Origin of the sequence: Bradyrhizobium sp. IC4059 (genome assembly GCF_020193615.1) — a bacterium.
Taxonomy (GTDB): Bacteria; Pseudomonadota; Alphaproteobacteria; order Rhizobiales; family Xanthobacteraceae; genus Bradyrhizobium; species Bradyrhizobium yuanmingense.
In genome coordinates, this window is record NZ_JADYVH010000007.1 from 1 (window position 1) to 57,048 (window position 57,048).

Consider the following 57,048-nt stretch of genomic DNA (forward strand, 5'->3'; position numbering starts at 1 on the left):
GGGTGGGGTAGTGGGTTAAGCTAGATCATGGCGCGTTACATCGACGAGATCCTGCAGCCCGGCGAGCGCGTGCTGTATTCGACCAATGCGCACTGGATCTTCTACTTTCCGGCCATCGTGGCCTGGATCGCGGCGCTGGCCCTGCTCATCCTGTCGCAGCAGGCGACCGTCGACTGGCTCGTTCTGCTTTGCCTCGGGGCCGCGGGTCTCGCGGCTCTGGCGGCCCTGTATTGGACCGTGAAGGGCTGGTTCCATCGTTTCACCACCGAGACCGACGTCACCAACCTCAGGGTCGTGCACAAGACCGGCTTCATCAAGCGCCGAACCTTCGAGATGGCGCTGGACAAGGTCGAGAGCGTCGATGTCGACCAGACCATTCTTGGACGTATTCTCAACTACGGCGACGTGACGATTCGCGGCGTCGGCGAGGGTATCGAGACGATCAAGACCATCGCCTCGCCGCTCGCCTTCCGTAGTTCGATCACCACGCGGTAGGACCGCGCCCAACCATGAGCATGCAGCAAAATACTTCTCTTTCCGCCCAGCTCGGCTCGAGCGTCGACGCCGCCGAGATCGCGAAATTCTCGAAACTCTCGGCGGAATGGTGGGATCCCAAGGGCAAGATGGCGCCGCTGCACCGGATCAACCCGTTGCGGCTCGGCTATATCCGCGACGCCGCCTGCCGCAAGTTCGAGCGCAACGTGCGCAGCCTCAATTGTCTTGGGTCCTTGCGCGTGCTCGACATCGGCTGCGGCGCCGGCCTGCTCTGCGAGCCGCTGTCGCGCCTCGGAGCGCAGGTCATCGGCATCGATCCCTCCGCGAGCAACATCGCGGCGGCGAAGCTGCACGCCGACAAGAGCCATCTGGCGATCGACTATCGCTGCACCACGGTGGAGGAGATCGACCCGCGCGAGCGCTTCGACATCGTGCTGGCGATGGAGGTGGTCGAGCACGTCACCGACGTCGGCATGTTCCTGAAGCGCTGCGCCGCGATGCTGAAGCCGAACGGCCTGATGGTGGTCTCGACGCTGAACCGCAACTGGAAGAGCTTTGCCCTCGCCATCGTCGGTGCCGAATACGTCCTGCGCTGGCTACCGCGCGGCACGCATGAGTGGAACAAGTTCGTCACGCCCGACGAACTGACGAAATACCTGCTCGACAACCGTCTTGTCATCACCGAGCAGACCGGCGTCGTCTACTCGCCCTTCGCCGACAAATGGTCTCTGTCGTCGGATATGGACGTGAACTATATGGTGGTCGCGGAAGCGATGGTGTGAACTGCCCAGGGTGAGTGCGAGCCGTCATTCCAGGAACGCTGTCCTCCTGCGTTCGCAGCGACGACAGCGGAGATTGCCGCACTGACAGAGGTTCTAACCGGCAGCCCCCGCCCTGCGTCCCGGCGCAGGCCCCACATATCTTGCCCTCGGTCTGATCAGCTTGCCGAACTGCAATTGCTCGCTGGCATGCGCGATCCAGCCGACGCTGCGGGCCATCGCGAACAGCGCCAGCTCGCTGCCGGCGGGCAGGCGCAGTGCGTGGACCAGCACGGCGAGCGCGTAGTCGATATTGACGAACTCGCCGGTGGCTTCCGCGATCCGCTCTGGCACTTCCCTGGTGAATTTGCGCGGCGCGCCGGAGCGCGACAGCGCGTTCAGCAGCGACTGCGCGCGGGGGTCGCCGTGCTTGTAGACGCCGTGGCCAAAGCCGGCAAAGCGTTCACCGAGGGCGACACGCTCGCGCACGACAGGCTCGACGTCGCGGTCGACCAGCGTCTTGACGAGCTGTGAGGCCAGGACGCCGGCGCCGCCATGCTTCGGCCCTTTCAACGCGGCGAGCCCGGCGATGACGGAGTCATAAAGGTTGAGGCCGGTCGAGGCAGCGCAGCGCGCGGTGAAGGTCGACGCGTTCAGCTCGTGATCGGCGAGCAGTACCAGCGCGCGGCGGATCAGGTCGGGCGCGTGCTTGTTGTCCGCCGCCCAGGCGCGCGCGACCTGCTGATGCAGCGGCTCGGCCGAGGCGTCCGCATTGAGCATGGTCGCAACCAGCAGGCGGACGATGCGCGCGCCGACCATAGCGCGGCCATCGGGTGCCCGGGTGAAGGCGCGGGGATCGACGCTGGCGGCCAGTGCGAGCACGGCGATGGCGCGGTCGATCGGTGCGGCCCGGCGCGCGGCCTTCGCGATCACGCGCATTTCCTCGGAGAGTTCCGGTTGATTGTCGGGGGCAAACGGATCGACGTCGGCGACATCCCACAGCAGCGTCGCGGCGTGCTCCAGCGTGTCACTCTCGGAAAGATCGACGCAATTGACGCCGCGATAGATGGCGCCCTCCTCGGTGATGGTCGAGATCTCCGTGTCCATCACCGGCAGATCGGCATCGAAGCTGCGCAGGCCGCGTGGCTCCGGCGACGGCACACGGCGCTCCTTCAGCGCCCGAACGTCCTCGGCGCGATAGCGGTTCTTTCGCGAGTCCGGCGTCGGCTCGGAGCGGATCAGGCCGCGGCTGACATAGGCGTAGAGGGTGGCCGGAGAGATCGCGAGCTCGGCGGCGGCTTCCCGAGCGGAGAGGTACAGCCCATCAGAATTTTTCATATTGATTTATGTAATCAAGATTGATCAATGTGTCGAGAGGCCTGACCTTGTTCTCCGTGAACAGGAGATTTGGGTCATGAACATCCACCTCACCAAAAGCCAGATCGGGCTGGACGGCGTTCCCGCGGCCGAGACCGTGCTGAGCCATGTCGACGGCGAGCGCGGCGAGCTCATCATCGCCGGGGAGCACGTCGGGCGGCTCGCCGCCATCTCGAGCTTCGAAGGCGTTACCGCCCGGCTCTGGAATGGCGCCAGCAAGACCACCCTCACCGAAGCCAATGTGCGCTCAAACCTGGGCGTGGCGCGCGAGCGCGCCTTCGCGCGGCTGCCGGACCTGCTGCCGGCGACGCGCGGCATGGGCATCATCGACGGGTTTCGTGCCGCCGTCGCCGGACTTCGCGCCGAGCACGGGCTGGAGCACGAGGCGACGATCGTCGGCGCGTTTCCGGTGATCGCGGGCGCGCTGGTCCGGCGCGCCAAAGGGCTCGAGCCGGTCGCGCCCGATCCCACCGTGAGCCATGCCGCCGACACGCTGCGCATGTTGCACGGCCGTTCGCCTGCAACGCGCGAGGTCACGGCGCTCGACGCCTATCTCGTCACCGCCAGCGACCACGGCATGAACGCATCGACCTTCGCCGCGCGCGTGGTGGCCTCGACGCAGGCCGACCTGTTCGCGGCCGTCACCGCCGGCTATTGCGCGCTGACCGGTCCGCTGCATGGCGGCGCGCCGGAGCCGGTGCTGGAAATGCTGGACGCGATCGGCTCGCGCGAGCGCATTCAGTCCTGGGTCGACGCGGCGCTGGCGCGCGGCGAGCGCATGATGGGTTTCGGTCACCGCGTCTATCGCGTCCGCGATCCGCGCGCCGACGTGCTCAAGACCGCGGTCGAGGCGCTTGCGTCCAATGGCACCGATTTGCCGTTTGCCGGCGAGGTCGAGGCTTATATCCGCAGCGCCTTGCGCAAGAAGAATCCGGAGCGGCCGCTGGAGACGAACGTCGAGTTCTTCACCGCGATCCTGCTCGATGCGCTGGCGATACCGCGGCAGGCGTTCACGCCGATCTTCGCGATCGCGCGCAGCGCGGGCTGGACCGCGCATGCCCGCGAGCAGCAGCGGACGGGGCGGTTGATCAGGCCGAGCTCGTCCTATGTCGGGGCGATGCCGGAGAGGTAGGGAATGTGTAGTCCGGATGGAGCGAAGCGTAATCCGGGAAAGTCGCCATTGGGAGAGAAAGGTCCCGGATTACGCTTGCGCTCCATCCGGGCTACGAAGCTGGGGAAGGCCTTACGCCTCGCGCACGACCGTCTTCAGATAGTTGTAGGCCTTGATGATCTCGATCAGGCGGTCCTCGGTCGAGCGGTCGCCGCCATTGGCGTCGGGGTGGTGCTGCTTCACCAGCGCCTTGTACTTGGTCTTGACGTCGGCAAGCGTCGCGCTGGGGCCGAGGCCCATGACCTGAAGCGCCTTGCGCTCGGCGTTCATCACTTTGCGCGTCTCGGCCTTGGGCTCCGCTTCGGGGCCCTTGCGCCAGCTGGCGCGGCCGTTGATCTCGCTGAACATGCTGAAAGGATCGGCCGCCATGTCGATCTCTTCCGCGCCCTTCTTGCCGCCATTGGCGCCCATCTTCCAGGTCGGACGGTGACCGGTCAGCGCATCCTTCTGATAGCGCGCGACGGCTTCGGCATTCATGCCGGAAAAGAAATTGTAGTTCTGGTTGTACTCGCGCACGTGGTCGAGGCAAAAGTGCCAGTACTCGCGCTGGTTCTCGCGGCCCTTCGGCGCCCGGTGCGAGCCCTTGTTGGCGCAGCCCGCCCATTCGCAATTGACCGCGGTGTCGCGCGGCTTCACTTCCGGCTGCTTGCCCCGCGGCTTCACGCGGATGGAGTCGAAGAATTTTGATGAATCGATCGGCATGGCTGACTTTGACTACGCAATGCAAAAACCTTCAAGTCTTGACATTGCAATTCGCTGAGCACCCGGTCGCGACGAGCTTGGACGTCCGGGTATTGACGGGATGCGAGCGCGCACCTTAATGGCACACATGGCTATGAAAGACACTATCAGCAACAAGTTGCAGGAAGCTTTCACGCCGGAAAGCCTGCAAGTCGTCGACGAGTCACATTTGCATAAGGGCCACGCCGGCCACCGAGCAGGCGGCGAGACGCACTTCCGTGTGTATATCGTGTCTGCCGCCTTCAAAGGGAAGAGCCGGATCGACCGTCATCGCATGATAAATTCAGCGCTCGCCGCGGAACTCGCCGGCAGCGTGCACGCGCTGGCGATCAATGCGCAGGCGCCGGGGGAAGGTTGAATTCTCTGACCCTGCCCTGGAGGGGGAGGGTCGATCGCGCAGCGCGAGCGGGGTGGGGTGATCTCTCCACTCGGGTACTGTTGGATGTGGGAAGACCGTCACCCCACCCCGCTACGCATTGCGCTGCTCTTCATGCGTAGCGACCCACGGGCGAGCTACGCTCGTCCCGGACCCCTCCAGGGGAGGGTAAGGGAAAAATTAGAACGACGTCCCGGCCCGTCTCGGCTTTGCCTCTTCGAGCTCGGCCTCGCGCGTCACCGGTGAAATACGGAGCGCGGTGATGCGGTTGCGCTCGCGGCGGAGGACGCGGAAGCGGAAACCGTGGAAGGTGAAGCTCTGGCCGCGGTCGGGGATCGAGCGCGCCTCGTGAATGACGAGACCGGCGACCGTGGTTGCCTCTTCATCGGGCAGATGCCAGTCCATGGCGCGGTTGAGGTCGCGGATCGGCACCGACCCGTCGACCACGACGGAGCCGTCCGGCTGACGGCGCACGCCGGCGACCACCACGTCATGCTCGTCGGAGATGTCGCCGACGATCTCCTCCAGAATGTCTTCCAGCGTCACGAGGCCTTCGACCTCACCATACTCGTCGACGACGAGTGCGAAATGGGTCTTGCGGCGGCGGAACGCCTTGAGCTGCTGGGATATCGGCCGCATCTCCGGCACGAACCAGGGCGGCAGCATGATGGTGGTGACGTCGATGCGCGACGTGTCGCCCTCCGATGCGCGGATCGCGCGCAACAGATCCTTGGCGTGCAGAATGCCGATGATGTTCTCCGACTTGTCCCGCCACAGCGGAATGCGGGTGTATTCGGTGGCCAGCACCTCCCGCACCAGCTCCTCCGGCGGCAGGTCGGCGTTGATCATCACCATGGCCGTGCGGTGGACCATCACGTCAGACACCGTCAGCTCGCCGAGACGGAAGACGTTGTGAATGTACTCGGCCTCGCCGCTCTCGATCTTGCCGTGCACGGCCGATTCCTCGACCAGGCCCTCGATCTCCGAATCCGTCAGGATTTCGTGTTGCGAGAACTCCTGCACCCCCATCAGACGGAGGATCGCGCTCGACGCCGTGTTGAGGCACCAGCTCAGCGGGTAGAACAGGAGGTAGGAAAAATGCAGCGGATAGGCAATCCACTGCGACACTGGCATCGGCTCCCTGATCGCAAGCGTCTTCGGCACCTGCTCGCCGATGACGATGTGCAGCGAAGAGAAGACCAGAAAACCCGCCACGAACGAGGTGAAGTGCAGCGTGGCCTCCGACATTCCGAGCGGGCTGAGGACGGGGCTCAGCAGCGCAGACACCGTCGGCTCACCGATCCAGCCGAGACCGAGCGAGGCCATGGTGATGCCGAGCTGGCAGCAGGCGAGATAGGATTCGATGTTCCCCATCATCGTCTGCAGCAGGCGCGCGCCGAAGCGGTTCTGCTCGACCATGGCCTTGACGCGGAAGCCGCGGCTCTTCACCAGCGCAAATTCCGCCGCCACGTAAAACGCGTTGGCGGCGAGCAGGAGGGCCGCAAGCAGCAGATTGATCGAGATCGAACTCATGTTTGCCTCGCGACCGCCCCGGCGTTCCCCGCCGTTTCGCGCGCGGCCGATCTGAACGGTCCCGTTATCACTGCGCGAGCTTCTCTTTCAGGAAGTCGCGCACCGGCGCCGGCTCGACGTCCTTTGCGATCACCGCGCGGCCCACGGCCTCCAGTAGGATGAAGGTGAGCTTGCCGCGCTTGACCTTCTTGTCCTGCGCCATCAGCGCCATCAGCGCGTCGGCATCGGCGAGCCCTTCCTGCGCAAAGCCGGCGATGTCCTGCAGGCGCGTCGGCAGGCCTGCCTCGATCAGGTGGCGCTCGATGCGCGCCGCCTCACGCTCGCCGATCATGCCGAGCTTCGCGGAGAACTGCGCTGCCAGCGTCATGCCGATGGCGACGCCCTCGCCGTGGAACAGGCGGTCGGAGAAGCCGGTCACAGCCTCCAGCGCGTGGCCGAAGGTGTGGCCGAGATTGAGCAGCGCGCGCTCGCCGGTCTCGCGCTCGTCGCGCGCGACGATTGCGGCCTTGGCCCGGCAGGAGGTCGCGATCGCATGCTCGCGGGCCGATCCGCCCCTCGAGATGTCGGCATGGTTCTTCTCCAGCCAGCTGAAGAAGGCCTCGTCGCCCAGCACGCCGTATTTGGCGACCTCGGCATAGCCGGCCCGGAACTGGCGCGGCGACAGCGTGTCGAGCACGGCGGTGTCGGCGATGACGAGCACCGGCTGGTGGAAGGCCCCGAGCAGATTCTTGCCCTGCGGCGAGTTGATGCCGGTCTTGCCGCCGACGCTGGAATCGACCTGCGCGAGAAGCGAGGTCGGCACCTGCACGAAATCGACGCCGCGGCGCAGGATCGCCGCGGCAAAGCCGGCGAGATCGCCGACCACGCCGCCGCCGAGCGCGATGACGAGATCGTTGCGCTCGATCTTCGCTGCGATCAGGGCCTCGCTGACCTTTTCGAGCCCGGCATAGGTTTTCGAGATCTCGCCTTCCTCGACGACGATGCGCGAGGTCGGAATACCGCTGGCTGCGAGCGACGCCTCAGTGGGCTCGAGCCAGTATTTCGCGACGGTGCGGTCGGTCACGATGGCCGTGCGCACGCCGGGACGCAGAGCGGCGACACGCTCGCCGAGCGAGGCCAGCACGCCGCGGCCGATGACGATGTCATAGGCGCGGTCACCGAGTGCGACGTCGACCTTGATGGGATCGGAATGTTTCAACGGCGCAGTCATCTTGACGCACTCGCAATGTCGGCAGGCGGTTGGGCTGGCTCTCCGCCGCAGAGACGGGCGTGCAGCGCCTCGATGCATTCCTCGACGATTCTGTCGTGCGGCACGTCGCGCGAGGCGATGGTGAGGTCGGCATTGGCATAGATCGGCTCGCGCTGGGCGAGAAGGCGCGTCACGGTTCCTTCGGGATCGGCGGTCTGAAGCAGCGGACGGTCGGCACGGCGCCGCACGCGGCGCATGATGACGTCATGGTCCGCCCTCAGCCAGATCGAGATGGCCTTCGCCGCGATGCGTGCGCGCGTCTCCTCGCGCATGAAAGCGCCGCCACCGGTCGCCAGCACGATCGGCCCGCCCTCGAGCAGCCGCGCGATCACACGGGCCTCGCCGTCGCGGAAATAGGGCTCGCCATGGGCCGCAAAGATCTCCGGGATGGTCATGCCGGCATGGGCCACCTCGATTTCGCTGTCGGCATCGATGAAGGGCAGCCTGAGCCGGGCCGCGAGGCGGCGGCCGATGGTGGATTTGCCCACCCCCATCATGCCGACGAGCACGATCGAGCGCGCCCCGAGCGCCGACAGGATGTCGGCCTCGGGCGAAGCAGGAAGCGGCAACGCGGCGTCGGACATCGTCTCGCTCGGCTGGATCTCGCTCGAACTGCCGCCAGATGCGGCATGGCTTTGGCCACCTATACGACCCCATGGGGGCCCTCGCCAGAGGACTCTTGCCACGAAACGGCGAACATGTTGGATGATTTCATTGGTTAATTTGGCTGCCGCGCCCCGACCCGAGACCCCAGAACGATGCCGAGCCTGTTCCGCTTCCTGACGGTCGTCGCCGTGATCGGCGGTATCGTCTATGGCGTGGTCTTCGCGCTGGCGAACTTCGTCAACCCGAAGCCGCGGGAAATGACGGTGACGATCCCGCCGGACAAGTTTCTCAAGAAATAGGAGCTAGCCTCCCGGGCATGCCCGCCAAACCCTCAGACACCAGGCTCATCGGCCTGTTCCTCGACATGCTCGCCGCGGAACAGGGCGCCGGCCCCAACACGCTCGATGCCTACCGCCGCGACCTCAGCGATTTCTCGGAATTTCTGGGCCGCGTCGGCCATACATTCGTGGATGCCGAGACCCAGACGCTGCGCGACTATCTCGTCGATCTCGACACCCGCGGCTTCAAATCCACCAGTGTGGCCCGCCGGCTGTCCGCGATGCGGCACCTCTACCGTTTCCTGCTGAACGAGCGCATCCGCGGTGACGATCCCGCCGCGATCCTGTCAGGTCCGAAGCGCGGCCGCGGCCTGCCGAAAGTGTTGTCGATCGCCGACGTCGACCGCATGCTCCGCCGCGCCAGGGAATTGAGCGAGGCGGAAGATGCCTCGCCGTCGAAACGGCTGCGTGCCTTGCGGCTCTATTGCCTGCTCGAGGTGCTCTACGCCACGGGCCTGCGCGTCTCCGAGCTGGTGGCGCTGCCGCGCTCGGCGGCCAAGCGCGACGCCCGCATGATCGTGGTGCGCGGCAAGGGCAACAAGGAACGGCTGGTACCGCTCAACGACGCCTCGCGGCAGGCGATGGCGGACTATCTCGCCGCCACGGAAGCGGCAAAGGCCGACAGGAAGAACAGCGTGGCCGCGTCGAAATGGCTGTTCCCCTCGTTCGGCGAGAGCGGACATCTGACGCGCCAGCATTTTGCCCGCGACCTCAAGGAGCTCGCGGTTGCGTCCGGCTTGCAGGCCCGCCTGGTCTCCCCGCACGTGCTGCGCCACGCCTTTGCCAGCCATCTGCTGCACAACGGCGCGGACCTGCGCATCGTGCAGACCCTGCTCGGTCACACCGACATCTCGACCACCCAGATCTATACCCATGTGGTCGAGGAGCGGCTGAAGAGCTTGGTGCGCGACCTGCACCCGCTGGCGGAGAAGTAGTTGCTGCTGGTAGCCCGGATGGAGCGACGCGTAATCCGGGGCCGCCTCCTCGCGGCCAGACCTTCCCGGATTGCGCTGCGCTCCATCCGGGCTACGGGTAAAGGGTGAAACCGCCTTGACTTCGGCCACATCTCCGCGGAAAGAGCCGGGGCCTCACGGCTGATTTGGCCGACTGCACCAGCACACAAGCCAAACCATTGAAGACGCTACACTTCTTTCCGCCGCCCCAACTTGCTTCGCTTCTCGCGCCCCGTCCCCCTATATTGAGTTGATGCTAGACCAGATGCGCAGCTATCTCGACTTCGAAAAGCCCGTCGCCGAGCTCGACTCCAAGGTCGACGAATTGCGCGCGCTCGCCGCCACCGGCACCGACATCAGCGACGAGGTCGGGCGGATCGAGGACAAGGCGGCGCAGGCGCTGGCCGACCTCTATGCGAACCTGACGCCGTGGCAGAAGACGCTTGTGGCGCGGCATCCGCAGCGGCCGCATTTCAACGACTTCATCAAGGGCCTGATCACCGAATTCACCCCGCTCGCCGGCGACCGCAAGTTCGGCGAGGACGAGGCGCTGGTCGCCGGCTTCGGCCGCTTCCGCGGTGAGCCGATCTGCGTGATGGGCCAGGAAAAGGGCGATTCCACCGAGAGCCGCATCCGGCACAATTTCGGCATGGCGCGGCCGGAAGGGTATCGCAAATGCGTGCGGCTGATGGAGATGGCCGAGCGGTTCGGCCTGCCGGTGCTGTCGCTCGCCGATTCGGCCGGCGCCTATCCCGGCATCGGCGCCGAGGAGCGCGGCCAGGCGGAAGCCATCGCGCGCTCGACCGATGCGTGCCTGGCGCTGACCGTGCCCAACGTCGCGATCATCACCGGCGAGGGCATGTCGGGCGGCGCCATCGCCATCACCACGGCCAACAAGGTCCTGATGCTCGAGCACGCGATCTACAGCGTGATCTCGCCGGAGGCGGCGTCCTCGATCCTCTGGCGCGACGGCACCAAGGCGCAGGAAGCCGCCAACAACATGAAGATCACCGCCCAGGATATGCTCCGCTTCGGCGTGATCGACGCCATCCTGAAGGAGCCGGTCGGCGGCGCCCACCGCGACCCCGCCGCCATGATCGCCACCACGGGCGAGGCCATCGCCAAGGCGTTCGACGAGCTCCGGAACTTTGATGGGGATGCCATCCGCAAGCAGCGGCGGCAGAAATTCCTCGATATCGGCCGCAAACTGGGCTGATTCGCCTCGATTCCGCTCTCGTAGGGTGGGCAAAGCGAAGCGTGCCCACCAATCCCGGCTGTACGAACGGCTCGTGTGCACGGCGCTTCGCGCCTTTGCCCACCCTACCAGGCCTTTCGAGCAGCCCCCGGTAACCCCGCCTTAACCCTTTTTTTGCCCAAATCGGCGATCTGAGTCCCCTCGGCCCGAAAGCCCAAGTTCCGTCCCAAGTCGCGTCCATTTAGTCTTCGTTGACCATGCCACTGGGCCAACGCCCTCGTGATCCCCGCTCGGGTTGCGACCACATGACCCAGAGGTTAGAATTTTAATCAATGGCTTCAGGGCATAAGCGCTGGAGCGGGGTCTGACCGGGCCCGTCTCGGCGGGTCGGTTTACCGGTCGGATTGCGCTTCGGAATAATTGGGGTTCGCGCTTCAATGCCCGGCACGGTGTGGGGTCCATCTTGATTTCTCGTTCGCTTGCTCGCGCGCTCTTGGTTTCGGTTGCGCTGATGACGGCCGGCGGTCTGCTCGCCGGCTGCAACACCGATCAGGTCTCGCTTGCGACCAACGCCAAGGCCAATCAGCCGGTGCCGCCGAAGCTGATCGCCGCGATGGCCGAGAAGGACATGGACCTGCAATCGCCGATCCTGGTCCGCCTGTTCAAGCAGGAGGCCGAGCTCGAGGTCTGGAAGCAGACCCGCTCGGGCCAGTTCGCGCTGCTCAAGACCTATCCGATCTGCCGCTGGTCGGGCGATCTCGGCCCCAAGGTGCGCGAAGGCGACCGCCAGGCGCCGGAGGGATTCTACTCGATCAATCCGAGCCAGATGAATCCGCAATCGTCCTATTACCTCTCGTTCAACACCGGCTACCCGAACGCGTTCGACAAGGCGCTGGGCCGCACCGGCTCGCAGCTGATGGTGCATGGCGATTGTTCGTCGCGCGGCTGCTACGCGATGACGGACGAGCAGATCGCGGAGATTTATTCGCTCGGCCGCGAGTCCTTCTTCGGCGGCCAGAAGGCGTTCCAGCTGCAGGCCTATCCGTTCAAGATGACGCCGGTGAACATGGCCAGGCACCGGAACAATCCGAACATGCCGTTCTGGAAGATGATCAAAGAAGGCTATGATCATTTCGAGGTGACGCGGCAGGAGCCGAAGGTCGATTTCTGCGAGAAGAGATACGTGTTCGACGCCGCCAAGCCGGCGGACGCCAAGCGCGATCTGGTGTTCGACGCCTCCGCCAGATGTCCGGCCTATGTGATCCCCGAAGAGATCGCCAGCGCGGTCCGCGAGAAGCAGGCCAAGGACGAGACGGAATATGCAAGGCTCGTCGCCAAGGGCACGCCGGTGGCGCGGATGAACACCGGCATTGACGGCGGCATGCACAAGGTGTTCGCCGCCAAAATTCCGGAAGGCTCGACCGGCCTGTCCGAGAGTGCCGAAGGCACCACGCTGCAGATGCTCGCCATGGCGAAGGCGCCGGGCACGATCCCCGGCCACGTCAACCCGCCCAAGCCGAACCTCGATGCGGTGGCAAGTGCGCCGGCGCCGCGGGAAGAGCCGGTGGTCGCCGTCAGCGCGCCTGCCGCGAGCACCCGCGTTGCCGCGGCGGCGCCCGCTGCGAAATCTGAAAGCGGCGGCTTCTTCTCCAATCTCGGCCGCAAGATGGGGCTCGGCACCGCCGACACCACCGCGACCGCGACGCCTGCGCCGCAAGCCACCGCGTCCGTTGCCCCGGCCGCCCAGACGTCCACGACGCCGGCCACGGCCGCCTCGCGACTCAAGGCCGCCGTGACCCGCTTCGTGCCGGGACATGACAAGTCCAAGGATTCAGTCAAGGAGGCGGCGAAGGATACGCCGAAGCCGGCCGTAGCAGCCGCCAAGCCGGCCGAGCCGCCGAAGCCCGATACCCGCCTTGCCGCAACGCGTCCGGCGCTGAAGCCATCGGTGAGCGACGGCGCGGGCGATAGCACCCCGATGATATCAGGCGCCGCGCCGGTGGTGCAGTCGAACTCGTTCGACAGCCGCTTCTCGGCGGTGAAGTAGGCTAGCGCCCGAGCGCGCAATTATCGCTCTTTCCTCCGCACCGCACGGTAGGGACTGTGAATCGTGAACGCGTCGGGCACTATGCCGCTTTCGATCCGCTTCCATGTCACCTGTGCAGCAATGGGAAAGTTCTCGCGTGCCCGCGGCGAGAAGGTGCCGATCGCGGTGGTACCGCGGCCGTTGCGCAAATAGTCGAGAAAAATGCGGCCGCTGCGCCTGGCCTGGGCCGTGAGGACGTAGCGGTCCGGCCGACGCAATGCGAAATCGGCCACGAGACTGCGCGCCACGCGATGCGCCTGATCGTGCAGCATTGCCACCTCAAGCGGCGCCGTCAGATGAATGCCCTGGCCACCGGTCAACTTGGGCCAAGTCGCAAACCCCTCACGGCTCATTAGCGCGCGAAGTTCCAGGGCGGTCTCGATCACAGCATCCCATTCGACGCCCTCGCCGGGATCAAGGTCGATCACGATGCGATCGGCGTGCTCGAAATCCTCAACAGTCGAATTCCAGGGATGCAATTCGACTGCGCCGATCTCGACGAGTCCCAGGAAACCGTCAAGGCTGTCCACCCAAAGCCGCGTGCCTTCGCCGCCTTCGCGCTTTCGGATGCGTAGCTGGTGCACCGCTTGCGGAATGTCCTTCGGCAGCGGCCCCTTGTGATAGAACGTCGTGCCGTGCACGTGCCGCACCAGCTTGAGCGGTCGATGTCCTAGATGCAGCAGCGCCTTCTTCCAGACGCGCTTCCAGTAACGCGCGAGCTCTTCCTTGGACGGCACGATCGCATCGGGCAGCAGCTGCAGGATATTCTCTTTGGGAACGCCGAGCTTCGGCCGTCTGACCGATGAAGGCACCAACCGGGGCGCCCTGACCTTCCGCGGCGCAAGATCGTCGCGCAGGCCCTTGAATACGGCTTCACGCAGCAGGCCATCGTCGGTCAGGGCGCCATATTCCACCTCGGCATTCACCACGGGCTCAACCCATGTAGCCTTGGGCTTCTTTACCGGCAGATCGAGCGGAGAATCGCGCCGGATCAGTGGGTCAAGCCGTTCACGCAATTCACGCGCGGTCGCCTCGGTGTATCCGGTGCGGACCTTGCCGGCATAAAGCAGGCGCCCATCCTCGTGATGCCCGACGTAAAGCGAAGCCACCTTGCGCGGGTACGCGCCCAGCTTTTCGACGAATGCGACGATCGGAAACGTCTCGCTCTTCTTGCATTTCAGCTTGAGCCAGGCTTCCTGCCGTCCGGAGCGATAAGGTGCGTCCGCGCGCTTGGCGAGCAGCCCTTCGAGGCCAAGCCTGCAAGCATGGCGAAGGATTTGCTCGCCGTCGGCTTCGACGTGCTCGACGTAGATGAAAGTCTCGGGCGCTTCTTTCAGGAGCCGCTGCAGCAGCTGCTTGCGCTCGACAAAGCCGACGCCGCGCAAATCGTATCCGTCAAGATACAATAGATCGAACGCGTGATAGCGAATGCGGCGGCTCTGCTTGGCGCCGAGCTCGCGCCGCAGCTGCTGGAAGTCCGGCCGGCCATTACTGCCGTAGACAACGGCCTCGCCATCAATGATCGCACTCCCGGCTCTGAGCATTCGCGCGCCGGCTGCAATTGACGAGAACTGCTCGGTCCAATCGTATCCGGCGCGCGAATAGACCGTCGCCGCGCCCGCCTGCAGGTGAAGTTGCGCGCGATAGCCGTCGGCTTTTATCTCGAACACCCAGCCGCTGCCTTGCGGCGGGTTCTCGCGTAGCGTGGGATCGCATGGCACGATGTATGATGGAATCGGAATCTTCCGCGCGCCGGCTAGGCGCGATAGTCCCGACTGACGCAACGCAACGGCACACATGCGGGATTCAACGCGGCCCGACAGATTCGTTCCGATCTGAAATAAAATCGATGGAATGCCGCGAAGCTCTTGAACAACCCGAATATTTCGCAGTGCGAGGGGCGCCGCGCGCTAAGGCGCCAGATACCGCATCAGCTCCGGACTGCCTTTCACCTCGCCGGCGTCGCCCTGCAGCGCGACGCGGCCGCGGTCGAGCACATAGGCGTAGTCGGCGACTCGCAAAGCGAGGTCGAGGTGCTGCTCGACGATGATGACGGCGATGCTCTTGGCAAGCTCGATCAGGCGCTCGGTGATCTCCTCGATGACGCCGATCCAGACGCCCTCGGTGGGCTCATCCAGCAGCAGCAGTTTTGGATCCCCGAGCATGGCGCGGCCGATCGCGAGCATCTTGCGCTCGCCGCCGGAAAGCGTGCCGGCGGGCTGGTCGAGGCGCTGGCCGAGCTTTGGGAAGATCGCCAGCACGCGGTCGATGGCGGAGGAATCCTTCTTAGCCAGCGAGCCGACGGCGAGATTGTCGCGCACCGACAGGCGCGCGAACACCGAATGCTCCTGTGGCACATAGCCGATGCCGGCGCGGACGCGCTCCTGGGTGGCGCGGCGACTGATGTCGCGGCCGTCGAAGGCGACCTCGCCCTTCCATGCCGGCAGCTCGCCGACGATGGTCTTCATCAGCGTGGTCTTGCCGGCGCCGTTGCGGCCGAGCACGGCAACACCGCCGCGCCAGGGAATGCCGAGGCTGACGTCGAACAGGACCTGGCTGCGGCCGTAGCCGGCATCGAGATGCTTGATGTCCAAAAATTCAGGCACGGCGCAGATAGATCTCCTGGACGGATGTGTTGGCCTGGATCTCGGACACCGTGCCTGTTGCCAGCACCTTGCCCTGGTCGAGCACGGTGAGGCGATCGCAGATGTCGCGAATGAAATCGAGGTCGTGCTCGACGATGACCAGCGAGCAATGTTTTTTGATCGGCTGCAGCAGCTCGCCGGTGACGCGGCGCTCTTCCAGGCTCATGCCGCCGGTGGGCTCGTCGAGCAATAGGAGCTTCGGCTTGCCGGCGAGCGCCATCGCGATCTCCAGCCATTGCTGCTGGCCGTGCGACAGCGCAGCGGCCGCATCGAAGGCGCGGTCGGCGAGACGGAACTGCGTCAGCATGGACATGACCTGGTCGTGCAACGCACCGCGCGTGCGCGAGAACACGAGGTCGAACAGCGAGGACTGCGCCTGCAGCGCGAGCAGGATGTTGTCGTAGAGCGTGAGCGACGGCAACACGGATGTGATCTGGAATTTCAGGCTCATGCCGGCGCGCGCACGTTCGGTCGGCGTGAACGCGGTGATGTCGGTGTTGACGAAGGAGACCTTGCCTTGGGTCGGCACTTCGGCGCCGGCGATGCACTTCATCAGCGTGCTCTTGCCCGAGCCGTTCGGGCCGATCAGGCCGTGAAACTCATTCTCGCCGACCGTGAGGGCTGCGCCGTCGAGCGCGGTGAGCTTGCCGAAGACCTTCTTGATGCCGGCCGCTTCAAGGAGCATTGCGCCTCTCCTTTTGCTTGGCACCAAAGCTGCCGACGCGTTCGCGCTCGCCGAGCACAAAACTGATCAGGCCGAGCGGCCGGAACAAGATCACGAGCAGGAGCAGCAGGCCGAGGATGATCGGCCAGATCTCGCGGTAATTGTCCGAGAGCCAGAAGCTGACGCCCTCGACGATGACAGCGCCGACGACGGCACCGATCAGCGTGCCGGAGCCGCCGAACAGCACATAGAGCACGACCTGGGTCGAAACCACGACGCCCACCATGTTGGGCCAGACGAAGCCTTCGTGGAAGGCATAGAGGCTGCCGGCGAGGCCTGCGACGGCGCCGCCGATGGTGAAGATGATGGCTTTGAGATGCTGCGCCTTGTAGCCGAAGAAGGCGATGCGCTGCTCGTTCTCGCGCAGGCCTGCGAGCGCAAGGCCGAATTGCGAGCGCACCAGGAAGCGGCAGAGCAGATAGACCACGACGAGGATGCCGAGCACGAGATAATAGAACGCTGGGCCTTCCGTGAAGTCGTATGACCCAAGCGACATCGGCGCGATCGAGGGGATGCCGTTCTGGCCGCCGAGATAGTACCAGCCGCGCGCGAGCCGATCGGCGGCGTAGGAGCCGGTCAGCGTGCCGAGCGAGACGAAGATCACGCTGGAGGGATGCCGTCCCAGCAGCAGGAAGCCGCCGAGCAGCAGCGCGAAGGTGAGGCCGATCAGCGTGCCTGCCGGCAACACCAGGAAGATGTTGGTGATGTCGAGGTCGCGCGCGAGCAGGGCGACGCCGTAACCGGCCGAGCCGAAAAACAGCGCCTGGCCGAAGCTCATGATGCCGGCATAGCCCCAGACCAGGTCGAAGGACAGCGCAAAGAGCGCGAGGATGATCACGCGCGTCGCGAAGACCGTGAGATAGTCCTGCAGCACCAGCGGCGCGAGTAGCGCCGCGAGGAGCACGAGGCCCTCGATGACAGGCAGGATTTTTCGTCCTGCCTTGTCCCGGTCATTGGCCCGTTCCGCCGCTGCGCCCTCAGCCATCGCACCGTCCATTTCGTCGTCCACGTCGGCGACGATGGCCTCTCTTACCACACTCATCGGCTTCAGCATTCCAAGTTCAACATCGTCAGAGGCAGCCGTGTCAATCACGGCGGGATTCACCTCTCCCCGAGAGGGGAGAGGCGAAAATCAGCATTCCTTGGGATCGACGAGGCCGTTGCTGCGCCCGACGATCTCGTAATTTCCGCTCTTGGCGACGGCGGTGTACATCTTCATCTTGCAGTGCCGCTTGCCCGGCACCATCTCGGCGGGTCCGCCCGGACCTTCGGCGATCTTGGCATGGTCGAGCGCGGCGGCCACGGACTCGCGGTCGATCTTGCCGGCTTCCTTGACCGCGGCTTCCCACAGCTTGAGGCCGCGATAGGTGCCGGTGGCAGCGCTGCCGGCGGCGAACAGGAAGTTGCCCGGGAAATCCTTTTCATAGGCCGCCTGGATCTTGGCGTCGAACGGGTTCTCCTTGGTCAGCACCTTGAAATAGTCGAGGCAGCTGGCGAGGCCTTCGATCTCGGCGGCCTGGTTGATGTTGAGCGTGTTCTCGTCGTAGTAGACGCAGGCCAGGCGCCCGCCGTTCTTGAGGAAGCCTGCTTCATAGAGCTGCTTGAAGAACGGGCCGACGCCGGGCGGGATGACGGTGTTGAAGACGACGTCGACCTTGTTGGAGATGATGCGGTTGACGGTCGCGGAGAAGTCGACCTGGTCGAGCGGGTAATATTCCTCGAACACGACCTCGCCGCCATTGGATTCGATCACCTTGCGGGCGTAGACGTTGAGCGTGTGCGGCCAGACATAATTGGCGCTGGGCAGCGCGAACTTCTTGCCGCCGTTCTTGATCAGCCAGGGAATGAACTCGTCGCATTGCTGCGCCGGCGTCGGGCCGGTGCAGAACAAATAGGGCGTGCACTCCTTGCCCTCGTAGAGCTGCGGATAGATGTAGAGCGTCTTGCCGCGCGCGACGATCGGGTCCTTGATCGCGTTGCGCATCGACGAGGTGATACCGCCGAGCACCATGTCGACCTTGTCGCGCTGGATCAGCTTGCGCACGTTGCCGACGGCGACGGATTCGTTGGACGCGGTGTCCTCGATATAGAGCTCGAGCGGACGGCCGAGCAGGCCGCCGGCCGCGTTGATCTCCTTGATCACCATTTTCGCGACGTTGGCGTCGGCGTTGCCGGCATAGGCGATCGGGCCGGTGAGGTCGGTGGCGATGCCGACCTTGATCGGCGCCTCGGCCGCATTGGCCCAGGGCGCCGGAATCACCCAGCTGCCGACGCCGGTTGCGACCGCGCCGGATGCAAAGGCGAAATTGGACAGGAAACGACGTCGCGTGAGCTGAGTACGATCGAGCATGTGATTAAACCCCTTTTCCAGCGATGAGACCTTGCGGACGGAATTTGATGAAGACGATGGCGAGCACGAAGACGAGCACGTCGGCGACGACGGGTGCCATTACCCAGGGCAGCGCCGCGCTCAGCGTGCCGATGACGCCGGCGCCCGCGACCGGGCCGATGAAGGAGCCGACCCCGCCGACCATGACCGCGACAAAACCCTGGATCAGGAAGCGCAGGCCGAGATCGGCAAACAGGCTGAACACCGGCACGATCAGCGCGCCGGCAAGGCCGGCGAGTGCAGCGCCAAAGGCAAAGGTGGCGCCGTAGATCAGCGGCGTCGAGATGCCTGACGCACGCGCCAGCGACGGGTTCTCCAACGTCGCCCGCACGCGCAGGCCGAAGCTGGTGCGCGACAGCAAGAGATAGCAGAGGCCCATCACCAGGAGCGTGATGACGATGATGGTGAAGCGCCACGCCGAGATATGCATGGCGCCGATGTCGATCGATCCGCCGATCGGCTCCGGCACGGTGAGATAGAAGCCGCCGATCAGCCCGCGAACGGCTTCGCGGATGATCAGGCCGAGCGCATAGGTGCCGAGCATGGCAACGATCGGCGCGGCGTAGAATCGCCGGATGATCAGCGCCTCCAGCACGAAGCCGAGCGCACCGACCACGAAAGGCGCCGCAACCATGCCGGCCCAGATCGGCAGGCCCTTGGCATAAGCGAGATAGGTGATGTAGGCGCCGAGCAGGACGAACTCGCCCTGCGCGAAGTTGAAGATGCCCATCATGCTGGCGATGATCCCGAGCCCCAGCACGATCAGGACGATGATCGCGCCGAAGCTCAGGATCTCGAACGCCGCGACGAACGCGTTAGCCATGCGTTGCGTTTCCGCCGAGTTGAAGCAAAGGTTTCCTCACATCTTCTTCCAGTCGCCGATCTGCTCGAAGGCATGGGCGGCGCGGTAGATCGTGGATTCCTCGAACATGCGGCCGACCAGCATCAGGCCGACGGGCAGGCCGTCGACCATGCCGCAGGGCAGCGACATCGCCGGATGGTGGGTGATGTCGAACGGCGCGGTGTTGGAGATCATCTCGAGCGCGCGGGCGACATATTCCTCGCGGCTGGCATTGGGCTCCGGCAGCTTGGTCGCCTTCATCGGCGTCGTCGGCATCAGGAGCAGGTCGTAATCCCCAAACGCCTTGTCGTAGGCCGCGGTCAGCCGGCGCGAGATGTTGAGGGCCTTGCCGTAGAAGCGAGGGCCGAAATTGTTGTTGATGTAGGTGCCGAGCATCATGAACAGCTTCGTGGTCTCGGACAGCGAATCGGCCTGCCGACGCCAGCCGCGATGGAAATCCATCAGCGAGGTCGAATAGAGATCGCCGCGGCTGAGGCCGTAGCCGTCGCCGAACATCATGGTCTGGGTCAGGCCTTCCGTGCCGATCGGCGTCCAGATCGCCCCGCCCATCAGGTGCATCGGGATCGAGACGGTCTCGACCGTGGCGCCGAGATCCCTAAAGCGCTTTGCGGCCTCGCGCACGCTTTCATTCACCGCAGACTCGGCGGTCGGCTGTTCGAAACCCTCCTTGACGATGCCGATCTTCATGCCCTTGACGCCCTGGCCTAGCGCCTTGGTGTACTCCTCGACCTTCGGAGCCTTGATGCGCGGATCGTAGCCGTCGTCCCCGGCGAGCACCTCGAGCAGCAGCGCATTGTCTTCGACCGTTGCCGTCATCGGACCGGTGTGATCGACATAGATCTCGATCGGCATGATGCCGGTGTAGGGGACGAGGCCCCAGGTCGGCTTCATGCCGTAGATGCCGCAGAACGACGACGGCATGCGGATCGAGCCGCCCTGGTCGCCGCCAATGGCCATGTCGACCTCGCCGAGCGCGACCACGACGCCCGATCCCGACGACGAGCCGCCGGCCGAGTAGCCCATCTTGTGCGGATTATGCACCGGCCCGTAGGAGCCGGTGTGGCTGCCGCCGGACAGGCAGAAATGCTCGCAATGCACCTTGCCCTTGATCTCGGCGCCGGCATCCAGCATGCGCGTGACGATGGTGGCGTCGAAATCGGGCACATAGCCTTCCAAGGTCGACGAGCCGTTGGTCATGGGCACGCCGGCCAGCATGATGTTGTCCTTCAGCGCGATGGTCTTGCCCTTGAGCTTGCCGCTGGCGGCGCCCTTCACTGTCGACTTGCGATACCAGGCATTGCGCGGGTTCTCCTCCGCCGAGGGCCGATAGCCCGGCGTGCGCGGATATTTCACTTCGGGCAATTCGTCCGGCATCGCGGCAACGAGATTGTAGGCTTCGATCGAGCCCTGCATGAGACCGCGGAACGAGGCGACGTCGTCATCGGTGAGCGAAAGACCGCATTGCTCGGCGACACTGCGAAGTTGGGCTGGCGTGGGAAGGGCAACTGTCACGGCGCTCTCCTTGAAGTTCTTTGCAACGTTGGGCGTGGCCGCCCCGGTGCGACGCACGCACCCGCGGCCTCGCCGAAACATTCAAAACGGAAATATTTTCCTTTTCAAGTATTATTTTGCAAATGCGCCGGCCGGTCTAGCCGCGAGGCGGTCAGAGCGGCTTGATCAGCTTGAAATCGAGACCGTCGGCCTCGGCGAGATGCATCGGCATCCGCACGTGCCCGTTGCAGACGGTAACCCGACCGCGGGCGCCGCTGTAGACGATGTTGCGGCCGGCCGCGAGCAGCGGCCGCATCGCCAGCGAACCAGCCTTGTTCGCAACGGCTTCGAGGAAGCGCAGGCCTTCGTAACTCGATTGCCCCACCGAGCCGATCGGCGGCGCATTCGGCCCGAACATCGCGTGATAACGGCTCTGAAAGTCGTCATTGGCGCGCGCGCCGGTGCCGGTGAAGTAGCCGGAAGCGCAGAACATGTTCTCGCTGTTGTCGGCGCCGATGCCGAGTAGCACGGTATCGTCCATCGCGCCCGCGAGCCGCAGCGTCGTGGCGCCTAGCCCACATTCGCCGAAGGCCCGGTTGAAGGTGATGCTGTCGGTACCGATCAGCGAGATCAACACGACATCGGGCTTGGCGGCGCGGATCCGCGCCAGATGCGGCCCGTGATTGTCTTCGCCGAGCGGGACGAACTCTTCGCCGACGACGCGGCCGCCGGTTTCCTTGATGTAGTTCTTCACCGCGCGATGCGATTGCCAGGGCCAAACGTAGTCGCTGCCGATCAGGTACCAGCGTTTGGCCTTCTTGACGTCCGCGAGCCAATGGATGGCGGGGCGGCTCTGCCAGCGCGGCGTCTCGCCGATCGCCATCACGCCGGGCGTGCGCTCGCCGCCCTCGTAGACCGGCGTGTAGATATAGGGAATGCGGTGGCGTGTGGTGACGTCGCGGAGGCCCACGCGAACCGCGCTGGTGTGCAATCCGACGATCAGATCGACCTCGTCGAATGCGATTGCCTGCTCGGCGCGGTCCAGAACCTCATCCAGCGGCCCGCCGGCATCGTAGATCGACAGCTCGAGCTCGCGGCCGAGAATGCCGCCGCGCTTGTTGATCTCGGCGACGGCAAGCTGCGCGCTGTTCGTGGCACACGGGCCCCACACGCCAGGCGAGCCGGTGCAGCAGATGAAGCCGCCGACGCGCAGCTTGTTGACGCCGCGGCGCTTGAACAAGGCGTCACCGTGCGGCGACAAGGCACCGCCAGCTGCCGAAGACGACAGATTCCTGAACAGCAAGGACGGCGGTAACGCCGAGCCGCCGTGAGCCGGGAAGTTCACCGTCGCGCGCACGCCAACTCCTGTCTGAGGCCAGACCTGAAAGCACATTGAGCAGGCGGCCGCGGCTTCCGCCCTTTTGTTGGGCAATGATCTTATTTTGAAAATATTGAATATTCAAGAATTGAAGTGCATATAGATGCAGCATCGATTGCAAGACATTCACTCATTTGGGTCAAGGCGAAGTCTCAGCCGTGGCAAAACCGCCGAAACAAAATTCCCCAATCACCGAACACCTCGCTTACCTGCTCGCGCAAGCCAACCGGGAAATCAACCGGCAGCTCGAACTGAGGTTGAGCAAGGAGGGCGTGCCGGTCGAGCAATGGCGCATCCTGAAAGTGCTGTCGGACGGCGAGGGCCATTCGATGGGCGAGCTCGCGGACGCCGTGCTGCTCAACCATCCGACGCTCACGAAGATGATCGACCGCATGGTCTCCGACACGCTGGTCTACCGCGTGCAGGACCCGAACGACCGCCGCAAGGTGCTGATGTTCATCTCCGACCGCGGCAAGGTGCTGTGCAAGAAGCTCAACTCGCTCGCGGTCGACCAGGAGGAGCACATCCTGGAGAGCTACGGCGACAAGTCGACGAGCGAGCTCAAGCGGCTGCTGGAGAGCTTGATCGACAGCTCGAATTAGACCTCGTGAAGTGGAGCGTGGCGCCTTGCGAAGCGCACACACACATCTGCCGTTTCAATGCATAGCCAGAGGAAAGCACTCGCGCATCATCGCCAGCACGAGAGGCGATAGCGTTGGCCATTCCATGTCGTCCAGCCCACGGCCTTGTTGCCGACCGGCTTGGCTAGATACCATTTGTTGCCGTCGGCATGGTTGAAGTACACGCCGCCCTGGGTTCCGCTGCGTGGATTTGTCAACTTCACCCATCGCGAGCCATTATCTGAGAAGCGGCCTGACCAGCGTGCTCCCGAAGTGCTGGTGCAAGTGTTGCCGTTGCAGGTTGTCTGACTGTCATCGACGGCGGCCCATTTCATCCGGGCCGGGCGGCCGTCGATGTTGCACGACCATGTTCCGCCCCACCATCCGCCCACTTGGCTCGCAGGGGCGGAACCGCAGGCGTAAAAACTCAGGGCAAGGACACAAAAGGCGGTTGGCAGCGCGCGTTTGGACATTGTCTGGCTCCCAATTTTCAGGCCACGTCTCGTGATTCAATCAAACCACGGATTGAGCTCTGTAGCGGTGATCCAGATCACAATGAGCAGTGGTAAAAAATTGGATGGTCTACCCGAGGGCGTTCGCCGAGACGCGATGCCGCGCTTTGACCATTGGCTCTCCGGGTGAAGAGTTCTTCAGCGACGCAGCCGCGCGAGCGAGTGGCCGCCGGCCATCTGCAGAAGCAGCAGCACTCCGGAGTGATCACAGGAACAGGCGCTGAGGCGGGTTGCCAGATGACTAAAGCGTGCTCAGCCGCGCGTGACGGATAAAGGACCGTCTGACAATTGTGCGCCAGCCATCCTCAATGGCGTGCGCCTACCATTCGTTATGCAACGGAAGACCAGCAGGCATCATATGGATCGAAAGCATTCGACGCCTGGCGAACTCGTGGGCCAAGACAACACCGCGAGTTCGCTGGGTTTTGAGGTCATCGATCAAGCATACCGCCCGTGGCAGTGCTTGTACTTCTTGCCACTACCGCACGGGCAGTCCTCGTTGCGGCCGACCTTGCCCCAGCTCGTCGGGTTCTTCGGGTCGCGCAACGCCGCGTCGGTGGATTGGGCGCCGAGGGTGACGCTGGCGAGAGCCATCTCGTCCTCGCCGGTGTTCGGATCGAACTTGTGCGCCTCCATCGGCGGCAGGACGGGGGCCTCCTGCTCCGGCGGGACGATCTCGACGCGCATCAGCTGCGCCGTGACGGCCTCGCGCAAGTGAGCGCTCATCTCCTGGAAGAGATTGAAGGCTTCGGTCTTGTACTCCTGCAACGGATCGCGCTGGCCGTAGCCGCGCAGACCGATGACCTGGCGCAGATGGTCGAGCATGATCAGGTGCTCGCGCCAGAGATGGTCGAGCGTCTGCAAGAGGATGGTCTTCTCGACGTAACGCATCACGTCGGGACCCCATTGCGCGACCTTGGCCGCCATGTGTTCGTCGGCCTTGGTCTCGATGCGAGTCAGCAGCTCCTCGTCGGCGATGCCCTCTTCCTTGGCCCATTCGTCGACCGGCAGGTCGAGATCGAGCACGCGCTTCAATTCGTCCTTGAGCCCGGCGACGTCCCACTGCTCGGCATAGGCATGCTCGGGCACGTGCTTGGCGACGAGGTCGTCGATGAAGGCGTGGCGCATGTCGGCGACGGTCTCGGCGACGCTCTCGTCCTTCATCAGCTCGACGCGCTGGTCGAAGATCACCTTGCGCTGGTCGTTCTGGACGTTGTCGAACTTGAGCAGGTTCTTGCGGATGTCGAAGTTGCGCGCCTCGACCTTCTGCTGCGCCTTCTCCAGCGCCTTGTTGATCCAGGGATGGATGATGGCCTCGCCCTCTTGCAGGCCGAGACGCTGCAGCATGCTGTCGAGACGGTCCGAGCCGAAGATGCGCATCAGGTCGTCTTCCAGCGACAGGAAGAACTTCGAGCGGCCGGGATCGCCCTGACGGCCGGAACGGCCGCGCAGCTGGTTGTCGATGCGGCGGGATTCGTGGCGCTCGGAGCCGATGATGTAGAGGCCGCCGGGCTTCTTCACGGTCTTGGCAGGCTTGCTTCCCTTGGCCGGCTCGACCTCGACGGTCTCCTCGGCCTTCAGCACGATGTCGCGGAAGTGCTCGATATCGGCCTTGATCTGCTCGATCTTCTTGGCCTTCTCGGCCTCGTCGGTGATATCAGCAGTCTCCTGCTGGATGCGCATCTCCAGCGAGCCGCCGAGCTTGATGTCGGTGCCGCGGCCGGCCATGTTAGTGGCGATCGTGATCGCGCCCGGCACGCCGGCTTCGGCGACGATGTAGGCTTCCTGCTCGTGGAAGCGCGCGTTCAGCACCGCGAACAGTTTCGCCGGCTTGCCGGCGCGGGCGGCGGCATAGAGCTTGTCGAGCGCGCCCTCCTTGCCGAAATCGATCTGCTTGTAGCCGTTCTTCTTGAGGAATTCGGCGAGCACCTCCGACTTCTCGATCGAGGCGGTACCGACCAGCACCGGCTGCAGGCGCGCATTGGCGCGCTCGATCTCGGCGAGGATGGCCTGATATTTTTCCTTCTGGGTCCGATAGACCTCGTCGTCCTCGTCGAGGCGCGCGATCGACAGATTGGTCGGGATCTCCACGACCTCGAGCTTGTAGATGTCGAACAATTCGTCCGCTTCGGTCGCGGCGGTGCCGGTCATGCCCGCCAGCTTCTCGTACATGCGGAAGTAGTTCTGGAAGGTGATCGAGGCCAGCGTCTGGTTCTCGGGCTGGACCTGGACGTGCTCCTTGGCTTCCAGCGCCTGATGCAGGCCTTCCGAATAGCGGCGGCCCGGCATCATGCGGCCGGTGAACTCGTCGATGATGACGACTTCGCCGTCGCGGACGATGTAGTCCTTGTCGCGCGTGAACAGCGTGTGAGCGCGCAGGGCCTGGTTGATGTGGTGCACGACGGAGACGTTCTCGACGTCGTAGAGCGACTCGCCCTTGAGCTGGCCGGCATCGCGCAGCAGCGTCTCGATCTTCTCCATGCCGCCTTCGGTCAGCGTCACCGTGCGCTGCTTCTCGTCGACCTCGTAGTCGGTCTTGTCGAGCCTCGGCAGGAAGCCGTCGATGGTGTTGTAGAAGTCGGAGCGGTCGTCGAGCGGGCCGGAGATGATCAGCGGCGTGCGCGCTTCGTCGATCAGAATGGAGTCGACCTCGTCGACGATGGCGAAGAAGTGCGGCCGCTGGACCATGTCCTCGAGCCGGTACTTCATGTTGTCGCGGAGATAGTCGAAGCCGTATTCGTTGTTGGTGCCGTAGGTGATGTCGCAGGCATAGGCCGCCTTGCGCTCGGCATCGTCGAGACCGTGCACGATCACGCCGGTGGTCATGCCGAGGAAGCCGTAGATCTGGCCCATCCAGCCGGAGTCGCGGCGGGCGAGGTAGTCGTTGACCGTGACGACGTGGACGCCTTTGCCGGCGAGCGCGTTCAGATACACCGCAAGCGTCGCGACCAGCGTCTTGCCTTCGCCGGTCTTCATCTCGGCGATGTCGCCCTCGTGCAGCACCATGCCGCCGATCAGCTGGACGTCGAAATGGCGCTGGCCGAGCGTGCGCTTGGCGGCCTCGCGCACGGTGGCGAAGGCCGGGACGAGGAGATCGTCCAGCGTCTTGCCGTTCGCGAGCTGCTGCTTGAATTCCGCGGTGCGGGCCTTGAGCGCCTCGTCGGAGAGCTTCGAGACCTCGGGCTCCAGCGCATTGATCGCGTTGACGCGGGACTGATATCCCTTCACCCGCCGGTCGTTGGCGGAGCCGAAAAACTTGCGGGCGAGCGCGCCGATCATGCCAGGTTCCTGTGTTCGCGATTCAACCGCGTTGGGCCTAAGAAGTTGTCACCCGCCCGCCTATCAACTCACCGTGACGCTTCGCGGCGTCAGAGCCCGGACTGCGGGGGACATCCGCCATATGGGTGGGAATTGGGCAAGTCTGGGTTCAACGGCCAAAAACGCAGCAAAATAAACGCCATCGCCATGGTCGCGACCGCGCAGAGATATGGCCCGGTCGGGGCCTTGTCAACGGCGGGCGCAGTGCGGCTAATTCATCATTTTGACAGACTTTTCGCGTTGCCAAGCCCCCCTGATTGGGCGAGTGTCCGCCCCGCTCGAGCAGCCCCCTGCTTCAACATAAGGATTTTCCATGACCACCTCGTTCCCGGCAACCCAGCGCTTCCGCTCCGCGTCCGCCCTGGCTGGCAGCCTCGCTCTGGCGCTGTCCCTGGCGTTTGCGGGCCCGCTCCGGGCCGCCGATGATCCGGTGCTGGCGAAGGTCAATGGCGCGGAAATCAAGAAGAGCGACGTCACCATGGCCGAGGAGGAACTCGGGCCGAGCCTTGCCCAGATGGACCCGGCGACCAAGGACGAGAACGTCCTGTCGTTCCTGATCGACATGAAGATCGTCAGCAAGGCTGCCGAAGACAAGAAGATCGCCGACGGCGAGGAGTTCAAGAAGCGCCTGGCATTCGCCCGCAACCGGCTTCTGATGGACAGCCTGCTCGCCAGCGAGGGCAAGGCCGCGACCACGCCGGACGCCATGAAGAAGGTCTATGAGGAGGCCGCCAAGCAGATCACCGGCGAGCAGGAGGTGCGCGCCCGCCACATCCTGGTCGAAACCGAGGACGAGGCCAAGGCGGTGAAGGCCGAGCTCGGGAAGGGGGCCGATTTCGCCGAGCTCGCCAAGAAGAAGTCCAAGGACCCCGGCTCCGCCGATGGCGGCGACCTCGGCTTCTTCACCAAGGAGCAGATGGTGCCGGAATTCTCGGCCGTGGCCTTCTCGCTGGAGCCCGGCAAGATCTCCGACCCCGTGAAGTCGCAGTTCGGCTGGCACATCATCAAGGTCGAGGAAAAGCGCAACCGCAAGGCGCCCGATTTCGAGCAGGTCAAGGCCCAGATCGAGCAGTACGTGACCCGCAAGGCCCAGGCCGAGTATGTCGCCAAGCTGCGTACCGAAGCCAAGGTCGAGCGGCTGGACCAGCCGGCGGCGGATGCGTCGAAGGACGCCAAGCCGGATGCGAAGCCGTCCGACAGCAAGATGGCGCCGCCGGCGAAGAAGTAAGAATTCGCTGTCACTTCGCGGACGCCAAGTATATCTAACGTCGCAATGGCCGGGGCTCCCCCGGCCATCTGCATGTCCAGACCCTACCAAGGCGCCCGCGATGTCCTCCTCCGTCTCTCCGCTCGCCCCCAAAACCGTCCCTGATATGCCCGTGATCGCGGGCATCCGTCTGGCGACGGCTGAAGCCGGCATCCGCTACAAGAACCGTACCGACCTGCTGCTCGCGGTGATGGACAAGGGCACTGCCGTCGCCGGCGTCTTCACCAGGTCGAAGTGTCCCTCGGCCCCGGTGGAATGGTGCCGCGCCAAGCTGAAGGGCGGCAAGGCGCGCGCGCTGGTGGTCAATTCCGGCAATGCCAACGCCTTCACCGGCAAGACCGGCCGCGCCTCCACCGCGCTGACGGCGAAGATCGCGGCCAAGGCGGTCGGCTGCAGCGAGAGCGAGATCTTCCTGGCCTCGACCGGGGTGATCGGCGAGCCGCTGGATGCCACCAAGTTCGACGGCGTGCTCGGCCGCCTCGCCGAAGCCGCCGAGCCCGGCGATTACCTCGCCGCGGCCAAGGCGATCATGACCACCGACACCTTCCCGAAAGTGGCGACCGCGACAGTCAAGCTCGGCAAGGCCAAGGTCACCATCAACGGCATGGCCAAGGGCGCCGGCATGATCGCGCCCGACATGGCGACGATGCTGTCCTTCATCTTCACTGACGCGCCGATCGCGCCCGCCGCGCTGCAGGCGCTGCTCAAGAGCGGCGTCGAGGACACGTTCAACGCCGTGACCATCGACGGCGACACCTCGACCTCCGACACGCTGCTGGCGTTTGCGACCGGCGCGGCCGCCGAGCACGGCGCGCCGAAGATCAGCCGCGCCAGCGACCCGCGCCTGAAGGCCTTCGTCAAGGCGTTCAACCAGGTGCTCGCCAATCTCGCCGAGCAGGTCGCCCGCGACGGCGAAGGCGCGCGCAAGCTGGTCGAGATCACCGTCGAGGGCGCCAAGACCAAGGCCTCCGCCCGCAAGATCGCGATGTCGATCGCGAACTCACCGCTGGTGAAGACCGCGATCGCGGGCGAAGACGCAAATTGGGGCCGCGTGGTGATGGCAGTCGGCAAGGCCGGCGAGCCGGCCGATCGCGACAAGCTGTCGATCTCGTTCAACGGCATCCGCGTCGCCAAGCGCGGCGCGCGCGATCCCGATTATGACGAAGCGCAGGTGTCGGAAGCGATGAAGGCGCCGGAGATCGCGATTCTGGTCTCGCTCGGCCTCGGCAAAGGCCGCGACCGCGTCATGACCTGCGACCTCACCAAGGAATATGTGGCGATCAACGGGGACTACAGGTCGTAGGCCTTCTCCCTCTCCCCGTTCTTACGGGGAGAGGTGAGCGCCCTCATCCGGAGATCCGCGCGTCCGCGACCGCCTTCTTGAACAGCGCGTTCATGGCGTCCGCGATGCCTTGCGTCGGGCTGACCTCGAAATACAGGCCCGGCGAAGCGCAGCTCTGCATGTTCTGTGCGATCTGGCTGTTCGGCGACGGGCCATAGGGGCCGGCATTGAATGGATCGATCCACTTCATGTACCAGGGGTTGGTCGGCAGCGCGAGATACGTCGTGTACAACACCGCGACCTTGACGCCGCGATCCTTCATCGTCTTGCAAAGCGCAGGGTTGAGCGGCGACTGGCACCGCGTGCTGCCCGAGAGCGGTTTTAGGCATCCGGTGTTGCTCTCATCGGCCACGCCGTCGGACACGAAGAACAGATACTTGAGCGGACTGGCCGACGTGCCGCTTCCGGGGGAGCTGATCTCGCCGTTGATCGCGGGAAAGACCGCGGTGAATGGGGTATCTTGATCGTGATTCTCGTTCTGGCCGTTCACCGACATCAAGTCGATCTTGCCGGCCGCCGCCTTGGCGCTGGAGAGAGAGGCCGACAACGAAAACAGACTGCGCAGGCCGAGCGAACTTGCAGAGCCGCCGAAATCATAGATCGCCATTCTGAACTGGTTTGAATAGGTCTCGGTGGCGTTTGCCGTATCCATCAAGGACTCGGTGGCGCTCCGAAGCACGTCGATCCGGGTGGTCACGCCAAGCTTCTTGGCAAGGTCGTAATAGTTGTTCTTGTCCTTGAGATCGTGGCAGGCGAAAGCGCACTTGTCCGACGTGTTGTTGACCATCTTCTGCACGTCGGCCGGGGTCGCACCGACGCCCATCGACGGCGAATTGTCCAGCAGCAGGTAGAAATCGATATAGAGCGGCATGCTGGCCGTCGCCTTCGACGTGCCGCTCAACGTCAGCACCGACTTGCCGATCACGCCGAGGAACATGGTGTTCAAAGTTGCGGTGAACGAAACCGTCGCGGTGACGGTCGAGCCGGACTTGACCACGGTCGGCGTGAGGCCGGTCAGCGTGTAGCCGGACTGACTGGCGCGATTGGCATTAAAAATGTTCGTGGCGTCCGTGATGCCGACCGAAATCGAGCCGTCCGCAGTCATGTTGCCGGCGGCCTTGAAGGCGGGCGAAGCCTTGGCGATCGAACCGACACTGGCGGCATCCGCCGCGGCCTGAAGCTTGGACCGGATCATCGTCGCGCGCGAATAGTCGATGGCGCAGCCGACCGCACTGATCAGGGGAACGCAGGCGAGCGCGAAAATCACCGCGATATTGCCGCTCCGGTCGTGGACGAACCGGCGGACGAGAACCGAAGGCGCAGCGCGCATGAGGTGGCCTGGAGTGGTTTAAAGAGTTCCCACTCTAGGAACTGCGGATTAAATATGACTTATGGTGACCTTGGAAACGTAGACTGCAACGAGGTTAACAAACCGTTGCAAACGATCTCAGCGAGCGACAGACGCGCATGGCCGATCTCAAACTGACACTGGTGGTGGCCTGCGCGCTCGTCGACGCCGACAAACGCGTCCTGATCGCGCAGCGCCCGGAAGGAAAGGCCCTGGCCGGCCTGTGGGAATTCCCCGGCGGCAAGCTCGAGCCGGGCGAGCGGCCGGAGCAGAGCCTGATCCGGGAGCTTCATGAGGAGCTCGGCATCAACGTCGCCGAGCCGTGCCTCGCGCCGCTGACCTTCGCCAGCTACGGTTACGAGACCTTCCATCTGCTGATGCCGCTCTATATCTGCCGGCGCTGGGAGGGGTTGGTCACCGCACGCGAGGGCCAGAACCTTGCCTGGGTCCGCGCCAACAAGCTGCGCGATTACCCGATGCCGCCCGCGGACATTCCGCTGATCCCGCATCTGATCGATTTGTTGATGTGAGGTCGAAGGGTACCGCTCTCTGGCGTCATGCCCGGGCTTGTCCCGGGCATCCACGGCCTTCGTGCCAGCCTGAAAGACGTGGATGGCCGGGACAAGCCCGGGCATGACGGAAGAGAAAGATCACTCCTTCCCCGCCTTCTTCACCGCCTCCGCCAGGCTCGCTTTCGCCGACCCCGGCTTCAGCGGCTGCTGCTGGCTCGCATGCGGAGCCCAGCCCGAGAGCCAGACGATGTCGAAGGTCGCGCGGATGCGGCCGTCGGCATCGGCAAAACGCTCGGCGTAGATCTCGGCCATGCGCAGCAGCGTCGCGCGGCGCGTCGGTGTCCGCCGCCGCTCGATCAGCACGTTGGCCGCACCCATGCGGCGGAGATCCTGCATCAAGGCGAACGCATTGGCATAGCGCACCACGACACGGTCGACGTCGGTCACCGGCAGCGCAAAGCCCGCCCGCTGCAATAGCGCACCGATGTCGCGAAGGTCAGCGAACGGCGCCACGCGCGGCGACACACCGCCCTCGCATTCGGCTTCCGCCGCGGCAAAGGCCTGCCGCAGCTCGGTGAGGCTGTCGCCGCCGATCATGGCAGCAAGCAGCAGCCCGTCCGGCTTGAGTGCCCGGCGGATTTGCGCGAGCACGCCCGGCAGGTCGTTGACGTATTGCAGCGCCAGCGCCGAGACGACGAGATCGAGGCTCTCAGGCGCGAGGGGCAACTTCTCCGCGCCGGCCGCGTCGAGCGCGATGTGTTCGATGGAGGGAAGCCGCGTGCGCAACGCCGCCAGTCCCGCGCCGGGCGTCCAGAGGTCGGCGGGAGCGTGAAACTCCCGCATCACCGCTGCCAAGCGGTCGGACATGTCCTCGGCGACCCGCTCGAGCAGGAATGTGACCGCGCCTTGGGCCTGGGCGCGCTGCTGCCGCCTCTGCAGCAAGGCACGATCAAACAAGGCGGGCGGGATTTGAGCGGTCCGGACCATGCCGCTGGTTACGCCGATCTCCACAGTTCTGGCAATCCGCTGCGTGCAGCGTTAGCCTCCCCACATGGAAGCCGACGCTCCCCCCATCCGTTCCATCGCCGCACCGCTGCGGAGCGCGTGGACGGCCGGCCGCCACGTGCTGGCGCGGGCGGCGCGGCTCGCGCTCGACATCGCCCTGCCGACACAGTGCGTATCGTGCCGGGAGCCGGTTGATGGCGAGGGCGTTTGCGCTTCCTGCTGGGCGCGGCTGTCGTTCATCGAGCGGCCCTATTGCCCGCGGCTCGGCATTCCCTTCGTTTACGACCCCGGCCCCGAGATGCTGTCGATGGAGGCGATCGCGAGCCCGCCGACCTACCAGCGCGCCCGCGCGGCGGTACGCTACGACGACGTCGCGCGCAAGCTGGTGCATGCGCTGAAATATCAGGACCGTACCGATCTGGCACCGGCCATGGGCCGTTGGATGGCGCGCGCGGGCCGCGAGTTGCTGACCGGCGCCGACATGCTGGTGCCCGTGCCCCTGCATTGGCGGCGGGCCTGGCGGCGCCGTTACAACCAGTCGGGCGCGCTCGCGCGTGTCATCGAGCGGCAGAGCGGGATCAAGGTGCGGGGCGACGTGCTGCGGCGGGTGCGCGCCACCGAGCAGCAGATCGGCCTGTCGCGGGCCCAGCGCGCCACCAATGTGCAGGGCGCATTTCAGGTATCTCCCGACCGTCAGGCCGAGATCCAGGGCCGCCGCGTTGTCCTGATCGACGATGTCCTGACGTCAGGGGCTACGCTCGACACCTGCGCGCGGGCCCTGCTCCGCGCCAAGGCGGCCCAGGTCGACGTGCTGGTCTTTGCCCGGGTTGTCGAGAGCGGGCCCCGTCCCATATAATTCAATGAATTCATGACATGAGAGCGCCAGACGAATGACTGCTGCTGTCGAGATCTACACCCGGCCGGGCTGCGGCTATTGTTCCGCCGCCAAGTCACTGCTGACCCGCAAGAAGGCGACCTTCACCGAATTCGACGTCGCCAAGAACCCGTCCTGGCGCCAGGAAATGTACGGCCGCGCCGGCCAGGGCTCGACCTTTCCGCAGATCTGGATCGGCGGCACCCATGTCGGCGGCTGTGACGACCTCTATGCACTCGATCGCGAAGGCAAGCTCGATGGCATGCTCGAAAGCGTGAAGGCGGTATCATGAGCGAGAACCGCACGTTCACGGCCGCCATGGTGCAGATGCGCACCGGCCTGATGCCCGGGCCGAGCCTCGAGCAGGCTACGAAGCTGATCCGGCAGGCTGCGGCCGATGGCGCCGATTACGTGCAGACGCCGGAAGTCAGCAACATGATGCAGCTGAACCGCAAGGCGCTGTTCGAGCATCTCCAGAGCGAAGAGGACGATGCCTCGCTGAAGGCCTACCGCGCGCTCGCGGCGGAGCTGAAGATTCACCTCCAGGTCGGCTCGCTGGCACTGCGCTTCTCGCCGGAGAAGGCGGTCAACCGTTCCTTCCTGATCGGGCCCGAGGGCAATGTGCTCGCGAGCTACGACAAGATCCACATGTTCGACATCGAGCTGCCGGACGGCGAGAGCTATCGCGAATCCGCCAATTACCAGCCGGGCGAGACCGCCGTGATCTCGGATTTGCCTTGGGGCCGCATCGGCTTGACGATCTGCTACGATGTGCGCTTCCCCGCGCTGTACCGCGCGCTCGCAGAAAGCGGCGCCTATTTCATCACCGTGCCGTCCGCCTTCACCCGCAAGACCGGTGAAGCGCATTGGCATGTGCTGCTGCGCGCCCGTGCGATCGAGACCGGCTGCTTCGTCTTCGCGGCGGCGCAGGCCGGCACCCATGAGAACAAGCGCGAGACCTACGGGCATTCGCTGATCGTCGATCCTTGGGGCGAGATCCTCGCCGAAGGCGATGTCGAGCCGGGCATCATCATGGCCAGGATCGACCCGGCCAAGGTCGAGACCGCGCGCCGGGCGATTCCCTCGCTCCAGCACGGCCGCCGCTTCGGCGTCTCCGATCCCAAGGCCGGGCCGGACCATTTGCACCTCGTGCGGGGCTCGGCATGATCCGCTACGCGCTCCACTGCGACCGCAATCACGCCTTCGAAAGTTGGTTCCAGAGCTCGTCGGCCTATGATTCGCAGGTGAAGCGCAAGCTCGTGACCTGCCCGATCTGCGGCTCAGCCAAGGTCGACAAGGCGATCATGGCGCCGCGCATCGTCGGCAAGAAGGGGCGCGGCCGCGCCACGCCGCCGCCGGAGCCCGTGGCCGCGACCACACCCGAGGCTGCGCCGTCAGGGCCGACCTCGCTGCTGATGGCGCAGGAGCGCGAGCTGCGCGCCAAGCTGAAAGAGCTGCGCGACCACATCGTCAAGAACGCCGACAATGTCGGCGAGCGCTTCGCCAACGAAGCCCGCGCCATGCATTACGGCGACAAGGAGCATCGTCCGATCTATGGCGAAGCCTCGCCCGAAGAGGCGAAGTCGCTGATCGACGAAGGCATCGAGGTCTCACCGCTGCCGACCCTGCCGGAAGACCGGAATTAAGCTCCCACCAGCACAGCGACTCCGACGACGATCAGCGCAATGCCCGCAAGCTCGCGCGGTGCGATCGGCTGCTTGAACGAGTAATACGCCACGGCTTGCGCGAACAGCACCTCGATCAGCGCGAGCGTGCGGACGTTGGCGGCCGCCGTCAGCGCAAAGGCGAGGAACCAGAATTGCGAGGCGAAGGCGCCGATGAAGCCCGCGAGCATCGACGGTCGCCATAACCTGAGGATTCCTCGCAGCACGTCCGGCGTGCGCCAGAGCAGGTAGATCGTCAGGATCAACGTCTGCACGAACAGGCCGAGCACCAGCGTGATTGACGCCGCGGTCACGAAGGACACGCCGGGCACATTGATGATGGCGCCGCGAAAGCCGACCGCTGACAGCGCGAAGGCCGCCGCGGCAACGAGGCCGGTGATGGTCGGCTTCAGCTCGGCAAAGCTCTTGTCGCCGCCGGGGCGGAGCGCGGTGATGACGACGCCGACGGTGGCGATCATGATCGCGAGCACCTTCAGCCAGGTCAGGTGATCGCCGAGGAAGACGAAGCCGAATATCGCGGTCTGGATCGCCTCGGTCTTCAGGTAGGCCGTCGTCACGACAAACGAGCGGTCGTTCATCGCGAGCAGCATCAGCCCGGTGGCGACGATCTGGCTGAGCGCGCCCAACAGCAGCCATGGCCAGAACACGGCTGGCGGCGGGCTGAGATGATCGCCGGTCGCGAGCAGCACCAGCCCCAGGAACAGCAGCGAGAACGGAAAGCCGAACAGGAAGCGGATATTGGTCGCGCCCCAGGTCCCCAGCGGCTTCGTCAACGACCGCTGCATCGCATTGCGCGCGACCTGCCCGAGCGCGGCAACGATGGTGAAGGGAATCCAGAGGCTGGCGATGGTGAACATGGGGTGGCGTGCGCGAGGATCCGGGCCAACGTGCCGCTAGCGGTGGAGCAGGTCAATCACACGGATGTCATGGGTGCGATGCTCTCGCACAAACTCGGTGCCTGCGAACGCAGGGACGACGGTTGTGATGTGGCGTCTGCCTAAACCTGCGGCTTGGCCGTCGCGCCGCCATACCGTCGGCGATAGATCCACATCCCCACGCCCAGCACGATCGCAACCCCTGCAACGGTCAGCATCCAGATGTGCTTGCCGACATGCGCATGATGATGCAGCCCGGCATATTCATGCAGGGCCGACACGGCCAAGACGCCCGGCAGCACATGGGCGGGCGCCCAGGCCAGGATCGCCGGGATGTTCACGGCATAGAATTTCGTGGGCGCCATGCCCAGCGCGCCGGCGGTCACGGGCACGAAGGCGCGGATCGGCGGCACGAAGCGGGCGAAAAACACGGCCCAGGTGCCGAAGCGGTTGAAGAAGTTTTCGCTCTCCGCGACCACGCGTGGATAATTGGTCAGCGGCCAGGTGTTGAGGATCTCGCGCTGCCGCCTGTGCCCGATCCAATAGGCCGCCCCGTCGCCGAGTACGGCACCAGTTGCGGCCGCCAAGAGCACCCATGGCAGCTGCAATTCGCCGCCGGGGATCAGGGCGCTCAGCGCCAGGATGATGGTCGAGCCGGGGATCACCGATCCCACCACCGGAACGGCTTCGAGCAGCGCCGCCAGGAACAGGGTCAGATAGGCCAGCCACGCATGGGCGGAAACGAAGGCGATGAGGGGATCGAGGAAGGACGTCACGTCGTCTCTTGAAGGGCTGGAGCATGAGGGCTTCGGACCCTACATAAGTAACTGCATACGGCCAAAGTACCATTCGCACGGATTGGGGCCGACCCGCCCGAATTTCGGCGTGATTCGCAAGGCAGCCCTCCAAAAACTGCGTTCCTTGCCTATCTAAATGAAAAGACAACGGAACTTTGATTGGTGGGCGGGCTTCTGCCGGCTCGTTGTCTCTGATAGGTTGATTTTCAGCACCCAGCCGCAGCCAACGTGCGAATAACCGGTTTCGGGACCGCCCGGGACCTCGGAGGATTGATGACGACCGCCGCCCTGTCCAAAGTTGAGGAAGTTTCCGGCCTGCCCGACATGAAGGTGTCGGTGCGCCAGGTGTTCGGGATCGACAGTGATCTCGAAGTCCCGGCCTATTCCGAAGTCGATCCTCATGTGCCCGAAGTGGATTCCGATTACCGCTTCGACCGCGCCACCACGCTGGCCATTCTCGCGGGCTTTGCCAGGAACCGCCGCGTGATGGTGACCGGCTATCACGGCACCGGCAAATCCACCCATATCGAGCAGGTCGCGGCACGTCTGAACTGGCCCTGCGTGCGCGTCAACCTCGACAGCCACATCAGCCGTATCGACCTCGTCGGCAAGGACTCGATCGTGGTCCGCGACGGCAAGCAGGTCACCGAATTCCGCGACGGCATCCTGCCCTGGGCGCTGCAGAACAACGTCGCGCTGGTGTTCGACGAATACGACGCCGGCCGCCCGGACGTCATGTTCGTGATCCAGCGCGTGCTGGAGGTTTCGGGCCGCCTGACGCTCTTGGACCAGAACAAGGTGATCAAGCCGCATCCGGCGTTCCGGCTGTTCGCCACCGCCAACACCGTCGGCCTCGGCGACACCTCGGGCCTCTATCACGGCACCCAGCAGATCAACCAGGGCCAGATGGACCGCTGGTCGATCGTCACCACGCTGAACTATCTCAGCCACGACGAGGAAGTCGAGATCGTGCTGGCCAAGGCCAAGCACTATCGCACCCAGGAGGGCCGCGACATCGTCAACAAAATGGTGCGCCTCGCCGACCTCACCCGCAACGCCTTCGCCAATGGCGATCTGTCGACGGTGATGAGCCCGCGCACGGTGATCACCTGGGCGGAAAACTCCGACATCTTCGGCGATATCGGCTTCGCCTTCCGCGTCACCTTCCTCAACAAATGCGACGAGCTCGAACGGCCCCTGGTCGCCGAGTTCTACCAGCGCTGCTTCAATGCGGAGCTGCCGGAATCGGCAATCAACGTCGCGCTGAGCTGATCTCTCACGGTGTGTCGTCCCGGCGAAGGCCGGGACCCATACCGCGTGATGTCTCGATTGAAGCGACGCTGATAGTTTCCTGACACAAGAGCGGCCGGTGGTTATGGTCCCGGCCTTCGCCGGGACGACAGATAGGGTCAGATGACCGCCTCCAACTCCAAATTCCGCAGCAACAAGGAAGCACCGACTGAGCCGTTCAAGCGCTCGGTCGCCTCCTGTCTGAAGGCGATCGCAAAGGCGCCCGAGCTCGACGTCTCCTTCGCAGCCGAGCGCCCGGGCCTTGCGCCCGGCAAGGCGCGGCTGCCTGAGCCCGCGCGCAAGATGACGAAGCGTGACGCCGCGATCGTGCGCGGCCATGCCGATTCCATCGCGCTCAAGCTCGCCTGTCACGATCCCAAGGTTCACCGCAAGCTGATGCCCGGCAATCCGCAGGCGCGCGGCGTGTTCGAGGCGGTGGAGCAGGCCCGCGTCGAGGCGATCGGCGCGCGCCGCATGGCGGGCGTTGCCAAGAACCTCACCGCGATGCTCGACGACCATTTCCACCGCGGCAAGTTCGACGAGATCACCGACCGCGCCGACGCGCCGCTGGCGGACGCGCTGGCGATGCTGGTGCGCGAGCGCCTCACCGGCATGGCGCCGCCGACGGCGGCCAAGAAGATGGTCGATCTCTGGCGACCGATCCTCGAAGACAAGATCGGCAAGCGGCTCGATCGGCTCGACGGCGTGCTCGAGGATCAGACCAAGTTCGGCGATGCCGTGCATGACCTGCTGTCGGCACTCGAGCTCGGCGACGAGCGCAACGCCGACAGCGAAGACAATGACGAGAACGAGGAGAACCAGGACGGCGACAACGACCAGTCCGGCGCCGAAGGCTCGCCCGATTCCGACGCCGCGCAGGAAATGAGCGCCGACCAGGCGCAGGCAACCAGCGAGGAGATGAGCGAGAGCGCGATGGAAAGCGCGCAGGCCTCCACCTCCGACACCTTCGACGATGGCGAGCTCGGTGATGACGAGACGCCGGGCGAGGCGACGCGCCCGAACCAGCACGGCAGGAACGAGCCGCGTGGGCCGGAGTATCACGCCTTCGCGCCCAAGTTCGATGAGGTCATCGCCGCCGAGGATCTCTGCGACCATGACGAGCTGGAGCGGCTGCGCGCCTATCTCGACAAGCAGCTCGCACATCTGCAGGGCATCGTCGCCCGTCTCGCCAACCGGCTGCAGCGCCGCCTGATGGCGCAGCAGAATCGCGCCTGGGAGTTCGATCTCGAGGAGGGCATCCTCGACCCTGCGCGGCTGTCGCGCGTCGTCACCGATCCCTATCACCCGCTGTCCTTCATGCACGAGAAGGAGGCGACGTTCCGCGACACCGTAGTGACGCTGCTGCTCGACAATTCCGGCTCCATGCGCGGCCGCCCGATCACGGTCGCCGCGACCTGTGCCGACATCCTCGCGCGCACGCTGGAGCGTTGCGGCGTCAAGGTCGAGATTCTCGGCTTCACCACGCGGGCCTGGAAGGGCGGGCAATCGCGCGAGGCATGGCTTGCCGCCGGCAAGCCGGCCAATCCTGGCCGCCTAAACGATCTCCGCCACATCATCTACAAGTCCGCGGACGCCCCGTGGCGTCGTGCGCGGAAAAACCTGGGCCTGATGATGCGCGAGGGCCTCTTGAAGGAGAACATCGACGGCGAGGCGCTGGACTGGGCGCACAAGCGCCTGCTCGGCCGGCCCGAGCAGCGCAAGATCTTGATGATGATCTCGGACGGCGCGCCGGTCGACGATTCCACGTTGTCGGTCAATCCGGGCAATTATCTCGAGCGGCATCTGCGCCACATCATCGAGGAGATCGAGACCCGCTCGCCGGTCGAGCTGATCGCGATCGGCATCGGCCATGACGTGACGCGCTATTATCGCCGCGCGGTAACGATCGTGGACGCGGAAGAACTCGGCGGCGCGATCACCGAAAAGCTTGCCGAGCTCTTCAGCGAGACCAACACGGCGCCAACGCAAGCGGCCGGTCGCCCGCGACGCAAATTGCATTCGTGAGCACGCATCCATCCCGCCGCAGCTTCGTCAGCCTCGCGGCGGCGGGATTTTCCACTCTCGCGTTGCCGCGCTTGGCGCAGGCGCAGCTGCAGCCCAAGACCGAGCCGCCGCCGCGCGCCCTCCAGCTCGAGCATGCCGTCACCGCGCCGGTCAGCGTCGAGGTCAACGCGCGTAGCATTGCCAATTTCGAGCCGCGCGACCGCTCGCGCACGCGCTTCGGCTCGCTGGATTTTCGCAGCGGCCTGGTGCTGACCTCGCCCTATCGCGGCTTCGGCGGGCTGTCGGGCCTCCGCTTCCTCGACGGCAAGGGCGAGCGCTTTCTCGCGATCTCCGATCAGGGCGGCTGGTTCACCGGCAGCATCCGCTATTCCGGCCGCGAGATGATTGGGCTCGCCGACGTCGAGGCCGCGCCGGTGCTGGGCGCCGACGGGCGGCCGATCACCGAGAAGCGGCTCTGGTACGATACCGAGTCGCTCGCGCGCGACGGCAACCTCGTCTATGTCGGGCTCGAACGCGTCAACCAGATCCTGCGCTATGATTTCGCCAAGGGTGCTACCGGCGCCCGCGGCGAAGTGATCGCCGTCCCGCCGGCCTTGCGCAAGCTGCCCTACAACAAGGGGCTGGAGGCGATGGTCGTCGTGCCCAAAGCGCAGGGACCGGGCAAGAGCCAGGCCCAGCCGCTCGCGGGCACGCTGATCGCCTTTTCCGAGCGCGGGCTCGATGCCGACGGCAACCTCCTCGCTTTCCTGATCGGCGGCTCGACGCCCGGCCAATTCAGCGTGCGGCGCTCGGAGAATTTCGACATCAGCGACGCGGTGCTGCTGCCCTCGGGCGATCTGCTCATCCTCGAACGTAAATTTTCCTGGTTCACCGGCGTCAACATCCGCATCCGCGCGATCCCCTTGAAATCGATCGCCCCTGGCGCGCTGGTCGACGGCCCCGCTTTGTTCGCCGCCGATCTCGGCCACGAGATCGACAACATGGAAGCCATCGACGCTCACGTCACGAGCGAGGGCGAGACCGTGCTGACGCTGATCTCCGACGACAATTTCTCGATGCTGCAGCGGACTTTGCTGCTGCAATTCACGCTGGCGGAGTAGAGATTGCGCCGGAACGGTTCTTGCAGCGATCGCGAGAGTCGACCGGAGATTTCGATGACCAGGTTCCTTCGCGTGTTTTGTCTATATGCGTCCTTCTGGATCGCCGCTGCAACACAAGTCCAGGCACAAGACTGGCCGGCGCGACTGATCAAGGCGACCATTCCGTTCGGTCCGGGCAGCGCGGCGGACGTGGTGCCGCGGCTGGTGTTCGAGCATCTCTCCGCCGAACTCGGTCAGCCGATCGTGATCGAAAACCGCGCCGGCGGCGGCGGTGTGGTCGGTTCGGCGGCGGTCGCGAAGTCCGATCCCGATGGTTACAGCCTGCTCGCCCAGTCGTCGGCGCTGACCATTGCGCCCCTGATGTTCCCGAATGCGAGCTTCGACCCCAGCCGCGATCTCGCCTCGGTGTTCATGATCGGATCCGGTGCCAATGTGATGATCGTGCCGAAGGAGCGCCCTTGGAGAACCATCCAGGACTTCATCGCCGCTGCCAAGGCAAAGCCCGGTTCGATCTCGTTCGGCTCGGTCGGCATCGGCAGCGCCGTGCACATCTCGAGCGAGAAGTTCCGCTACGCCGCCGGCATCGAGGCTATTCATGTGCCGTATCGCGCCGGCCCGGAAGTGATCGCCGACATTCTCGGTGGGCGCATCGATCTGTATTTCTGCCCGCTGGCGACCGCGTTGCCGCTGATCCGCGAGGGCCAAGTGCGCGCGCTGGTGGTCTCGACACCGAAGCGCGTTGCCGAGCTGCCCGATGTGCCGACGCCGGCCGAGATCGGCTTGAAGGACGCCGACAGCGAGATCTGGTTCGGCGTGTTCGTGCCGGCGAAGACCCCGCGCGAGGTCGTCGACAAGCTGCACGCGGCCGCCGAGAAAGTCCTGGCCACGTCGGCGACGCAGGTGAGCCTGACAAAGCTCGGGCTCGAACCGAGGCCGATGAAGCCCGCCGAGATGGACGACCTCGTCAAGCGCGAGCTGGCGGCCAATCAGGAGCTGATCAAGGCCGCCGGCATCAAGCCGTAGGGGCGGGTTACGCCCGCATTCCTCCATCGTCCCGGACAAGCGAAGCGCGGATCCGGGACGACAATAGGGAGACATGTTCGCCGCGGCATCTCCAGCGCAATGCATGCCGCTGCTGGTCGCCATGCTGCCCGTGCGGCTGGCAATTCGCCGCCCACCCACTAAACTTCATGCAATCGCTTCCATTTCTCCAGCCCCGGACCCTCGCATGAGCGCCCTGTTTTCTCCGATCAAGCTGCGCGGACTGACGTTGAAGAACCGCCTCGTGGTGTCGCCGATGTGCCAATATTCGGCCGATGACGGCGTCGCCACCGACTGGCACTTCACCCACATCAACAATCTCAGCCTGTCGGGCGCGGCGATGTTCTGCATCGAGGCGACGCATGTCGAGACGATCGGCCGTATCACGCCGGGCTGCCTCGGGCTCTACAGCGACGCCTGCGAGGCCGCGCTGAAGCCGATCCTGCATTCGGTGCGCAAGCATTCCTCCACCGCGATTGCGATGCAACTCGCCCATGCCGGCCGCAAGGCCTCGAGCGCGCGCCCCTGGGACGGCGGCCAATTGATTCCGGAAGGGCAGGGCGGCTGGCAGACGGTCGGGCCGTCGGCGGTGCCGCACAAGGAGGGCGAGGCCGCCCCGCTGGCGCTGGATGCGGCAGGCCTGAAGCGCATCCGCGAGGCCTTCGTCCATTCGACCGAGCGCGCCGCGCGGCTCGGTATCGACGCCATCGAGGTCCATGGCGCGCATGGTTATCTCTTGCATCAATTCCTGTCGCCGATCTCCAACAAGCGCACCGACGAATATGGCGGTAGCCTCGCGAACCGCATGCGCTTTCCGCTGGAGGTGTTCGACGTGGTGCGCGCCGCGTTCCCCGCCGACAAGCCGGTCGGCATGCGGGTGTCGTCGACCGATTGGGTCGAGGGCGGCTGGGATCTGGCACAGACCATCGAATTCGCGAACGCGCTGAAGGCGCGCGGCGTCGACTGGATCGATGCATCGTCCGGCGGCGTCTCGCCGCTGCAGAAGATTCCGCTCGGCCCCGGCTATCAGGTGCAGTTTGCAGAGGCGATCAAGCGCGAAACCGGCCTGCCCACGATTGCCGTCGGCCTGATCACCGAGTCGAAGCACGCGGAGGAGATCGTCGCGTCGGGCAAGGCCGACATGGTCGCGCTCGCCCGCGGCCTGCTCTACGATCCGCGCTGGGGCTGGCACGCCGCCGCCGAGCTCGGCGGCGTGGTCGAGGCGCCGCCGCAATATTGGCGCTCGCAGCCGTCCACGCAAAAGGCGCTGTTCGGCAAGACCACGTTCGGGGCGAGGTGAGAGCGAGTGGGGTGCGCGCGCTGCCACCCCTCACGCATCCGTAAACCTCCTCACCTTCCATGCCCCCCAAAACTGGCCTAACCTCTGCATACTCAACGCCTCGCGGAGGCTGGCCATGCGCTTTCGTTTTCGTAAAACTGCCCATGTGTTCGAGCGCGTTGGCCTTGCCATGGCGGGGGCCGCGTGCGGATTGTTCGTCGGCGCCTATGTCGGCTCGGCGATCCCCACCCTCACCACGCAGGGCTTCCTGCTGCTGATGATGCTGCTCGGCGGCATCGGCTTCTATCTCGGCATCGACACGCCGCAGATGCCTTTCGACGATGCGCACAGCCAGATCGACGCCGCCGAGCTCATGAGCGCCGCCGGCACGCTCTCCGCTACGCTCACCGCCTTCGCCTCGGTCGCCGTGATCGTGCTCCGGCTCGATCCGCACATGGCCTGGACCTGGCTCGTCTTGGTCGGCTGGATTGCCGGCGTCACCATGCAGATCGTCGCCGGCGCCAAGGCCAGGCTGCGTAAGTAGCTCTCTTTGTCAGGATGGGCCCGCCTGAAGCGGGCGTCTCGAAGGACAGCCGCCGGGAAAAGCTCGCAATTCCGAGTGCCCGTCGTTCACGGCAGGGTTCGGCTTGCCGCAACTGCCTTGCCCGGCACCGTCTCTCTCTCTGTCAACCCGTCATCCGGTCAGGGCGCCGTTCGGAGCATTGCGCGCGCATTGGTCTTGAAGAGTTCATCTTTGCAACACATCTTGTGGCGCCCGCAGGTAGAGGCGTACCCTGCATCTTCTGCGGCTTTGATGCGAGGACCTGGGGATGAGCGGACCGGACGGAAGCAGGCAGTTGATCAAAAAGCACGATTTCGTTCAGGTCAGCGCAATTGCCGGGCTTCTCGCCGCCGCGTTCGCCCTGTCCGGCTGCGACAAGCCGGCATCGCAGGCTGCGGCTCCGCCGGCGCCGGCGGTGACGGTCGCCCAGCCGGTCAAGCGCACAGTCACCGATTGGGACGAGTTCACCGGCCGCTTCGAGGCGGTGGAGGAGGTCCAGGTGCGGCCGCGGGTCGGCGGCTTCGTCAACTCGGTCGAATTCCAGGACGGCGCCATCGTGCGTCGGGGTGACCTGCTCTACGTGATCGATCCGCGCCCGTTCGAGGCGGTGGCCACTCAGGCGGAGGGCCAGCTGTCAGACGCACGGGCGCGAGTGGAGCTCGCCAAGCGCGAGCTCGACCGTGGTCTCAGCCTCGTGCAGACCAGCGCGGTCTCCGAACAGGTCGTCGATCAGCGCCGCCAGGCCTTGCAGGCTGCGCACGCCGCCGAGATGCAGGCCGAGGGCGCGCTGAAGGCCGCCAAGCTCAACATCGAGTTCACGCATGTGGCAGCGCCCTTGACCGGCCGCGTCAGCCGCCATCTCGTCAGCCCCGGCAATCTCGTGCAGGGCAGCGACACCGGCACCTCGACGCTGCTGACTTCGATCGTCGCGCTCGATCCGATCTACATCTATTTCGACATGGATGAGGCGACGTTCATCAAATACAGCAAATTGTGGTTCGAAGGACGGCGGCCAAGTTCGCGCGATACCGCGAACCCGGTGCAAGTGACGCTGGCCGGCGAGACCAAGCCCTCGCGCGAGGGCACCGTCAATTTCCTCGACAATCGGCTGGACGTGTCGACCGGCACGCTGCGCAGCCGCGCGGTGGTGAAGAACACGGATCTTTCGATCCTGCCCGGCCAGTTCGGCCGCGTCCGCCTGATCGGCAGCGCGCCTTACGAGGCGCTGCTGATTCCGGACGCTGCGATCGCAACCGACCAGTCCCGCAAGATCGTGTTCGTGGTCAAGCCTGATGATACGGTCGAGGCACGCCCCGTCGTGCTCGGTCCGCTCGACGACGGCCTGCGCGTGATCCGTGAAGGGCTGAAGCCGGACGATCGCGTCATCGTCAACGGCATCCAGCGCGCCCGCGTCGGCGCCAAGGTCGCTCCCCAGACCGCGCAAGCGCCGGCCGGTGGCAAGTCATGAATCTTGGCCGCCTCTCCATCAACCAGCCCATTTTGGCGATGGTGCTGTCGATCGTGCTCCTGATCGTCGGTGCACTCGCCTACACCACGCTGCCGGTCTCCGAATATCCGCAAGTGGTGCCGCCGACCGTCGTCGTCACGACGCAATATCCCGGCGCCTCCGCCCAGACCGTGTCCGACACGGTCGCAGCTCCCATCGAGCAGGAGATCAACGGTGTCGAGGACATGCTGTATCTCTACAGCCAAGCGACCTCGAACGGCCAGCTCACCATCACCGTCACCTTCAAGCTCGGCACCGATCTCGACAAGGCCCAGGTGCTGGTGCAGAATCGCGTCGCCATCGCGCAGCCGCGCCTTCCAGAGGAAGTGCAGCGCAACGGCGTCACCACCCGCAAGAACTCGCCCGACATCCTAATGGTCGTGTTCATGCTGTCGCCGGACGACACGTTCGACCAGCTCTACATCTCCAATTATGCGCTGCTCCAGGTCCGCGACCAGCTCTTGCGCATCGACGGCGTCGGCGACATCCAGATCTTCGGCGCCCGCGACTATTCGATGCGGCTGTGGCTCGATCCTGACAGAATCGCCAATCTCGGCCTGACCTCGGCCGAGGTGCTCGCGGCCATCCGCGCCCAGAACGTGCAGATCGCCGGCGGCCAGATCGCCGAGCCGCCGATCACCGATCGGGCCTTCCAGCCCAATCTCACCTTCACCGGACGTTTGAAGGACCAGAAGCAGTTCGAGGATATCCTGATCAAGGCCGGCCCTGACGGCCGCACGGTGCGGCTGCGCGACGTCGCCCGCATCGAGCTCGGGGCGCTGGCCTACAGCACCAACAGCTTCCTGCTGCGCAAGTCGGCGGTCGCGATGCTGGTGACGCAGCGGCCGGGCTCGAACGCGCTCGCGACCGCAAAGAACATCTCCGACACCATGACGAGGCTCAAGGAGAGCTTTCCCAGGGGGCTCGACTTCAATATCGGCTACAACCCGACCGAGTTCATCGCCCAGTCGGTCCACGAGCTGATCAAGACCATCTACGAGGCCATGCTGCTCGTGGTCGTCGTCGTGCTGGTGTTCCTGCAGGGATGGCGGCCCGCGATCATTCCGATCATCGCGATTCCGATCTCGCTGGTCGGCACGTTCGCGGTGATGGCGGCGCTCGGCTTCTCCATCAACAATCTCACCCTGTTCGGGCTCGTCCTCGCGGTCGGCATCGTGGTCGACGACGCCATCGTCGTGGTCGAGAATGTCGAACGCCATCTCGAACACGGCCTCAGTCGTCGCGATGCCGCGCTGAAGACGATGGAGGAGGTCGGCGGCGCACTGGTCTCGATCGCCCTGGTGCTATGCGCGGTGTTCGTCCCGACCGCGTTCCTCGGCGGCATCTCCGGGCAGTTCTTCCAGCAATTCGCCGTCACGATCGCCGTTGCGACGGCGATCTCCTGCTTCTGCTCGCTGACGCTCTCGCCCGCGCTGGCCTCGCAGATCCTCACGCCACACGAAGAAAAGCGGCCGCCGGCCGCCTGGAACATCATCGCGCGCGGCTGGAATGCGTTCACCGGCGTGTTCAATCGCGTGTTCGACCGGCTGGCGCATGGCTATGCCGGCCTCGCCAATTTCGCGATTCGCCATTCGGTCCTGATGCTGCTGATCTACGTCGTGCTGATCGGCGGCGCCGGCTGGCTGATCGTGACCACGCCGCAGGGCTTCATCCCGGCGCAGGATCGCGGCTACGTCATCATATCCGTGCAATTGCCGGGCGCGGCGTCGCTGGCGCGCACCACCGAGGTCGTTCGCGAGATCGAGCGGATCTCGCTGGAAACGCCGGGCATCGTTCGAGTCGCCGCCTTTGCCGGTTTCTCCGGCGCCACCCGCACGCAGGCCGGCAATGCGGCGGCGCTGTTCCCGGTGTTCGACGAGCCCGAGGCGCGGCTGAAGAAGGGCCTGTCCGCGAATGCCATCACCGCCGAGCTGCGCAAGCGCCTGTCCGCGATCCAGGGCGCTTTCATCATCGTGATTCCGCCGCCGGCCGTGCCCGGCATCGGCACCGGCGGCGGCTTTGCCATCCGCATCCAGGACCGCCAGGGCCGCGGGCCTGAAATGCTCGCAGCCGCCACCGACGAGCTTGTCGCCGCCGCGCGCAAATCGCCCTCGCTGCTCGCCCCCTCGGTGTTCTCGCCGTTCACGGCCAACACGCCGCAGCTCTTCGTCGACATCGACCGCACCAAGGCGCAGAAGCTGGGCGTGCCCATCTCCAACATCAACGAGACGATCCAGACCTATTTCGGGTCGACCTATGTCAACGACTTCAACCTGTTCGGCCGCACCTACCACGTGACCGCGCAGGCCGACTTCCCGTTCCGGAAAGAACCGAGCGACCTTGCGCGCCTGCGCACGCGCAACGCTTCCGGCGACATGGTGATGCTCGGCAGCGTGGTCGAGTTCAAGGACGTCTCGGGACCCGACCGCGTCGCGCGCTACAATCTCTATGCGGCGTCCGAACTCCAGGGCGAGCCGGCGCCGGGCACGAGCTCGACCACCGCGCTCAACGCCATCAAGCAGCTCGCGAACGACACCTTGCCGAGCGGCTTCACCTTCGAATGGACCGACCTGTCCTATCAGCAGGTCACCGGCGGCAATGCCGGTCTCTACGTATTTCCGATCTGCGTGCTGTTCGTCTATCTCGTCCTCGCCGCGCAATATGGCAGCTGGACGCTGCCGTTCGCGGTGATCCTGATCGTGCCGATGTGCCTGCTCGCCGCCACCATCGGCGTTCGCGTCATGGGCCAGGACGTCAACATTCTGACCCAGATTGGCTTCGTCGTGCTGGTGGGACTGGCGGCGAAGAACGCGATCCTAATCGTCGAATTCGCGCGCGATATCGAGAACGAAGGCAAGCCGCGGCTGGAGGCCGTCATCGATGCCTGCCGCCTGCGCTTGCGGCCGATCCTGATGACCTCGTTCGCGTTCATCCTCGGCGTCTTGCCGCTGGTGATCTCGACCGGCTCTGGCTCGGAGATGCGCCAGGCCGTCGGCGTCGCCGTGTTCTTCGGCATGATCGGCGTCACCCTGTTCGGCCTTCTGTTCACGCCGATCTTCTACGTCGTGGTGCGGAACCTGGCGGAAGGGCGGCGCGACAAGAAGCCGGAGGCGATGGCCTGACGTCTGTCTCGATGGCCAAAGACTCCGCCACATCCTCCGCTGTCATCCTCGCGAACGCGGGGATCCCTAACCACAGGGAGGAGTTTAGCGCGACAGCGGCGAGTCTTCGCCAACACCATCCTGTGGTTATGGGTCCCGGGCTCGCGCTGCGCACGCCCCGGGACGACGGTGGAGAATGTGGCACGCAGAATCCCATACTAACGACCAACATGAAATGGATGGGCGCAAGCGCGGTTCTTCACTACTATCCGCGCGATTTCACAGAAGAATGCCGGGAGTTAAACATATGAAATCAGCACTTTGGGCCGCAGCGGCCTCGGCCCTCTTGATTGCGGTTCCCGCCTCCGCGCAAGGCGTCAAGATCGGCATCCTCAACGACCAGTCCGGCGTCTATGCCGATTACGGCGGCAAATGGTCGGTCGAAGCGGCCAGGATGGCGATCGAGGATTTCGGCGGCGAAGTACTCGGCCAGAAGATCGAGCTCGTCACTGCAGACCACCAGAACAAGCCTGACCTCGCAAGCTCGATCGCGCGGCGCTGGTATGACGTCGAGAACGTCGACATGATCACGGAGCTGACGACCTCCTCGGTCGCGCTCGCGATCCACGAACTCTCCAAGGAAAAGAAGAAGATCGACATCGTCGTCGGCGCCGCGACATCGCGCCTCACAGGCGATGCCTGCCAGCCCTACGGCTTCCACTGGGCCTACGACACCCGCGCGCTCGGCGTCGGCACCGGCGGCGCGCTGACCAAAGCCGGCGGCGACACCTGGTTCTTCCTCACCGCGGACTACGCCTTCGGCTACGCGCTGGAGAAGGACACCAGCGAGATCGTCACCGCCAATGGCGGCAAGGTGCTCGGCTCGGTGCGCGTTCCGCTCAATTCGTCGGACTTCTCCTCCTTCCTGCTGCAGGCGCAGAGCTCGAAGGCGAAGATCGTCGGCCTCGCCAACGCCGGCCTCGACACCACCAATTCGATCAAGCAGGCGTCCGAGTTCGGCATCGTCGCGAGTGGCCAGAAGCTCGCGGGCCTCCTGATGACGCTTGCCGAGGTGAACGGCCTCGGCTTGCAGGCCGCGCAAGGCCTGGTGCTGACCGAAGGTTATTACTGGGATCTCAACGACAGGACGCGCAATCTCGGCGAGCGCTTCCTCAAGCGCACCGGGCGGATGCCGAGCATGATCCACGCCGGTACCTATTCGGCGACGCTGAGCTATCTCAAGGCCGTCAAGGCTGCCGGCACCAAGGATCCGGATGCCGTCGCCAAGAAGCTGAAGGAGCTGCCGGTCGACGACGACTTCGCGCAAGGCGGCAAGGTGCTCGAGAATGGCCGCATGATCCACGACATGTATCTGTTCGAGGTCAAGAAGCCCTCGGAATCGAAGAAGCCCTGGGATTATTACAAGCTGCTCGCCACCGTCCCCGGCGACAAGGCCTTCTTCACGGCCAAGGAGAGCGGCTGTCCGCTGACGAAGTAGGGAAGTGGCACAGCGAGCGCCACACCCGCGCTGTCGTCCCGGACAAGCGCGCCTCAAGCGCGCGCCGATCATGGACCCATAACCACAGGCACGCGTGGTTACGGGGACTCGGAGTGATCAGCTCGCATCACGACATCTTCCTGCGGTTATGGGTCCCGGATCGGCGCTTACGCTTGTCCGGGACGGCAGCGGAATGTGTGGCGGCGGATTGCCTCACACCAACCGCAGCACCACCGCCCCGAGCGCCCCGACCCACAGCGCCATTGCTGCGAGCGCCTGGATCGCAAAGCCGGTGCCGCGCTTGGCCACGGCTTGCGAATAGCCGATGAAATAGACGATCCGGCCGATGATCCAGATCACGCCAATCGCCGCCGCGATGGCGTCGCTGATATAGATCGCGAACAGCCAAAGGGCTGGCAGGACGATCGGCATCCATTCCAACGTGTTCATCTGGATGCGGAAGGCCCGTTCGAAATCCGGATGCCCCGACATCGCAGGTACCTTGACGCCGGTCTTGGTGCGCGAGCGGGAGACGTTGATGGAGGTGAAGAAATAAAACGCGATCGCCAGCAGCGTGACGAGGGCGGTGAGATGATACATCGTCGGTTCCTTCATAGAAATCGCGCCTCAATAGCCGGTCAGCTCGAGATAGCCAATGCCGTCATGTGTGCCGGCAAAGCTGATCGGCCCTTCCCAGTACGAGAAGCCGGTCCCCATCCAGGCGTTCGGATTGAGCGGCTTGCAGAGGATCGAGAATGATCGCGCGGGGATCGCGATCTGCCATTGCACCGGCAACTTGCGTCCCGCAATCTCAGCCGTCGCCTTCGGCATCATCTGGATGTCGCTGCCTGCAATCATCTGCGTCTCGCCGGCCGCGCTGATCCAATTGCCGAACGGATAATTTCTGCCGTCCTTCTGCCGCAGCCGGTACAGCATCAGCTTGTCTCCGGATGACAGATGCAGCGACAGCCAGTCCCAGCCGGTCTGGTCGGCGTCGAGCGGCTGGCTGCTCCATTCCCGGTCCATCCAGGCCTGGCCCGAGACATCGACCGGCTTGTCCTCGATGCTGAGCGTGCCGCGCGCGCGGTAGAACGGCTGACTGTAGTAGTACGAGGCCTGCCCACGCTCCGACTTGCGGCTGAAGCCGCGATCGCCCTGCAGCACGACCGGCCGGTCGGCCTCGAGCGTCAGTGCGTAGCTGAAATCGGCGCCAGCTGCCTTCAGCGACAGCGGCGCCAAAGCGCGGTCATCGGTGCGGTCAAAACTCTTCATCTCCCAATCGTCAATCCAGGCATCGAACGGTTTTGCCGTCACGCCGGCTTGCCCGACGCCACCCCGTGAAAACGTTTCAGAGAAGCGGTGAGTGTCGGCGCGCGTCACCGCGGCATGCGCCATCCATACCTGTTGATTGGCCCAGCCCTCGCCTTGCGGACCTGGCTGCGCCGCCTGGCGGAACAGCGTCCATTGCAGGCCGCACGCCGCGCCGCGCGCGTCGACGAGGTTTGCCGTGAGATACCACCACTCGATACGAAACTGCGGATGCGGTCCGTGATCTTCGGGGAAGGTGAATGTCTTTCCCGGCGTTACCTTTGTAAACCCATCGGCGGTCTCGGCGAGTCCGGCATAGCCCTGCGCGCCGGCGCGGCGCGGGAGGGCGAGGGCGACGATGCCACCGGCGAAGGCGCGCCGCGTGATGGCTTCAGCGCTCATTGGCAAACACCTTGACGAGATTCGCCGGCTGCATCCGCGCCAGCCGCACCATCGGGAGCAGCGCCGCAAGCAGCGAGGCGAAGAGCGCCACCGCGACCAGCTCCACCAGATGCAACGGAAAGACGTGGAACGGCAGCCGCCAGCCGAAAGCTTTCACGTTCACGATTGCAATCAGGCACCACGCGACCAGCAGTCCGAGCGGCACGGCCAGCAGTGCCGTGAACAGCGCGACCGAGAGCGTCTTGGTCAGCTCGATTGCGGCAAGGCGTGGCCGGGTCAGGCCGATCGCCCACAGCGGCGCAAGCTGCGGCAGTCGGGAGTTCGCCAGGGTCAGCAGGCTCGTGAGCAATGCGATTCCGGCGACGCCGAGCGTGAAGGCGTTCAGCGCCGACGTCACCGCAAAGGTGCGGTTGAAGATGCGGATCGATTCCGCCTTCACCGTCGCCTGGTCGGCGATTCTGCGGTCGTCGAGCCCGAACTGCTTCTGCAAAGCCGCAATCAGGCCGGGGATATTCTCTCTCGCGACGATCAGGCCGATCCGCGTCTGCGGCGTCTGCGGAAACTGCCGGATCAATGCGGCGACGTTCACAGTGAGCTGCCCCTTGGGGTTGCCGTAATCGGCATAGATGCCGACGATGTCGAGCTCCCAGGTCCCGCCCGGCGCCGGCACCTCGACGACGTCGCCGATCTGCACGTTCAGCCGCCGGCTCAATTGCTCGCTGATGAAAGCGGCATTGCCCGGCACCAGCCGGGTCCAGGCGCGCGGCGCGGTCTCGATCAGCGGCCAGCGCTCACGATAGAGCGCGTGATCGGGCAGGCCGAGCAACTCGACCGGCTGGCCCTGAACCTGCGCCTCCGCGCGCCCGCCCGAGAGGATCGCCTGAACATCGCTGCGATCCTTCAGCCAGTTCCGGATCGCGACGCCTTGCGCATTGTCGGACGCGCTGACGTAGACGTCGGCGGCGAGCCGCCCGTTGAGCCAGCCGATGAAGGTGCGGCTGAAGGTCTCCACCATGGTGGAGACCCCGACGTTGACGGCAAGCGCGAGCAAAAGCGCCATCAGCGCCAGCGACAATCCGGAGAGCTGCTGCCGGCTGTCCGCCCAGAACCACAGCACGAGCGGGCCTCGCGCGAAGCGCTGGCCTACGAGCAGGATGATGTCGAGGAAGGCCGGCAGGATCAGTGCCGCACCGAACATCAGCGCGGCCAGCACGCCGAACCCTGCGATCAGTGATTGCCCGTAATGGAGCAGCAGCAGCGCGACGGCGAACGCGCCGCAGGCCGCACAGCTCTGCAGGATCAGCCAGCGGCGTTGCCGCTGCTGCCAGGCGCCCGGCTGCGCCGTCGCCAGCACCGGCATCCTGATCGCCTTGATCAGGCTGGTCGCCGTCGCCACAAGCGCACCCGCCACGCTGATCCCGATGCCGGCGAGCCACCATTCGGGCCGCAGGCTGAGCTGCCCAGGGATCTGCGCGCCATAGAGTCCGCGCAGCGAGGCCGCGACATCGGGCAGCAGGGCGGCTGCGATGAAATAGCCGCACGCGAGCCCGATCAGGCCTGCGACCAGCGCCAGCGCCACCAGCTCGACCACCAGCACCGTATTGACTAGCCGCGCCGAGGCGCCACAGGCCCGCAAAGTGCGCAGCATTGGCAGCCGCTGCTCGAACGCAAGGCCGACGGCCGAATTGACGATGAACAGGCCGACGAAGAACGACAGCAGGCCGAAGGCGGTGAGGTTGAGATGAAAACTGTCGGTGAGACGCTCGAGCTCCGTCTCCGCATTGGGCTCGACTCGCTCTAACTGCTCGCCGACCACGCTCGCGAGCGGTGCGGGCTTGCCCCTCGGCTTGCCGATCAGCAGCCGCGAGACCTGGTCGGGCTTGCTCAGCAGCCGCTGTGCCACGCCGATATCGACCACGAGCACATCGGGTGCGAGCTGCGGCTGGACCCGCAGCGGCGGCAGCCTTGCGCCGCTGCTGATCGCCGGGGCCGTGCCCTCTGCTTGCTGCAAGCCCCTCAGCGTCTCCCGGGCCACCAACGTCTGGCCGGGCGGAGCAACGAAGCTGCTGAGATCCGTGGCACCCAGGCGTGGCGCGTTGCCGACATCGACCGGCAGCGTGACCGGCTCGATGCCGAGCAGCCGCACTGAATGCCCGTTGATCTGGACGCGTCCCTCCAGCACCGGCGACACCGGCCAGCCGGCGCGGCGGAGCTTTATGAACAGCTCCTGCGGGAAAGTCGCCGCATTGGGAGCGACCAGCATCGCGGTGCGCACGCCGCCGAACGTCGCTGCAGCGCGCTCATAGGCATTGCGGGCCTGCTGATTGATGGCCTGCACCCCGCTCCACAGCGCGGTCGCCGCAATCAGGCCAATCAGGAGCGTCGCGAACTGCATCTTGTGGCGCCGCCAATGGCTGAGCAGCACGGCGAGAACCCAGAGCGCGCGCTTCATGAAATGCGCCCCGCATGCAACGTGAGATGACGGTCGAGCGTGGCGGCGAGATGCAGGCTGTGCGTCACCATCAGGAAGCCGCAGCCGGTGCGCGCGACGAGGTCGCGCGCCAGCGCCAGCACCTCCTCGGCGGTAGCTTCGTCGAGATTGCCGGTCGGCTCGTCCGCCAGCAGCAGCGCGGGCTTTGTCGCCAGCGCCCGGCCGATCGCGACCCGCTGCTGCTGGCCGCCTGATATTTGCTCTGGATACCGTTTGAGCAGGCTGCCGAGTCCGAGGCGCTCGACAAGCTCTTTCGTCCAGGCCGCATCATGCCGGCCGGCGATCCGCGCCTGGAAGGCGAGATTGTCCGCGACGGAGAGGCTCGGGATCAGGTTGAACTGCTGAAAGACCAGGCCAACGCGATTCCGCCGCAAGCTGGCGCGTCCGGCATCCGATAGCGTGGTGACCTCGGCGTCACCCAGCCGGATCGAGCCGCCATCGGCGGCGTCGAGGCCGGCGATCAGGTGCAGCAGGGTGCTCTTGCCGCTGCCGGATTCACCGGTCAGCGCGACGCGCTCGCCAGCCCCGAGGTCGAGGTCGACGCCGCGCAGAACATGGACGGGCTCGCCGGCCGAAGAGAAGGTCTTTGAGAGGTTTCGGATGCTCAGCACGATGACGGCGCCGGACGGAATTAACGGAATTGCTGCCTAGCACACCTGATGCGGAAATGCCGGGGTTGCGTTGGCCCTGAAGCCGCTGTTAGCTTCCAAAACGGCCAAATCAAGAAAGTGCCGAAAGAGACATACGGGGAGAATGATGAGCGCTCAGGAAACGCCGAATGTGGCGGCCAAGACGACCAAAACGCCAAAGGGCGCCTGGACTGTTACATTTCTCCTCTTTCTTTTCATGGTGGTGAACTTCGCCGACAAGATCGTGGTCGGTCTCGCCGGCGTGCCGATCATGACCGACATGAAGCTCAGCGCCGAGCAGTTCGGCCTGCTCGGGTCCTCGTTCTTCTTCCTGTTCTCGATCTCGGCCATCGTGGTCGGCTTCATCGTCAACAAGGTGCCGACGCGCTGGGTGTTGTTGACGCTGGCGGTGATCTGGGCGGTGTCGCAGTTCCCGATGGTCGGCACAGTCTCCTTCACCACGCTCTTGATCTGCCGCATCGTGCTGGGGGCGGGCGAAGGGCCGGCCTTCTCGGTCGCCGCGCACGCCATCTACAAATGGTTCCCCGACGAGAAGCGCACGCTGCCGACTGCAATCCTGTCACAGGGCTCGGCCTTCGGCGTCATTCTAGCGGTGCCGGCGCTGAACTGGATCATCGTCAACCATTCCTGGCACTACGCCTTCGGCGCGCTCGGCGTCGTCGGCCTGATCTGGGTCGCAGCCTGGCTCGCGCTCGGCAAGGAAGGCCCGCTGGAGGATACCGAGGTCCTGGCCGTCACCGAGCCGAAGATTGCGTACGTGCAGCTGCTGACCTCACGCACCTTCCTCGGCTGCGTGATCGCGACCTTCGGCGCTTATTGGGCGCTGTCGCTCGGCCTCACCTGGTTCACGCCGTTCATCGTCAAGGGGCTCGGCTTCTCGCAGAGCCAGGCCGGCTTCATCTCGATCCTGCCCTGGGTGTTCGGCGCCACCATCGTCATCCTCACCGGCTGGATCTCGCAGGTGATGATGGCCCGCGGCTACACCACGCGCGTCTCGCGCGGCGTGCTCGGCTCGGTGCCGCTCATCGTCGGCGGCCTGATCCTCACCGCGATGGCGCATGTCGAGGGCGCCGGCCTGCAGATCGCGCTGCTCGTCCTCGGCTCCGGACTCTGCGGCGCGATCTACGTGGTCTGCCCGCCGATGCTCGGCGAGTTCACGCCGGCCTCGCAGCGCGGTGCAGTGCTCGCGATCTACGGCGCGCTCTACACGCTTTCAGGCATCATCGCGCCGAGCGTGATGGGCACCGTGATCCAGCGCGCCAGCAGCATGCTCGACGGCTACCTGACGGGCTTCACCATCAACGCGGTGGTCATGATCGGCTCCGGCGTCATTGGCCTGCTGCTGTTGTGGCCGAACACGGAGAAAGCTAGGCTGACACGTGGTGCGGCGGCGCAGGGCACGGCGCTGAAGGGCGCAGTGTCGCCGACGTAAGTCGCGGCTCTCTCTTACCGTCCCCTGGAGGGGGAGGGTCGCTGCGCATGTAGCGAAGCGGAATGCGTAGCGGGGTGGGGTGACGGTGTTTCCCCATCCAGCAGTGCCCGAGAGGAGAGATCACCCCACCCCGCTCGCGCTGCGCGCGATCGACCACGGGCGAGCTTCGCTCGTCCCGGACCCCTCCAGGGGAGGGTAAGCGGCTGCCTCGTTAGCCTTCGCAGGAACGACAGTTGAATTTGTGTCGATGCCGACGGCTCAATTTGCTTTCGCCGGCCGGCGCTCCGTGAACGGCGACAGCACCACCGTCGCCACCATGAAGATCACGGACGCGCCGAACACCCAGTGCGGCGCGCTTTGATCCATGATCCAGCCGAACAGCAGCGGTGAGACGATGCCACCGAGGTTGAAGCCGGTAGAGGCGATGCCGAAAGCGCGCCCCGCGGCACCCGGAGGCGCGGCATTGCGCACCAGCATGTCGCGCGAAGGCGCGATCACGCCGGAGAGGAAACCCGCGGTCGCCATCGTCGCCGTCAAGGCCCAGCCCGGCAGCGTCACCAGCGCGATCAGCAGCACGATGGCCGCATTCGCGGCGAAGCAGGCTGCGGCGACATAGCCGTGACGCTCGGTGCGGTCGGCGAGGAAGCCGCCGGCGAGTACGCCCGCGGCGCTTGCGGCGAGAAACGCAGTCAGCGCGACATTGGCGATCGAATAGGACGTGCCGTAGCCGCTCATCAGCGCCACCACGCCGAAATTGTTGATGCCGGCCACCGACAGGCTGAGCAGCATGAACAGCGCAGTCAGCGTGATCAGCGCCGGCGTGATGATGGCCTGCTTTGG

At 65.1% G+C, this 57,048-nt stretch carries 51 protein-coding genes (1 of these 51 only partly in view); 26 read left to right on the forward strand and 25 right to left on the reverse strand.

The window, feature by feature from the left end:
• The first annotated feature begins 27 nt into the window (after nt 1-27).
• Both I6F12_RS21915 and ubiG read left to right on the forward strand, forming a co-directional pair.
• Complete coding sequence (locus I6F12_RS21915; RefSeq protein WP_225157200.1) at nt 28-495, forward strand: PH domain-containing protein; 468 nt, start codon at nt 28-30, stop codon at nt 493-495.
• A 14-nt stretch (nt 496-509) separates the two neighbouring features.
• Nucleotides 510-1,277 (forward strand): bifunctional 2-polyprenyl-6-hydroxyphenol methylase/3-demethylubiquinol 3-O-methyltransferase UbiG, encoded by a 768-nt coding sequence (ubiG, locus tag I6F12_RS21920; protein ID WP_036026212.1) that lies wholly within the window; start codon nt 510-512, stop codon nt 1,275-1,277.
• Between the two features lie 93 nt (nt 1,278-1,370).
• Here the strand turns inward: ubiG and I6F12_RS21925 are convergent, their stop codons facing one another.
• Entirely contained in the window at nt 1,371-2,591 is a 1,221-nt protein-coding gene (locus tag I6F12_RS21925) for a citrate synthase family protein (protein ID WP_036014714.1), read from the reverse strand.
• 76 nt (nt 2,592-2,667) lie between these two features.
• On the opposite strand from I6F12_RS21925, the gene I6F12_RS21930 reads away from it, so the two are divergent.
• Nucleotides 2,668-3,762 (forward strand): citrate synthase/methylcitrate synthase, encoded by a 1,095-nt coding sequence (locus I6F12_RS21930; RefSeq protein ID WP_225157201.1) that lies wholly within the window; start codon nt 2,668-2,670, stop codon nt 3,760-3,762.
• A gap of 111 nt (nt 3,763-3,873) precedes the next feature.
• On the opposite strand, the gene I6F12_RS21935 is transcribed toward I6F12_RS21930, so the two are convergent.
• Entirely contained in the window at nt 3,874-4,503 is a 630-nt protein-coding gene (locus I6F12_RS21935) for a DnaJ domain-containing protein (protein ID WP_036014711.1), read from the reverse strand.
• A gap of 127 nt (nt 4,504-4,630) precedes the next feature.
• Here I6F12_RS21935 and I6F12_RS21940 point away from each other — a divergent pair, with 127 nt between their 5' ends.
• Nucleotides 4,631-4,900, forward strand: coding sequence for a BolA family protein (locus tag I6F12_RS21940; RefSeq protein ID WP_225157202.1), 270 nt, complete (start codon nt 4,631-4,633; stop codon nt 4,898-4,900).
• Between the two features lie 198 nt (nt 4,901-5,098).
• Here the strand turns inward: I6F12_RS21940 and I6F12_RS21945 are convergent, their stop codons facing one another.
• The 3 genes from I6F12_RS21945 to I6F12_RS21955 form a co-directional block, all read right to left on the reverse strand.
• Nucleotides 5,099-6,451: a hemolysin family protein gene (locus tag I6F12_RS21945; protein WP_036014704.1), complete on the reverse strand. Its 1,353-nt coding sequence runs from the start codon at nt 6,449-6,451 to the stop codon at nt 5,099-5,101.
• Nucleotides 6,452-6,518: 67 nt separating this feature from the next.
• Complete coding sequence (aroB, locus tag I6F12_RS21950; protein ID WP_036014703.1) at nt 6,519-7,661, reverse strand: 3-dehydroquinate synthase; 1,143 nt, start codon at nt 7,659-7,661, stop codon at nt 6,519-6,521.
• On the reverse strand, nt 7,658-8,284 hold the full coding sequence (locus I6F12_RS21955) for a shikimate kinase (protein ID WP_225157203.1): 627 nt from the start codon (nt 8,282-8,284) through the stop codon (nt 7,658-7,660). Before I6F12_RS21955 ends, aroB begins: the two co-directional genes overlap by 4 nt.
• 174 nt (nt 8,285-8,458) lie before the next feature.
• Between I6F12_RS21955 and I6F12_RS21960 the strand changes: the two genes are divergently transcribed.
• From I6F12_RS21960 to I6F12_RS21975, 4 genes are all read left to right on the forward strand, one after another.
• Nucleotides 8,459-8,605, forward strand: a complete 147-nt coding sequence (locus tag I6F12_RS21960; RefSeq protein WP_036026218.1) for a hypothetical protein — start codon at nt 8,459-8,461, stop codon at nt 8,603-8,605.
• A gap of 17 nt (nt 8,606-8,622) precedes the next feature.
• Nucleotides 8,623-9,579 (forward strand): site-specific tyrosine recombinase XerD, encoded by a 957-nt coding sequence (xerD, locus tag I6F12_RS21965; protein WP_225113633.1) that lies wholly within the window; start codon nt 8,623-8,625, stop codon nt 9,577-9,579.
• A gap of 271 nt (nt 9,580-9,850) precedes the next feature.
• The gene (locus I6F12_RS21970) at nt 9,851-10,813 is read left to right on the forward strand and encodes an acetyl-CoA carboxylase carboxyltransferase subunit alpha (RefSeq protein ID WP_036014693.1); all 963 of its coding nucleotides are present in this window, start codon (nt 9,851-9,853) and stop codon (nt 10,811-10,813) included.
• Between the two features lie 490 nt (nt 10,814-11,303).
• Nucleotides 11,304-12,839, forward strand: coding sequence for a murein L,D-transpeptidase family protein (locus tag I6F12_RS21975; RefSeq protein ID WP_225153393.1), 1,536 nt, complete (start codon nt 11,304-11,306; stop codon nt 12,837-12,839).
• A gap of 20 nt (nt 12,840-12,859) precedes the next feature.
• On the opposite strand, the gene ligD is transcribed toward I6F12_RS21975, so the two are convergent.
• The 9 genes from ligD to I6F12_RS22020 all read right to left on the reverse strand — a co-directional run bounded on the left by ligD (nt 12,860) and on the right by I6F12_RS22020 (nt 22,488).
• Nucleotides 12,860-14,677: a DNA ligase D gene (gene ligD / locus I6F12_RS21980; protein WP_225157204.1), complete on the reverse strand. Its 1,818-nt coding sequence runs from the start codon at nt 14,675-14,677 to the stop codon at nt 12,860-12,862.
• 111 nt (nt 14,678-14,788) lie between these two features.
• Nucleotides 14,789-15,484: an ABC transporter ATP-binding protein gene (locus tag I6F12_RS21985; RefSeq protein WP_036014686.1), complete on the reverse strand. Its 696-nt coding sequence runs from the start codon at nt 15,482-15,484 to the stop codon at nt 14,789-14,791.
• The gene (locus I6F12_RS21990) at nt 15,477-16,208 is read right to left on the reverse strand and encodes an ABC transporter ATP-binding protein (protein WP_036014683.1); all 732 of its coding nucleotides are present in this window, start codon (nt 16,206-16,208) and stop codon (nt 15,477-15,479) included. Before I6F12_RS21990 ends, I6F12_RS21985 begins: the two co-directional genes overlap by 8 nt.
• A complete protein-coding gene (locus tag I6F12_RS21995) occupies nt 16,198-17,301 on the reverse strand; it encodes a branched-chain amino acid ABC transporter permease (RefSeq protein ID WP_036014681.1) in 1,104 nt (367 codons plus the stop codon). Before I6F12_RS21995 ends, I6F12_RS21990 begins: the two co-directional genes overlap by 11 nt.
• Nucleotides 17,302-17,379: 78 nt before the next feature.
• Complete coding sequence (locus I6F12_RS22000) at nt 17,380-18,597, reverse strand: substrate-binding protein (protein WP_036014678.1); 1,218 nt, start codon at nt 18,595-18,597, stop codon at nt 17,380-17,382.
• Nucleotides 18,598-18,601: 4 nt separating this feature from the next.
• Complete coding sequence (locus tag I6F12_RS22005; protein ID WP_025032673.1) at nt 18,602-19,459, reverse strand: branched-chain amino acid ABC transporter permease; 858 nt, start codon at nt 19,457-19,459, stop codon at nt 18,602-18,604.
• Between the two features lie 36 nt (nt 19,460-19,495).
• A complete protein-coding gene (locus I6F12_RS22010) occupies nt 19,496-21,010 on the reverse strand; it encodes an amidase (protein WP_036014727.1) in 1,515 nt (504 codons plus the stop codon).
• Between the two features lie 151 nt (nt 21,011-21,161).
• Complete coding sequence (locus tag I6F12_RS22015; RefSeq protein ID WP_036026234.1) at nt 21,162-22,346, reverse strand: substrate-binding domain-containing protein; 1,185 nt, start codon at nt 22,344-22,346, stop codon at nt 21,162-21,164.
• Nucleotides 22,234-22,488 (reverse strand): hypothetical protein, encoded by a 255-nt coding sequence (locus tag I6F12_RS22020; protein WP_162131185.1) that lies wholly within the window; start codon nt 22,486-22,488, stop codon nt 22,234-22,236. Before I6F12_RS22020 ends, I6F12_RS22015 begins: the two co-directional genes overlap by 113 nt.
• A 37-nt stretch (nt 22,489-22,525) precedes the next feature.
• On the opposite strand from I6F12_RS22020, the gene I6F12_RS22025 reads away from it, so the two are divergent.
• Nucleotides 22,526-22,969: a MarR family transcriptional regulator gene (locus I6F12_RS22025; RefSeq protein WP_025032676.1), complete on the forward strand. Its 444-nt coding sequence runs from the start codon at nt 22,526-22,528 to the stop codon at nt 22,967-22,969.
• Nucleotides 22,970-23,055: 86 nt separating this feature from the next.
• Here the strand turns inward: I6F12_RS22025 and I6F12_RS22030 are convergent, their stop codons facing one another.
• Together I6F12_RS22030 and secA are read right to left on the reverse strand one after the other, a co-directional pair.
• On the reverse strand, nt 23,056-23,460 hold the full coding sequence (locus I6F12_RS22030; RefSeq protein WP_225113638.1) for a DUF6006 family protein: 405 nt from the start codon (nt 23,458-23,460) through the stop codon (nt 23,056-23,058).
• 477 nt (nt 23,461-23,937) lie between these two features.
• The gene (secA, locus tag I6F12_RS22035) at nt 23,938-26,778 is read right to left on the reverse strand and encodes a preprotein translocase subunit SecA (RefSeq protein WP_109141738.1); all 2,841 of its coding nucleotides are present in this window, start codon (nt 26,776-26,778) and stop codon (nt 23,938-23,940) included.
• A 352-nt stretch (nt 26,779-27,130) separates the two neighbouring features.
• Here secA and I6F12_RS22040 point away from each other — a divergent pair, with 352 nt between their 5' ends.
• Complete coding sequence (locus I6F12_RS22040; RefSeq protein WP_225148475.1) at nt 27,131-28,045, forward strand: peptidylprolyl isomerase; 915 nt, start codon at nt 27,131-27,133, stop codon at nt 28,043-28,045.
• Between the two features lie 100 nt (nt 28,046-28,145).
• Nucleotides 28,146-29,387, forward strand: coding sequence for a bifunctional glutamate N-acetyltransferase/amino-acid acetyltransferase ArgJ (gene argJ, locus I6F12_RS22045; protein WP_225148476.1), 1,242 nt, complete (start codon nt 28,146-28,148; stop codon nt 29,385-29,387).
• A 43-nt stretch (nt 29,388-29,430) separates the two neighbouring features.
• Here argJ and I6F12_RS22050 read toward each other — a convergent pair whose 3' ends face one another.
• On the reverse strand, nt 29,431-30,756 hold the full coding sequence (locus I6F12_RS22050) for a TadE/TadG family type IV pilus assembly protein (RefSeq protein WP_036014658.1): 1,326 nt from the start codon (nt 30,754-30,756) through the stop codon (nt 29,431-29,433).
• A gap of 137 nt (nt 30,757-30,893) precedes the next feature.
• Here I6F12_RS22050 and I6F12_RS22055 point away from each other — a divergent pair, with 137 nt between their 5' ends.
• Entirely contained in the window at nt 30,894-31,304 is a 411-nt protein-coding gene (locus I6F12_RS22055; RefSeq protein WP_036014656.1) for a (deoxy)nucleoside triphosphate pyrophosphohydrolase, read from the forward strand.
• A gap of 120 nt (nt 31,305-31,424) precedes the next feature.
• On the opposite strand, the gene I6F12_RS22060 is transcribed toward I6F12_RS22055, so the two are convergent.
• Nucleotides 31,425-32,273: a methyltransferase domain-containing protein gene (locus I6F12_RS22060; protein WP_109141735.1), complete on the reverse strand. Its 849-nt coding sequence runs from the start codon at nt 32,271-32,273 to the stop codon at nt 31,425-31,427.
• Between the two features lie 64 nt (nt 32,274-32,337).
• Here I6F12_RS22060 and I6F12_RS22065 point away from each other — a divergent pair, with 64 nt between their 5' ends.
• From I6F12_RS22065 to I6F12_RS22080, 4 genes are read left to right on the forward strand one after another with little or no spacing between them, the layout of a single operon-like run.
• On the forward strand, nt 32,338-33,147 hold the full coding sequence (locus I6F12_RS22065; protein ID WP_225157205.1) for a ComF family protein: 810 nt from the start codon (nt 32,338-32,340) through the stop codon (nt 33,145-33,147).
• Between the two features lie 34 nt (nt 33,148-33,181).
• Nucleotides 33,182-33,457 (forward strand): glutaredoxin 3, encoded by a 276-nt coding sequence (grxC, locus tag I6F12_RS22070; protein ID WP_036026245.1) that lies wholly within the window; start codon nt 33,182-33,184, stop codon nt 33,455-33,457.
• The gene (locus I6F12_RS22075; protein WP_225157206.1) at nt 33,454-34,332 is read left to right on the forward strand and encodes a carbon-nitrogen hydrolase family protein; all 879 of its coding nucleotides are present in this window, start codon (nt 33,454-33,456) and stop codon (nt 34,330-34,332) included. The genes grxC and I6F12_RS22075 overlap by 4 nt, the downstream gene beginning before the upstream one ends.
• Entirely contained in the window at nt 34,329-34,811 is a 483-nt protein-coding gene (locus I6F12_RS22080; RefSeq protein WP_036014648.1) for a DUF1178 family protein, read from the forward strand. Before I6F12_RS22075 ends, I6F12_RS22080 begins: the two co-directional genes overlap by 4 nt.
• Here I6F12_RS22080 and I6F12_RS22085 read toward each other — a convergent pair.
• Both I6F12_RS22085 and I6F12_RS22090 read right to left on the reverse strand, forming a co-directional pair.
• Complete coding sequence (locus tag I6F12_RS22085; RefSeq protein ID WP_225145195.1) at nt 34,808-35,707, reverse strand: EamA family transporter; 900 nt, start codon at nt 35,705-35,707, stop codon at nt 34,808-34,810. The two genes, I6F12_RS22080 and I6F12_RS22085, sit on opposite strands and share 4 nt — an antisense overlap.
• Before the next feature lie 140 nt (nt 35,708-35,847).
• Nucleotides 35,848-36,501 (reverse strand): DedA family protein, encoded by a 654-nt coding sequence (locus I6F12_RS22090; RefSeq protein WP_036026250.1) that lies wholly within the window; start codon nt 36,499-36,501, stop codon nt 35,848-35,850.
• A 294-nt stretch (nt 36,502-36,795) separates the two neighbouring features.
• Between I6F12_RS22090 and cobS the strand changes: the two genes are divergently transcribed.
• From cobS to I6F12_RS22135, 9 genes are all read left to right on the forward strand, one after another.
• Entirely contained in the window at nt 36,796-37,794 is a 999-nt protein-coding gene (cobS, locus tag I6F12_RS22095) for a cobaltochelatase subunit CobS (protein WP_036014642.1), read from the forward strand.
• Between the two features lie 141 nt (nt 37,795-37,935).
• Nucleotides 37,936-39,837 (forward strand): cobaltochelatase subunit CobT, encoded by a 1,902-nt coding sequence (gene cobT / locus I6F12_RS22100; RefSeq protein ID WP_036014640.1) that lies wholly within the window; start codon nt 37,936-37,938, stop codon nt 39,835-39,837.
• Nucleotides 39,834-40,937: an esterase-like activity of phytase family protein gene (locus tag I6F12_RS22105; RefSeq protein ID WP_225157207.1), complete on the forward strand. Its 1,104-nt coding sequence runs from the start codon at nt 39,834-39,836 to the stop codon at nt 40,935-40,937. The genes cobT and I6F12_RS22105 overlap by 4 nt, the downstream gene beginning before the upstream one ends.
• A gap of 54 nt (nt 40,938-40,991) precedes the next feature.
• Entirely contained in the window at nt 40,992-41,960 is a 969-nt protein-coding gene (locus tag I6F12_RS22110; protein ID WP_225157208.1) for a tripartite tricarboxylate transporter substrate-binding protein, read from the forward strand.
• Nucleotides 41,961-42,165: 205 nt separating this feature from the next.
• Complete coding sequence (locus I6F12_RS22115) at nt 42,166-43,278, forward strand: NADH:flavin oxidoreductase/NADH oxidase (protein ID WP_225157209.1); 1,113 nt, start codon at nt 42,166-42,168, stop codon at nt 43,276-43,278.
• Between the two features lie 115 nt (nt 43,279-43,393).
• A complete protein-coding gene (locus I6F12_RS22120; protein ID WP_036026263.1) occupies nt 43,394-43,801 on the forward strand; it encodes a hypothetical protein in 408 nt (135 codons plus the stop codon).
• Between the two features lie 286 nt (nt 43,802-44,087).
• Nucleotides 44,088-45,287 (forward strand): efflux RND transporter periplasmic adaptor subunit, encoded by a 1,200-nt coding sequence (locus I6F12_RS22125; RefSeq protein ID WP_225157210.1) that lies wholly within the window; start codon nt 44,088-44,090, stop codon nt 45,285-45,287.
• A complete protein-coding gene (locus I6F12_RS22130) occupies nt 45,284-48,448 on the forward strand; it encodes a multidrug efflux RND transporter permease subunit (RefSeq protein ID WP_225157211.1) in 3,165 nt (1,054 codons plus the stop codon). Before I6F12_RS22125 ends, I6F12_RS22130 begins: the two co-directional genes overlap by 4 nt.
• Nucleotides 48,449-48,734: 286 nt before the next feature.
• Entirely contained in the window at nt 48,735-49,925 is a 1,191-nt protein-coding gene (locus I6F12_RS22135; protein WP_036014626.1) for an ABC transporter substrate-binding protein, read from the forward strand.
• A gap of 213 nt (nt 49,926-50,138) precedes the next feature.
• Here I6F12_RS22135 and I6F12_RS22140 read toward each other — a convergent pair whose 3' ends face one another.
• Genes I6F12_RS22140 through I6F12_RS22155 form a run of 4 tightly spaced genes read right to left on the reverse strand, consistent with a single transcriptional unit; the run spans nt 50,139 to nt 54,737 of the window.
• Nucleotides 50,139-50,525: an MAPEG family protein gene (locus I6F12_RS22140; RefSeq protein ID WP_057027794.1), complete on the reverse strand. Its 387-nt coding sequence runs from the start codon at nt 50,523-50,525 to the stop codon at nt 50,139-50,141.
• A 27-nt stretch (nt 50,526-50,552) separates the two neighbouring features.
• Nucleotides 50,553-51,635 carry a lipocalin-like domain-containing protein gene (locus tag I6F12_RS22145; protein WP_225157212.1) on the reverse strand — a complete coding sequence of 361 codons (1,083 nt, stop codon included), beginning with the start codon at nt 51,633-51,635 and terminating at the stop codon, nt 50,553-50,555.
• On the reverse strand, nt 51,625-54,087 hold the full coding sequence (locus I6F12_RS22150; protein WP_225157213.1) for an ABC transporter permease: 2,463 nt from the start codon (nt 54,085-54,087) through the stop codon (nt 51,625-51,627). The genes I6F12_RS22145 and I6F12_RS22150 overlap by 11 nt, the downstream gene beginning before the upstream one ends.
• Nucleotides 54,084-54,737 (reverse strand): ABC transporter ATP-binding protein, encoded by a 654-nt coding sequence (locus I6F12_RS22155; protein WP_036014611.1) that lies wholly within the window; start codon nt 54,735-54,737, stop codon nt 54,084-54,086. The genes I6F12_RS22150 and I6F12_RS22155 overlap by 4 nt, the downstream gene beginning before the upstream one ends.
• A 145-nt stretch (nt 54,738-54,882) precedes the next feature.
• Here I6F12_RS22155 and I6F12_RS22160 point away from each other — a divergent pair, with 145 nt between their 5' ends.
• Nucleotides 54,883-56,208, forward strand: a complete 1,326-nt coding sequence (locus I6F12_RS22160; protein WP_036014621.1) for an MFS transporter — start codon at nt 54,883-54,885, stop codon at nt 56,206-56,208.
• Between the two features lie 258 nt (nt 56,209-56,466).
• Here I6F12_RS22160 and I6F12_RS22165 read toward each other — a convergent pair whose 3' ends face one another.
• A protein-coding gene (locus I6F12_RS22165) for an MFS transporter (protein WP_036014610.1) crosses the window boundary here: on the reverse strand, nt 56,467-57,048 show its end. Its footprint extends 627 nt past the window's final position; 582 of the gene's 1,209 nt are visible here — the last part of the coding sequence; its start codon lies off the right edge, out of view — the gene reads right to left on this strand; the stop codon is at nt 56,467-56,469.

Excerpts from the sequence above, each read along its gene's own strand:
- argJ (WP_225148476.1), top strand. The coding sequence starts at position 28,146 with ATGTCCTCCTCCGTCTCTCCGCTCGCCCCCAAAACCGTCCCTGATATG.
- I6F12_RS22075 (WP_225157206.1), top strand. The coding sequence starts at position 33,454 with ATGAGCGAGAACCGCACGTTCACGGCCGCCATGGTGCAGATGCGCACC.
- I6F12_RS22060 (WP_109141735.1), bottom strand. The coding sequence starts at position 32,273 with ATGGTCCGGACCGCTCAAATCCCGCCCGCCTTGTTTGATCGTGCCTTG.
- I6F12_RS21945 (WP_036014704.1), bottom strand. The coding sequence starts at position 6,451 with ATGAGTTCGATCTCGATCAATCTGCTGCTTGCGGCCCTCCTGCTCGCC.
- I6F12_RS21995 (WP_036014681.1), bottom strand. The coding sequence starts at position 17,301 with ATGCTGAAGCCGATGAGTGTGGTAAGAGAGGCCATCGTCGCCGACGTG.
- I6F12_RS22120 (WP_036026263.1), top strand. The coding sequence starts at position 43,394 with ATGCGCTTTCGTTTTCGTAAAACTGCCCATGTGTTCGAGCGCGTTGGC.
- I6F12_RS21915 (WP_225157200.1), top strand. The coding sequence starts at position 28 with ATGGCGCGTTACATCGACGAGATCCTGCAGCCCGGCGAGCGCGTGCTG.
- I6F12_RS22055 (WP_036014656.1), top strand. The coding sequence starts at position 30,894 with ATGGCCGATCTCAAACTGACACTGGTGGTGGCCTGCGCGCTCGTCGAC.
- I6F12_RS21975 (WP_225153393.1), top strand. The coding sequence starts at position 11,304 with ATGACGGCCGGCGGTCTGCTCGCCGGCTGCAACACCGATCAGGTCTCG.
- I6F12_RS22150 (WP_225157213.1), bottom strand. The coding sequence starts at position 54,087 with ATGAAGCGCGCGCTCTGGGTTCTCGCCGTGCTGCTCAGCCATTGGCGG.
- I6F12_RS22160 (WP_036014621.1), top strand. The coding sequence starts at position 54,883 with ATGAGCGCTCAGGAAACGCCGAATGTGGCGGCCAAGACGACCAAAACG.
- I6F12_RS21990 (WP_036014683.1), bottom strand. The coding sequence starts at position 16,208 with ATGCTCCTTGAAGCGGCCGGCATCAAGAAGGTCTTCGGCAAGCTCACC.
- I6F12_RS21955 (WP_225157203.1), bottom strand. The coding sequence starts at position 8,284 with ATGTCCGACGCCGCGTTGCCGCTTCCTGCTTCGCCCGAGGCCGACATC.
- I6F12_RS21935 (WP_036014711.1), bottom strand. The coding sequence starts at position 4,503 with ATGCCGATCGATTCATCAAAATTCTTCGACTCCATCCGCGTGAAGCCG.
- cobS (WP_036014642.1), top strand. The coding sequence starts at position 36,796 with ATGACGACCGCCGCCCTGTCCAAAGTTGAGGAAGTTTCCGGCCTGCCC.
- I6F12_RS21940 (WP_225157202.1), top strand. The coding sequence starts at position 4,631 with ATGGCTATGAAAGACACTATCAGCAACAAGTTGCAGGAAGCTTTCACG.
- I6F12_RS22130 (WP_225157211.1), top strand. The coding sequence starts at position 45,284 with ATGAATCTTGGCCGCCTCTCCATCAACCAGCCCATTTTGGCGATGGTG.
- cobT (WP_036014640.1), top strand. The coding sequence starts at position 37,936 with ATGACCGCCTCCAACTCCAAATTCCGCAGCAACAAGGAAGCACCGACT.
- I6F12_RS22005 (WP_025032673.1), bottom strand. The coding sequence starts at position 19,459 with ATGGCTAACGCGTTCGTCGCGGCGTTCGAGATCCTGAGCTTCGGCGCG.
- I6F12_RS22110 (WP_225157208.1), top strand. The coding sequence starts at position 40,992 with ATGACCAGGTTCCTTCGCGTGTTTTGTCTATATGCGTCCTTCTGGATC.
- I6F12_RS21970 (WP_036014693.1), top strand. The coding sequence starts at position 9,851 with ATGCTAGACCAGATGCGCAGCTATCTCGACTTCGAAAAGCCCGTCGCC.
- xerD (WP_225113633.1), top strand. The coding sequence starts at position 8,623 with ATGCCCGCCAAACCCTCAGACACCAGGCTCATCGGCCTGTTCCTCGAC.
- aroB (WP_036014703.1), bottom strand. The coding sequence starts at position 7,661 with ATGACTGCGCCGTTGAAACATTCCGATCCCATCAAGGTCGACGTCGCA.
- I6F12_RS22085 (WP_225145195.1), bottom strand. The coding sequence starts at position 35,707 with ATGTTCACCATCGCCAGCCTCTGGATTCCCTTCACCATCGTTGCCGCG.
- I6F12_RS22140 (WP_057027794.1), bottom strand. The coding sequence starts at position 50,525 with ATGTATCATCTCACCGCCCTCGTCACGCTGCTGGCGATCGCGTTTTAT.
- I6F12_RS22145 (WP_225157212.1), bottom strand. The coding sequence starts at position 51,635 with ATGAGCGCTGAAGCCATCACGCGGCGCGCCTTCGCCGGTGGCATCGTC.
- I6F12_RS22000 (WP_036014678.1), bottom strand. The coding sequence starts at position 18,597 with ATGCTCGATCGTACTCAGCTCACGCGACGTCGTTTCCTGTCCAATTTC.
- grxC (WP_036026245.1), top strand. The coding sequence starts at position 33,182 with ATGACTGCTGCTGTCGAGATCTACACCCGGCCGGGCTGCGGCTATTGT.
- I6F12_RS22040 (WP_225148475.1), top strand. The coding sequence starts at position 27,131 with ATGACCACCTCGTTCCCGGCAACCCAGCGCTTCCGCTCCGCGTCCGCC.
- I6F12_RS21930 (WP_225157201.1), top strand. The coding sequence starts at position 2,668 with ATGAACATCCACCTCACCAAAAGCCAGATCGGGCTGGACGGCGTTCCC.
- I6F12_RS22065 (WP_225157205.1), top strand. The coding sequence starts at position 32,338 with ATGGAAGCCGACGCTCCCCCCATCCGTTCCATCGCCGCACCGCTGCGG.
- secA (WP_109141738.1), bottom strand. The coding sequence starts at position 26,778 with ATGATCGGCGCGCTCGCCCGCAAGTTTTTCGGCTCCGCCAACGACCGG.
- I6F12_RS21925 (WP_036014714.1), bottom strand. The coding sequence starts at position 2,591 with ATGAAAAATTCTGATGGGCTGTACCTCTCCGCTCGGGAAGCCGCCGCC.
- I6F12_RS22135 (WP_036014626.1), top strand. The coding sequence starts at position 48,735 with ATGAAATCAGCACTTTGGGCCGCAGCGGCCTCGGCCCTCTTGATTGCG.
- I6F12_RS22030 (WP_225113638.1), bottom strand. The coding sequence starts at position 23,460 with ATGTCCAAACGCGCGCTGCCAACCGCCTTTTGTGTCCTTGCCCTGAGT.
- I6F12_RS22125 (WP_225157210.1), top strand. The coding sequence starts at position 44,088 with ATGAGCGGACCGGACGGAAGCAGGCAGTTGATCAAAAAGCACGATTTC.
- ubiG (WP_036026212.1), top strand. The coding sequence starts at position 510 with ATGAGCATGCAGCAAAATACTTCTCTTTCCGCCCAGCTCGGCTCGAGC.
- I6F12_RS22115 (WP_225157209.1), top strand. The coding sequence starts at position 42,166 with ATGAGCGCCCTGTTTTCTCCGATCAAGCTGCGCGGACTGACGTTGAAG.
- ligD (WP_225157204.1), bottom strand. The coding sequence starts at position 14,677 with ATGTGTGCCGTTGCGTTGCGTCAGTCGGGACTATCGCGCCTAGCCGGC.
- I6F12_RS21960 (WP_036026218.1), top strand. The coding sequence starts at position 8,459 with ATGCCGAGCCTGTTCCGCTTCCTGACGGTCGTCGCCGTGATCGGCGGT.
- I6F12_RS22080 (WP_036014648.1), top strand. The coding sequence starts at position 34,329 with ATGATCCGCTACGCGCTCCACTGCGACCGCAATCACGCCTTCGAAAGT.
- I6F12_RS22050 (WP_036014658.1), bottom strand. The coding sequence starts at position 30,756 with ATGCGCGCTGCGCCTTCGGTTCTCGTCCGCCGGTTCGTCCACGACCGG.